This is a genomic window from Burkholderia sp. Bp9015, from assembly GCF_003853505.1.
Lineage (GTDB): Bacteria > Pseudomonadota > Gammaproteobacteria > Burkholderiales > Burkholderiaceae > Burkholderia.
The window spans coordinates 1-55,953 of sequence record NZ_QTPZ01000043.1 but is presented as its reverse complement, the minus strand read 5'-3'; the positions used below and the strand labels follow the sequence as shown (position 1 = coordinate 55,953).

The following is a 55,953-nucleotide window of genomic DNA, read 5'->3' as shown; positions in this document are numbered from 1 at the left end:
GCTTGAATTTCGTTTCGAACTGCTTGCCCTTCGCGAGACGCGACAGCGGTTGTCCGTATTCCCACACCGACGCGCCTTCGGCCGCATTGCCCGCGAGCCTGATGAAGTTCGCGTTCATCACGCCGCCGCCGGCCAGGAACTGCGCGCGGATGCCGAGCTGGCGCATGCGCTTGACCAGCATCGCGGACTGCGCGTCGAGGCCGCCGAAGAACACCAGGTCGGCATTCGTGCTCTTGATCTTCGTGAGCTGCGCGCTGAAGTCGACGGCCTTGTCGTTCGTGAATTCGCGCGCGACGATCGTGCCGCCGTTCGCCTTCGCGGCCTTCTCGAATTCGTCGGCTTCGCCCTGGCCGAACGCGGTGCGGTCGTCGATGATCGCGATGCGCTTCGCCTTGGTCACGCTCGCCGCATACGCACCGGCATTGCCGGCGTTCTGCGCGTCGGTCGCGATCACGCGGTACACGGTGCCGAGCCCGGCGCGCGTGATGTCGGGATTGGTCGCCGACGGCGTGATCATCGGAATGCCGGCCTTCGCGTAGATCTTCGACGCGGGCAGCGTCGTGCCCGAATTGAAGTGGCCGATGACGACGGCCACCTGCGCGTCGGTCAGCTGCTGCGCGGCCTGCACGCCGATGCGAGGATCGCTCTGGTCGTCCTGCGACGCGACGACGAATTTCACCGGCTTGCCGCCGATCGTCGGGTGCGCGGCGTTCGCCTCGTCGACGGCCATGCGCACGCCGTTCTCGATGTCCTTGCCATACGCGGCGCCGCCGCCGGTCAGCGGCACGGCAACGCCGACCTTGACGACGGTTTCCTGCGCATGCGCCGCGCCCGTCTGGAACGCGAGAATCGCAGCGGTCAATGCAATGCCGGAAAGCGAACGAATGCGGAACGTCATCGGCCAATCCTTCTTCTGTGGGTCGGGATGCGACGCGCGACCATCGCGCGCCGGCGACCTCCCGCGTGCCGGTGTTTTTTTCTGTCGCCGGGGCATCGCTCATGGCGCATCGCCTGCCGGTCGATCACCGCGGTTCCGTCTCCGGGGAACCTGTCAGCGCGAAAGAGGTGAACCGATTGTGGGTAGCCAATACGCGTGCAGCAAACGAAATATCGGAACTATGTTGTGAGGAATTGTCATCAAGTGCCCGTGCCACCGATCCGCGGCCCGCGCGACGGCGGCCTGGAAGCGAACGCATCGAGCGGGATGCGCGCACGTACCGTTGCCCCAAGGCCGCGCCGGGTCATGCCGATGGAGAATCATCGCCATGCCACACGGCGGCAACGCAGCGCACCTCGCGCGATTCGATCAATGGCGCCCGGTGCCGCTCAATGCCGGTCGGTGCCCGTCTGCTTGCGCTCCGCATCGGCCGCCTCGCCGGCCTGCTCCTGACGCTTGCCGGCCTGCTGCTCCGCCACGCCTTCCGCTTCCGTCTCGCGGTCGCCCGTCACCTTGCCGAGCGCTTCCTTGACCGAACCCTTCACCTGTTTGAGCTTGCCTTCGATGCGATTCCTGTCCATGGTCGTCTCCTGCGATGAGTTGGGGAGAGAGACGACGGCACGGCAGCCCGCGCCGCACCGCCGAGTGGACAGGATCGCAGCCGCGCGCGGCGCGCGGCAGATGCGGATGCACCAGCCTGCATGGTGCATTCGCACCGATGGCCCGACGGCAGGCGTCAGTTCTAGCCGTTCTTGTCGGCAGCTTTCTCGCCTCGCGCACCGTTCGCATCGGACGTGCCGACAATCCCGCGCTCGCGCGCCCACACGATCGCCTCGCCGCGGCTATGCACGTCGAGCTTCGCGTAGATCGTCGCGACGTGATTGCGGACCGTGTTCGGCGCAAGCCCGAGACGGCCGGCGATCTCCTTGTCGGCGAGGCCGTGACACAGCAGGTCGAACACGTCGCGCTCGCGCGCGGTGAGGTCCGACAGCTGAGCGCCCGCGTCCGGCGCATTCGCGCGCCGCACGTTCGCCAGTTTTTCGATCAGCGTGCGGCTGAACCACGACGCATCCTGCATCGCGGTCTCGATCGCATAGACGAGTTCCATCTCGGTGCGCTTGCGATCGCTGATGTCGAGCAGCGCGATCAGCAGGCAATCCTGCCCGTGAATCGCGACCGGCTCGGCCGACACGACGCAATCGCGCACGTCGCCGTCGCGCGTCCGGATCTGCACATCTGCGTTGCGCACGTTGCCGTCGCGCGCGAGCTGCGTGTCGATGCACTGCCGTGCGCCGCGTTCGGCCCACAGGCCGATCTCGTCCGCGGACTTGCCGAGCAGGTCGTCGCGCGCATGGCCGGCCATCCCGACGAACGCGTCGTTCACGTCGAGCAGCACGAAACCGTCGGCCGTGACGATCGCGGTCGCGACCGGCGCCATCCGGAACGCCTTCGCGAAGCGCTCCTCGCTCTGCCGCAGCGCGAGCTCGGCCTGCTTGCGCGGCTCGAGATCCATGAACGTGAACAGCATGCACGGCTCGCCGTTCATGTCGATCGGCTGCCCGGCGACCACCACCGCCTTCGTGCCGCCGTCCGCGCGCTTGAGCACGGCCTCCATCTGCGGGATCGTCGCGCCCTCGCCCAGCCGCTCGATCGCGAGTTCGCGCCGCTCGGCCTGTTCGAGCACGTCGAGTTCGTAGACGGAGCGGCCGAGCACGTCGTCGCGCGCATGGCCCGTCATCTCGAGGAAGCCTTGATTGACCTTCACGTAGCGCAGGTCGTCGAGCCGGCAGATCACGGCCGGCGCCGGGTTCGCGTTGAACGTGCGCTCGAAGCGGTCCTCGGCGCTCGCCCATTCGGTCGCATCGTGCAGCACGAGCGCGAGACAGTCGGGCTCGCCGGCCGCGTTCGTCAGCACGAGGCTGCGGATCCGGTGAACCCAGCTCACGTTCTCGTCGGCCGCCGATTCGACTTCGACCGTCACGTCGCTGAACTCCTCGCCCGCGATCACGCGGTCCATCGGATAGTGGCCGTCGCGCACCGGACGGTTGTTCCGGTAGCGCAACCGGAAGCGCTCGCGATACTCGGTGACGTCCGCGCCGAGCGCGTCGAGCTCGGTCACGCCGTGCATCGCGAGCGCGGCCTCGTTCGCCCATACGATGCGCTGGTCGGGTTCGATGAGGATCACGCCCTCGGTGAGCCCCGCGATGATCTGATGCAGCTGGCGCCGGTCGGTATGCGACTTGAGCACCTGTTCGTTGACTCGTTCGTCCATTGATCGGTGGTCCACGTGGTCGATATTGTTGCCGGGCGGGTCGCCGCCGCGCCGATAAGCGCCGACATGTGCGGCCGGCGCGCGCCGCGATGATCGCGTGCGGTCGACGCGGTCGAGAGGCACGGATGCACCCTGCGCAATAGTACATTCGCATGCCGCGCCGCCTGCGTGCGCCGTCCCGCCAAGCGGCGCGCGGCGCGCCTCCCGCGTCTGTCGTCCCGCATCGCGCGTGTCACGACGCATTTCCCGTTCCCGCTTCCCCGTTCCGTCCCCGTGCAAACGCACTAGCCGATCCGGTGAATTTGCGCGATGCCCGCATGCGTTCGCGCCGGTACGCTGGTACTGCATCGGCGCTCACGCGCTGCCCTTCCATACCGCAGAGGAGGACCAACTGATGAAGCTGCATCAGACACCCGATCCGACGCGGCCCGAGCCGGCTCCGGACAATCCGCCCGAACCGTCGCCCGGCACCGATCCGCCGGTGCCGCTGCCGCCCGACGTGCCGCGTCCGGACATGCCGCCGCGCGAGCCCGGCTACGACACGCCGATCGCGCGATGACGCGCGGCGCGCCTGCACCGACTCGCCCATCCATCACGTCAATCGAAGGAGCACATCCCATGAACAAGACCTCGAACCTGTCGGCGTTGCTCGCCGTCAGCGCGGCGTTCCTGCTTTGCGCCGCCCCGCTCACGAACGCACAGGCGTCGTCGTCCGACGAAGGCATGAAGACGGAATCGAACCAGCCCGTGACCGACACGTGGATCACGACCAAGGTGAAGAGCGAACTCGCGACCACCGAGGGCGTGAAGAGTACGCACATCAGCGTGAAGACGGTCGACGGCGTCGTCACGCTGACGGGCGTGCTGCCGTCGCGGGTCGCGGTGAAGAAGGCCATCGCCGCGACGCGCTCGATCAAGGGCGTGAAGCACGTCGACGCAGCCGGCCTGAAGGCGAAGGCCTGAGCTATCACGCGGCCGCGTGCCGCACTTTTTTCTCCCCTTATGACAGGAGCGCATCATGAACGAGGACAAGATCAAGGGTCAATGGAAGCAGCTGACCGGCAAGATGAAGGCGAAGTGGGGCAAGCTGACCGACGATGACCTGAAGGTCGCCGAAGGCAACCGCGACTACCTCTCCGGCAGGATCCAGGAGCGTTACGGGATTGCGCGCGACGAAGCCGAGAAGCAGTTGAAGGAATTCGATCGCGAGCTGTAACGCGCCGGTCGTCTCACCCCGCCGCGGCGCATCCCGCGTCGCGGCCATGAAGAGGACAACGACATGGGCAAGTATCTGATCGCCTGGCTGCTCGGCGTACCGATCGGCGTGCTGCTGCTGTTCTATCTGGTGACGCACCTGTTCTGACGATCGCGGCGCCCATTGAACGCAAACGGGCCGGTGGCTATGCTCAGCCACCGGCCCGTTTTTTTCGTACGGCGTCGCGCTTACTTCGCCGCGTTCGCCGTCATCTTGAAGATGCCCTGCGCGTTGCCCGCATCGAAACGCAGGTCGGTCACCCAGCGGCGCGCCGCCTGGTCGAACGTGCGACGGCGCGTGATGAACTCGTAGAACGAGCCCGGCACGTTGCGCTTCACCGTGCCGCCGTCGCGCGTGCGGAACTCGCGCTCGACGATGTCCGCGCGATACGCGGTCTGGAACACACGGCCCGAACGCGAGCGCTCGACTTCCGGCTTCATCGGCCGCCCCTTCGCCTTCTCGTCGTCGGACAGCTTGAACACGTCGGCCACGCGATCGGTCGCATGGTTGAACGCGTTGCCTTCGGTCGCGATCCACGCCATCTCGGCCGATTCGAGCAGCAGCGTTTCGTAGTCGAGTTCGTTCGGCAGGTCGTGCTGGCGCGCGAACGCACCGACGATCTCGGGCAGCAGCGCATGCGCGGCGTCGAGCGACAGCCAGCCTTCGCGCTCGATCTCCCACAGGAGCGCGACGGCCGCCGGCGACAGCGGATCGCGCGACGAACTCACGACGTTCGTCACGGCCTGCTGGAATTCCTTCGAGAAGCGCTCCGGATGCAGTTCGCTGACGAAGAACTGCGCGATCTCGTCCGGCGCGTCTTCGTGCGCATACGCGCGACCGGTCATGCCGAGCTTGTCGAGCGGATAGCGGCCGTTCAGGCGGAAGCCGAGCGGACGCAGGATGCGCGTGAACGCGGCTTCGCCCGGCGGCAGCGCGCCCGTGTGCGGCCAGCGCACCGTGCGCAGCGCGCCGTGGTCGAAGTAGACCGAGCCGCCGTTTTCGATGGCATCGGCCGTATATGCGCGGCCGTTCGCCGAACGTTCGAGCAGCCCTTCGAACAGCGCCATGTTCATCGCCTGCGCGATTTCCGCGCGCGTGACGACGTCGGTTTCCCATTCGTCGAGGATGGCCGGCATGTTCAGGGTCGCGAACAGGGCGTCGGTCTTCGCCTGTCCCAGCAGCTTCGTCAGCAAGCTCTCGATATTCGGATTGCGCATCAGGATTCTCGTGTTCGGGGGACCGCCGGCAAACGTGCCGGCAACTCGATTGGCCGGCCGCCCATCGGGCGCCTGGCCTTGCGTGGGATGCATTATTCAAAGGGTTGCAGCGGGGCGTAAAGCGAGATTAAATTGACACGTGATGAGTTTTTGGAATTATTCGTGGTCCCCACACGCGTCCGACGGCCCGCCGCGGGCCGGTCCGTTCGTCAGACAAAACGAGCATCATGCGCAAATTCAAGATCCCCAACATGGGCGCGCTCGTGGCTTTCGAAGCCGCGGCGCGCCACGAGAGCTTCACGCACGCGGCCAAGGAGCTGTTCCTGACCGAAAGCGCGGTATCGCGGCAGATCGCGACGCTCGAGGCGAGCCTCGGCGTGCGACTGTTCGCGCGCGTGAAGCAGCGCGTCGTGCTCACGCGCGCCGGCAAGCTGTACGGCACGCAGGTGCGGCGCGCGCTGGAGGCGCTCGACCGCGACACGCTGTCGATCATCGCGCACGGCAGCGGCGGCGGCTACCTGGAACTCGCGGTGCTGCCGACCTTCGCGTCGCACTGGCTGATTCCGCGCATCAAGAGCTTCTACGACCGCACGCCGGACGTGCGCGTGAACATGGGCAGCCGCACCGACCTGTTCTCGTTCGAGGACACGCACTTCGAAGCCGCGATCCACTACGGCAAGCCGACCTGGCCCGGCACGTCGTCCGACTACCTGTTCGGCGAGGAAGTCGTGCCGATCTGCTCGCCGGCGCTGCTCGACGGGCCGGTCGAACGCGTGGAGGATCTGCTCGCGTATCCGCTGCTGCACTCGACCACGCGTCCCGGCGCATGGGCGCAGTGGTTCGAGACGCACGGCGTCGAGGACATCCGCACGATGCAGGGCGTGCGCTACGAGCTGCACACGATGCTGATCAGCGCGGCCGCGGCCGGGCTCGGCGTCGCGCTGGTGCCGAAGTTCTTCGTCGAGGAACAGTTGCAGCAGCTCGGCCTCGTCGTGCCGTGCGACGCGGCGACGGTCGGCGATTCGGCGTACTACCTCGTGTATCCGACGGAGTTCAGCCACAGCAAGCCGCTGGAATCGTTTCGGGCGTGGCTGCTGGAACAGGCGAGCGCGTATGCGGCGCCGGGGCGGGACAGGGAGGACGATGACATGGATGCGGAGGACGACGAAGACGTCGAGTGATCGCGTCGCGTCACCGGAGGTCCGGTGCGCGCCGAGCCGGGCAACCCCGACCCGGCGCTCCGGGCAGCCGACCTCGCTTCGGCAGCGCGGCGGACCTTCTCTCTTTTCTTCACTGCGTCTGTTTTCTCTCAGGTTCCGGGCAATTTTTTCTTCGCCGCGCCGGGTCATTATCCGCTCAATGCGGCCGAAGTGAAACGTTTGCGTATGCACCGAGCGGCTTATACCCGCCATTCGGACACAATCCTTCAAATTGTTTACGCGTGGTGCGATGGCATTCGGCAAATCTTGCAATCGGCTCGGCGTTCCTTTTTAATGGAACTGGTTCCATTCCGCGTTTCGGCCATGCCGACGCGTGACGTCCCGTCGTCCGCGCGTCATCATGCCGATTCAGGATCGAGGATCGTTCAGCTCAGGATTCCGCATCGCCCGTCCTTACCGGACACCCCCGTCAAACGAGACCGTCATGCCCGATTCCGCTTCCCTGCAGCAGCTGTTTCCCGCCTATCAGGACATCCCCGCCGAGTTCCGGCTCGCAGCCCCCATCCACCAGCGCGTGTCGCTGGTCGACGGCGAGCTGCGTCCGTGGGACGGCTCGACCAAGACCGTGCTGTCGCCCGTGTGCGTGCGCCAGCCGGACGGCAGCGTCGCGCAGATGGAGATCGGCAGCTATCCGGTGATGGGCGAGACGGAAAGCGACGCGGCGCTCGACGCCGCGGTGCGCGCGTACGACTCGGGCCGCGGCGAGTGGCCGACGATGAAGGTCGAGCAGCGCATCGCCTGCATGCAGGACTTCATCAAGCGGATGGTCGCGCAGCGCGAGCTGGTCGTGAACCTGATCATGTGGGAGATCGGCAAGAGCCTCGCCGATTCGCAGAAGGAGTTCGACCGCACCGTCACGTACATGACGCAGACGATCGACGCGCTGAAGGAGCTCGACAACGCGAATTCGCGCTTCGTGATCGCGGAAGGCACGATCGGCCAGATCCGCCGCACGCCGCTCGGCGTCGTGCTGTGCATGGGGCCGTACAACTATCCGCTGAACGAGACCTTCGCGACGCTGATCCCCGCGCTGCTGATGGGCAACACCGTGGTGTTCAAGCCGCCCCAGTACGGCACGCTGCTGTTCGAGCCGCTGCTCGAGGCGTTCCGCGACGCGTTCCCGAAAGGCGTGATCAACACGATCTACGCGCCGGGCGCGGTGGTCGTGCCGCACATGCTCGCGTCGGGCAAGATCAACGTGCTCGCGCTGATCGGTTCGAGCAAGGTCGCCGATCACCTGAAGAAGCAGCACCCGAAGTCGCACCGGCTGCGCGCGATCCTCGGCCTCGACGCGAAGAACGCGGCGATCGTGCTGCCCGACGCCGATCTCGACCTCACCGTGAAGGAGTGCCTGCTCGGCGCGCTGTCGTTCAACGGCCAGCGCTGTACCGCGCTGAAGATGCTGCTCGTGCACCGCTCGATCGTCGACGAATTCCTGAAACGCTTCACCGCCGCGCTCGAACAGCTGAAGATCGGCATGCCGTGGGAGAAAGGCGTGAGCATCACGCCGCTGCCGGGCATGCATCGCACCGCGTACATGACCGACGCGATCGACGACGCGAAGGCCAAGGGCGCGCAGGTCGTCAACCACTCAGGCGGCGAGTTCAGCAAGACGCTGTTCTACCCGGCCGTCGTGTATCCGGTGTCCGAAGGGATGAAGCTGTATCGCGAGGAGCAGTTCGGGCCGATCATTCCGGTCGCGCCGTTCGACGACGTGGAAACCGCGCTCGATTACGTGACGACCTCGGAGCACGGGCAGCAGGTCAGCATCTTCGGTTCCGATCCGGCGCAGATCGGCGCGCTCGTCGATCCGCTCGTGAACCAGGTGTGCCGCGTGAACATCAACTGCCAGTGCCAGCGTGGGCCGGACGTGTTCCCGTTCGCCGGGCGCAAGGATTCGGCGGAAGGCACGCTGTCGGTGAGCGACGCGCTGCGCGCGTTCTCGATCCGCTCGATGGTCGCGGCGAAGCAGACCGACGGCAGCAAGCAGCTGCTCGATTCGATCGTGTCCGATCACTACTCGAAGTTCATCAACACCGGCTTCATCTTCTGAAGCGCTGAAGCCGGGACGGCGCGTCCGGCGGGCCGCGAAAAAAACGTCTCGGATATGAAACATCCGGCGCATGCGGCGCGCGCCTTCAACGCGCGGCGGGTGGCGTCGCGGCTCGCCGCACGAGACCGTCCCGAGGCCGCGGGGACGCCGCCGACGCCCATGCTCCGCGACCTTGCAGCGCTTCGTCGATCGACACACTCGACCGTTTTCAACCCGGCGTTACGTTACATCGCTGAAGCATTTCGTCCGTCCGGCCCCTGTCGCGCGGCCGACTGCGATCGCGCGCGGCGGATGGGCGCCCTGCTCGATTTTCCGCGCAAGCCAGTCCCGGCGGGACGCAACGACCGCTGCCGCGACCCGCGTCAACAGTGCTCAACAATCGGATCGAGGGCTGGTACGGAACCTGCATTCGCATTGCAGTGACAGCCGCGCCGACGATCGGCGCGAACACGAACCCGGATCGGGACGTCCCCCGGATACGCCCGAACGATCCACGCAAGCTGCGAGGCACATCATGGATGCGCTGCCCAATTCGTCCGATACGTCGTTCCAGATCTTCCTCGCGAAACTGCTCGAACAGCCGCAGCCCGAATGGACGGAAAAGCAGCAGATGGAACTCGAGATGGCGCGCACGCTGTCGACCCGGATGGTCAGCTACGCGGAAGCCATGCGCGGCGGCAGCGCGGATCTCGCGCACTGCCTCGTACTGCTGCGCTACGCGAAGGTCCTCGACTTCATGCTGACGTCGCTCGCCGCGCACCGCGACATTCATCCGCAGACGCTGCGCACGCTGTTCCGGCTCGCGAACCTGAAGGTCGACGACGCGTATCCGGTGTGAGCGGGCCTCGGGCAGCCCGACGCGCCGCGTGCGCGGCTAGCGCGCCGCCCGCCCCGCCATCCACTTGCGGTACCGCCGCGTCTGACACTGCGCGGCGAGTTGCTGTGACACCAGCGCGCGCAGCGGCGACACGCCCGGATGCGTACGCCGCCCGACGCTCAACCGGGCGAGCTGGAACTTCACGACGGCCATGTTCGCCAGCGCGCCCAGCGCCTTGTTCTTCCATCGGATCGGCTGCAGCGCCGGCGCGCTGTCCTTGCCGGCCTGCCAGTCGCGCGGCAGGTTCGGCTCGATCGACAGCGCGGTCGCGATGCCGACCATCGCCACGCCGCTCGCGACCACCTGCTCGGCCACCGCGCGACGCCGGATCCCGCCCGTGACCATCAGCGGCATCGCCGCGACGGCCGTGATGTCCCGTGCGAATTCGAGGAAATACGCTTCGCGGGCCAGCGTGCGTCCGTCGCGTGCCTCGCCCTGCATCGCCGGCACTTCGTAGCTGCCGCCCGACAGTTCGACGAGATCGACGCCCAGCGGATTCAGCAGTTCGACGACGCGCTTCGCGTCGTCCGCACTGAAGCCGCCGCGCTGGAAATCGGCCGAATTCAGCTTGATCGACACGACGAACGCCGGCGATACCGTCGCACGCACCGCGCGCACGATGTCGAGCAGCAACCGCGCGCGGTGCTCGATGCTGCCGCCCCACGCATCCTGCCGGCGGTTCGTCAGCGGCGACAGGAACTGGCTGAGCAGGTAACCGTGCGCCGCGTGGATCTGCACGCCGGTGAAGCCGCTTTGCTCGGCAAGCTGCGCGGCGCGCACGAAGCGCTGCTGCACGTCGGCGATGTCGGCTTCCGTCATCTCCTTCGGCACCGGAAACTGCTTCGACAGCGCGCCGAGCGCGAGCGGCACGGCCGACGGCGCGAGCGTCGTCTGGCCGAGCGCCGCCTGCATCTGGCGCCCCGGATGGTTGATCTGCATCCACACGTGCGCGCCGCCGGAGCGCGCGACCTGCGCCCATCGCCGGAAGCGGTCGAGATGCGCGTCGCTGTCGAGCACGACGCCGTTCGGCCCCGTCATCGCGCGGCCGTCCACCATCACGTTGCCGGTCAGGATCAGGCCCGCCCGGCCGTCGGCCCACGCCTGGTACAGGCGCAGCAACGCGTCGGACGGCGCGTGATCCGCATCGGCCATGTTCTCTTCCATCGCGGCCTTGGCGAGCCGGTTCGGGATCACCGCGCCATTGGGCAGCGTGAGGGGCGCAAACAGGTTCATGGTGGACTTCCTCGATTGACGATGCCCAACCATAACTTTAAAGTCAGCTTCAAGGTCAAGCCCCACTGGAGCACGAGCATGAAAATCGGCGAGCTGGCGCGCACCAGCGGCATCGCGGCGTCGCGCATCCGGTTCTACGAAGCGAGCGGCCTGCTCGAACCGGCGCGCCGGCAGGCGAACGGCTATCGCGAATACGGGCCGGAAGCGCTGACGCGGCTCGCGATCATCGACCGCGCGCAGCGCGCGGGCTTTGCGCTCGACGAGATTCGCGCGGTGCTGCCGCCCGATCTCGGCGCATGGCCGCGCGACGAACTGCTGGAGGCGTTGCGGCACAAGGTCGACGAAATCGCGCTGCTCGAGCAGCGGCTCGCGCAGAACCGGCGCAACCTGCAGACGCTGATCGACGAGATCGCGAACAAGCCCGCCGGCGAGGACTGCGCGGGCGCCGCACAACGCATGCTCGACAAGCTGTGCAAGGAGGAAGCCGAGTCGGTGCCGGCGCCTGCGCCGGTGGCGCACCCTCGGCCGATGCGCAAGCGCGCGTAGGCGCGGCGAGCGCACGCGTGCGCCGGGTCTTGCGGTGTGGTTCACGCGGGGCGGCCCGCGCGCACGGCTGCGCGGATTTGCTTACGTCGCAGGTAATCGACGCGCGCCGCGTGCGCATGGATCATGGCTTCACCGATCAACGACGAACGATCGACGCATCGCATCGACACCCCGGAGCCTGCCATGACCGCCTACGCCATCGCCCACCTGCACGACGTTCACATGTGCGACGACATCGTCGAATACCTCGAACGCATCGACGGCACGCTCGCGCCGTTCGACGGCCGTTTCGTCATTCACGGCGCGCGGCCCGACGTGCGCGAAGGCGAGTGGCGCGGCGACCTGATCGCGATCGCGTTTCCCGATCTCGATACGGCGCGCGCGTGGTACGAATCGGACGCGTACCGGCAGATCCAGCCGCTGCGCGCGCGGCACGCGAGCGGCCCGTTGATCCTGATCGACGGCGTGGACGAGCGGCACAAGGCGACCGACATCCTGCGCTGATCGACGTGCGCGAGCCCGCCTCGCTTACTTCGCGTTGCGCTCCATCGGCTCGCCGACGACGAACCCGCCGCCCTGGAAGCGTTGCGCGGGATCGTCGTACTCGGCGCTCGGCGCCGTCACCGGGAACAGCCCGGCGAACTGCTCGGAACTGTCCTGCGGCCGGAAGCCGAGGAAGCCGGCCTTCGTGTTGTCCCACCACTTCACCGGGTTGTCCGACACGCCGTAGACGATCGCGTGCCCGACGCGGTTCGTCAGCAGCGAGCAGCGCACGAGCTCGGTGAAGTCGCGATAGCTGAGGAACGTCACGAGCATGCGCGGGTTCTTCGGCACTTCGAACGACGAGCCGATCCGCAGGCACACCGTCTCGATCCCGAAGCGGTCGAAGTAGTAGCGCGACAGCGACTCGCCGAAGCACTTCGTCACGCCATACAGGCTGTCCGGACGCTGCGGCGAATCGGCATCGAGCACTTCCGTGACCGGATGGAACCCGATCGCATGGTTCGAGCTCGCGAACACGACGCGCTTCACGCCGTGCTTGCGCGCGGCTTCGTACAGGTTGTACGTGCCGGTGATGTTCGCATCGACGAGATCGTCGAACGGCGCGTCGACCGAAATGCCGCCGAGGTGGACGATCGCGTCGACGCCGTCGACGAGTTCCATCACCGCGGGCCGGTCGGCCAGGTCGACGACCCGGGTTTCTTCGTGCGGGGCGGCGTCGCCCAGCGCGGCGATGTCGCTCACGCGCACGACGTCGGCCCAGTTCGCCAGCGCGCCGCGCAGCTGACGGCCGAGATTGCCGGCCGCGCCGGTCAGCAGCAGGCGCCCGAACGGCTTGCGTGCGCCGGTGGATGTGGCGTTCATCGAATCTCCTTGAATCTGTTCTGAGGTGTCCTGGACGTTGCCCGAAACCGACAGAGCCGGCAAAAAATCGGAAAACGTTTTCCAACTATACGCGGGGCAAAAGCCGAACGTCAATGGTTGAACCTGTTCGCCCCCATCCGCATTTTCCCGATATCGTCCGGCGGCCGGACGCCGGCTTTTTCTGCCACAATCCGGTGCAATCGAACGAAAACGTTACCCTTCCGATGAAAAAAGTTTCCCCGACGATCCGCGACGTGGCCGCGGAAGCCGGTGTGTCGGTCGCGACGGTCTCCAAGTACGTGAACGGCACGCAGCGCTTTTCGCCGACCGTCGAAGCGCGGCTCAAGGAAGCGATCGAGCGACTCGGCTACCGTTCGAACCCGCTCGCGCGCTCGATGATCACCGGGCGCACGCGCACCATCGGCCTCGTGATCCTCGACATCAGCAACCCGCACTTCACGAACGTCGTGAAGGGCGCGAACCGCGTCGCGCTCCAGCACGACTACACGCTGCTGCTCGTCGATACCGAGGAGAACCAGGCGCGCGAACGCTCGCTGATCGAGGCGCTCGCGCAGCGCGTCGACGGGCTGATCGTCAGCACGCGGATGCCCGACGACCAGGCCGGCTGGATGCTCGACCTGCACAAGCCGCTCGTGCTGCTGCGGCGCAGCCCCGGCCTGCCGATTCCGAGCGTCGGCATCGACAACCGGCTCGCCACCTACATGCTTGCGCGTCACCTGCTCAATCTCGGCCATACGCGCATCGCGTACCTCGGCTTCGGGCCCGCGCGCGTGAACGACGAACGGATCCAGGGCGCGCGCGACTGTCTCGCGGAAGCGGGGCTCACGCTCGACGTGCACGACGCGCACGCGCCGACCGCCGAAGCCGGCGAGCGCGCATGCTCGCGCGTGATGCTCGGGCCGCAGCGTCCGCAGGCCGTGATCTGCTACAACGACCTGATCGCGCTCGGCTTCATGAAGGAAGCGGCGTCGCTCGGGTTCCGGCTGCCGCAGGACGTGTCGGTTGCCGGCGTCGACAACGTGCCGTACGGCGCATACGCGGCGCCCGCGCTGACCACCATCGACATCCAGAGCGAAAACATGGGCGAGCTCGCGATGCAGAAGCTGATCGACGCGCTCGCCGGGCGTACCGAGGCGAGCTATTCGACGTTCGAGCCGCGGCTGATCATGCGCGCGTCGACGGCCGCGGTGGATTGAAGCGCGCATCGCGTTCGATATCCGCTGTATCGCTGCTTCGGCGTATCGTTGATTCGTTGATTCGTTGATTCGTTGATTCGTTGATTCGTTGATTCGTTGATTCGTTGATTCGTCGCTTCGTCGCTTCGTCGCTTCGCAAACAAAAACGCGCCGCCTCCGGGCGGCGCGTTCGTTTGCCGTCACGCGATCACGCGTCGAGCTTCGCGGGCTTCATCTTCGGCGTGAGCATGTGCATGATCGCCAGCGCGAGCAGGTAGGCCAGCGCGCCGATCGCGAACAGCACCCAGTAGTGGCCCGTGCGTTGCAGCACCTGGCCGATCACTTCCGAGAACAGCACGCCGCCGATCGAGCCGGCCATCCCGCCGATGCCGACCACCGACGCGACCGCGCGGCGCGGGAACAGGTCGGACGCCGTCGTGAACAGGTTCGCCGACCAGCCCTGGTGCGCGGCGGCCGCGAGACCGACGATCAGCACCGCGATCCACAGGCTCTGCACCTGCGACACGAACGCGATCGGCAGCACGCAGCACGCGCAGAACAGCATCGCCGTCTTGCGCGCGCCGTTCACGCTCCAGCCCGCGCGCAGCAGCGCCGACGACAGCCAGCCGCCGCCGATGCTGCCGACCGTCGTCAGCGCATAGATGCACACGAGCGGCAGGCCGATATGCTGCATGTCCATCCCGCGCGACTCGTTGAGCCACTTCGGCAGCCAGAACAGATAGAACCACCACACCGGGTCGGTCAGGAACTTGCCGATCAGGAACGCCCACGTCTCGCGCTTGCGGATCAGTTCGCCCCAGCGCGGCGCGCCGGCATCCGCGTTCGCCGCGTCGAGCGCTTCGGCTTCATCGCGCGGCTCGTCGTATTCCGCGGCGAGCGCGCGCGTGTCGGCCGTGCGATACATCACCAGCCATACCGCGAGCCACACGATGCCGATCGCGCCGATGATCACGAACGCCGCGCGCCACCCGTAGGCCACCGCGATCGCGGGGATGATCGCCGGCGCGAACACCGCGCCGATGTTCGCGCCCGAGTTGAAGATGCCGGTGGCGAGCGCGCGCTCGCGGCGCGGAAACCACTCGGCCGTCGTCTTGATCGCGGCCGGGAAGTTGCCGCCCTCGCCGATCCCGAGCAACGCGCGCACCGCCGCGAAGCCCGTCACGGAGCCGACCGCCGCGTGCAGCATCGCCGCGATGCTCCACACCAGCATCGCGACCGCATACGAGATGCGCGTGCCGAGCCAGTCGACGATGCGCCCGAAGCCGAGCAGGCCGATCGCATAGAACGCGGAAAACGCCATCACGATGCGGCCGTACTGCACCTGGCTCCAGCCGATGTCGTGCTGCAGCATCGGCGCGAGCAGGCCGAGGATCTGTCGATCCATGTAGTTGATGACGGTCGCGAAGAACAGCAGCGCACAAACGGTCCAGCGGTAGCGGCTGGCCGCGGTGCGCACGGCACCGACGACGGCGGATTGCATGAATGTCTCCGATACGCGGTCGCGCCCGTCGCGCCGCTGGATTGTGCTGTCCGTGACCGGCGACGGGCGCCGGGGCGGGCGGCGGCCACGCCCCTTGCGTGGCGCGGCCGGTCGTCCGTCGAGTTCTGGAAAACGTTTTTCAAAGGATAGGGCGTGGCCCGGTGCCGTGTCAGTCGGGGATTTCGATGAGTCATCTCAAAATTGGCCGCGCAAAAAGAGATGACTGTTTCGCAGAGTGGCATTAACCGTTTTTCCGGGATTCTCCCGCATGCGAAACGGGGCCACGACGCGGGATGGCGCGTCGATACACATGTCCGATTCCAGCCAGAATCGGCGGCGCGGATGGTTTACAGTCGTCGCATGCGCCTCGATCCCGACACCTGCTACGACGCCCTGCTTGCGCGGAACCGCCGCTTCGACGGCTGGTTCTTCGTCGGCGTGTCGACGACCGGCGTGTATTGCCGCCCCGTTTGCCCGGTGAAACCGCCGAAGGCGCGGAACTGCAGTTATTACCCGACCGCCGCGGCCGCCGAGAAGGCCGGCTTTCGCCCGTGCATGCGCTGCCGGCCCGAGCTCGCGCCCGGCCACGGGCTGCTCGACCTGTCCGGCAATCTCGCCGACGCGGCCGCCACGCTGATCGAGGACGGTTTCCTGAACGAGCATTCCGTCGACGCGCTCGCGCGGCGGGTCGGCGTGACCGAGCGCCATCTGCGCCGGATCTTCGCCGCGCAGTTCGGCGTGTCGCCGGTCGAGTTCGGGCAGACGCACCGGCTCTTGATGGCCAAGCGTCTCCTGACCGATACCGCGCTGCCGGTGGCGGTCGTTGCCTCGACCGCCGGATTCGGCAGCGTGCGACGCTTCAACGATTTGTTCCGCCAACGCTACGGCCTCAATCCGCTGCGCTTGCGCAAGGGCGCCGGCCCATCCGCCGGTGGCGATATGACCTTTCCGCTGCCGTACCGGCCGCCGTTCGCGTGGCCCGCGTTGATGCAATTTCTCGCGCAGCGGCGGATCGGCGGCGTCGAGCGGATCGACGCGCACGGCTATGCGCGCGTCGTCGCGCTGCCGAACGGCAACGGCGACACGCATCTGACGGGCTGGCTGTCCGTCACGCACGTACCGCAGCGGTTTGCGCTCGCGGTGACCGTATCGCCCGCGCTGACGCCCGTCGTGCCGGCCGTGCTCGCGCGCGTGCGGCGGCTGTTCGATCTCGACAGCCGCCCCGACGTGATCGACGCGCATCTCGGCGCACTCGCGAGCGGCTCGCCCGGCCTGCGCGTGCCCGGCGCGTTCGACGGGCTCGAGATCGCGATCCGTGCGATCGCGGGCGAACGACTTGCGGCGACGCCGGCTGGTGGGGTGCTGGCGCGTGTGGCCGAACGCTTCGGCACGCAGGTGGACCACGCGCCGCCGGGGCTCACGCATGCATTGCCTTCGGCAGTAACGCTGGCGAGTGTGCCGCCGGCGGCGCTCGAAGCAACCGGCGTGACGCGTGATGCGGCGCAGGCGATCGTGGCGCTGGCACGTGCGGTCGCCGACGGCACGCTCGCGCTCGAACCGATGGCGCCGCTCGATGCGACGCTCCGCGCGTTGCGCGCGCTGCCCGGCTTCGACGAATGCGCGGTGCAGTACGTCGCGATGCGTGCGATGGCCTGGCCGAACGCGTTTCCCGCCGACGACGCGTGGCTTGCTCCGCGCGCCGCCGCCGAGCGTTTGCACATCGCATCATCCGCGCCGCACGCGGCGCACTGGGCGCCGTGGCGCGCGTATGCCGCACTGCATGTGTGGCGCCTTCATGGAGAAGCTTCGCGATGACGCACGCTCATCTGATTCCGAGCCCGCTGGGCGACATCGCCATCCGTATCGAGGACGATGCGCTCACAGGCCTTTTTTTCGTCGGCCAGAAATACTATCCGTCGCTGGCGATCGCGCCGGACGCGGACGTACGCAGCGCGTCGCCGCTCGCGCGCAAGGTCGCCGAGGAAGTCGCCGAATACTTCACCGGCACGCGCGAGACCTTCTCGGTGCCGATTGATCTGCGCGGCACCGCGTTTCAGCGCAGCGTGTGGAAGGAACTGCTCGCGATTCCGTTCGGCGAGCTGGTTTCGTACGGCGACATCACCGAACGCGTCGGGCTGCCGATGAGCGCGGCGCGTGCCGTCGGTGGCGCGGTTGGCCGCAATCCTGTGTCGATCATGGTGCCGTGCCATCGCGTGATCGGCGCGTCGGGCAGCCTGACCGGTTATGCAGGCGGCATCGAACGCAAACGCGCGTTGTTGTCGCTCGAAGGCGCAGGGTTCGCGCGCGGGGAACGTCATCCGATGCAGCAGTCGCTGGCGTTCTGAACGAAGATCCGCGGCGCGCGTTGCCGCGTCATGCGCTCAATGCCGGCCGGCGCGCTTCACGCTTCGCATACACGCCGGGCGTCACGTTGAACTTCGCCTGAAACAGCGCGATGAACGACGACGTCGAGTCGTAGCCCAGTTGTGCGGCCACCGCGCCGATCGGCTCGCCCGCATCGAGCAGCGGCAGCGCCGCGAGCAGCCGCACGGCCTGTCGCCACTCGGTGAACGACAGCCCCGTGTCCTGCCGGAACAGACGCGACAGCGTGCGCCGTGTCGCACCGACCTGACGGCCCCATTCGTCCAGACTGCGCGTGTCGCCCGGATGCGCATGCAAGGCACGCGCGATTTTGAGCAGACGCGAATCGTGCGGCAGCGGCACCGTCAGCGGCGCGGGCCGCATCCGCGCGATCCGGTCGGCGATCAGGCACACGAGCGCACCGTCCGGCCCCGACTCGTCGTAGTCCACCGGCAACTCGCCGGTCGCGATCACCAGCTCGCGCAACAGCGGCGTCATGCAGAGGATCATGCAATCGTCGGCGGCATCGTCGCGCGCGATCGCATCGTCGAGATACAGGCTGTGGAACGCGACGCAATCGCGCGTCGACACCGCGTGCGGCACGTGCGGCGGAATCCACATCGCATAGTGCGGCGGCAGCAGATGCCGGCCCGACGGTGTCGATACCTCCAGCACGCCGCTCGTCGCATACATCAGCTGGGCCCACGGGTGACTATGCGCGTCGACGCTCGCGTTGCCGGGAATCCCGAACGCGCGCACGAACAGCGGCCTCGGCAGGCGCGCCATCGACGGCACCGCATACGGATCACCTGATTGTCCCGCCAGCGACATAAGACGTCCTCCGAAGGTCATTGCATGCACGATCGCGATGCTACCGTAACGACTCTTCTTTCTCACGGCTTCCGTTCATGAGCGCGCATACCCGCACCACCCGCAAGACCGTCACCGCGATCCGCGCGACGAAAGGCATCGGCAGACTCGTCTCGCTCACCGCCTATTCCGCGCCGATGGCGAAGCTCGTCGACGAAGTGGCCGACGTGATCATCGTCGGCGACTCCGTCGGCATGGTGCTGTACGGCATGCCCGATACGCTGCGCGTCACGCTCGACATGATGAGCGCGCACGGCGCGGCAGTCGTGCGTGGCACCGCGCAGGCGTGCGTCGTCGTCGATCTGCCGTTTTCGACGTATCAGGAATCGCCCGCGCAAGCGTATCGCTCCGCCGCGCGGCTGCTCGCCGAAACCGGCGCGCAAGGCGTCAAGCTCGAAGGCGGCAGCGAGATGGCCGACACGATCCGCTTCCTGACGGAGCGCGGCATTCCGGTGATGGCGCACGTCGGCCTCATGCCGCAGCAGGCCAATGCGACCGGCGGCTTCCGCGCGCAGGGGATGGACCCGCGCTCGGCCGCGCAGGTGTTCGACGCCGCGTGCGCGGCCGAGCGGGCCGGCGCGTTCAGCGTCGTCGTCGAGGGCACCGCGGAAGCGCTCGCGCGCCATCTGACCGAAACACTGTCGATCCCGACCATCGGCATCGGCGCATCGCCCGCGTGCGACGGGCAGGTGCTCGTGACCGAGGACATGATCGGCGCATTCGACGCGTACACGCCGCGCTTCGTGAAGCGCTACGCCGATGCGAACGCGGTGATGCGCGACGCGATCCGCCAGTACGCGCACGACGTGCGGCAGCGCGTGTTTCCCGAGCCGGCGCACTGCTTCGGGTACGGCAAGCCGCTGCAACTCGCGGCGGCCGCCGCGGCGTGACGGCTGCGCTTACGCACGACTACGCACGCTTGCGCATCGCATGCGCGACCCGCGCGTTCGCCTCGAACTTCGCACGATGCGTCGAGAAGAACGTCCGCACGTTGCGGACGTTCGATGCGCCGGTGAACAGCCGCCGCGCGAACGCGTCGTATTCGGCGACGTCGGCCAGGTCGGCCACCACCACGAAATCCGGCCCCGGCGACACGCGGTAGCACTGCGTGACCGCCGGCTCCGCGCACACGTAGGCCTCGAACGCGTCGTAGTCTTCGGCCGTCTGTCGGTCGAGGCTGATCTCGATCAACGCCGTGACCGGCGTGCCGATCGCGACCGGATCGAGCACCGCGACCTGGCGGCGGATCACGCCCGCTTCCGTCAGCCGCCGCACGCGACGCATGCAGGTCGGCGGCGACGACAGCGCGCGCTCGGCGAGTTGCAGGTTCGACACCGATGCGTCGTCCTGCAGGATCGCGAGAATGCGCAGGTCGAGATCGTCGAGCGTGATGCCGGCCATGGACGGCTCCTTCCGGTCAGGGTGTGAAATTTAATTTCAACATGATAGACGATCGCCTGTCTGTTTCATCTTCTTATATATTTTGAAATTTAATTCCACTCATGCGCCTCTACCATCGCTGTCACGGGTCCAGACAGGACATTTACGGAGCGCGCTATGTGTGGAATTGTCGGGGCGGTTGCCCAGCGGGACATCCTGCCGAACCTCGTCGACGGGCTGAAGCGGCTCGAATACCGCGGCTACGACTCGTGCGGCGTCGTGGTCTATCGCGATCGCGCGCTGGCCCGCGCGCGCAGCGTCGACCGCGTCGCCAACCTGCAGCGCGAGATCGCCGGGCATGCGCTGTCGGGCTACACCGGCATTGCGCATACGCGCTGGGCGACGCATGGCGCGCCCGTCACGCTCAATGCGCATCCGCACTTCTCGCCGAGCGACGACAACGCGCGCATCGCGCTGTCGCACAACGGGATCATCGAGAACTGCGATCAACTGCGCGCGGAACTGCAGGCGCATGGTTATGTGTTCGCGAGCCAGACCGACAGCGAGGCAATCGCGCACCTGATCGATCACCTGTACGACGGCGACCTGTTCGACGCGGTGCGCCGCGCGGTCGCGCGACTACGCGGCAGCTACGCGATCGCGGTGATGTGCCGCGACGAGCCGCACCGGATCGTCGGTGCGCGCGACGGGATGCCGCTCGTCGTCGGTGTCGGGGATGGCGAGAATTTCCTGGCGTCGGATGCGATCGCGTTGTCGGGCATCACCGATCGGATCGCTTACCTCGAGAACGGTGACGTTGCCGATATCCAGCTGCATCGCTACTGGATCGTCGATGCGGCCGGCCAGCGCGTCGAGCGTGCGGTGCAGCGGGTGGCCGCGCATAGCGGCGCGGCCGACCTCGGATCGTATCGCTATTACATGCAGAAGGAGATCTTCGAGCAGCCGCAGGCGGTGGCCGATACGCTGCTCGATGTCGGGTCGATCATGCCGGAGCTGTTCGGCGACGGCGCGTGGCGCGTGTTCAACGACGTCGATTCGGTGTTGCTGCTCGCGTGCGGCGGCAGCTATCACGCAGCACTGACCGCGAAGTACTGGATCGAGAGCATCGCGAAGCTGCCGGCGAGTGTCGAGATCGCGAGCGAGTTCCGGTATCGCGACAGCGTGCCGAATCCGCGCACGCTGGTCGTCGCGGTGTCGCAGAGCGGCGAGACGGCTGACGTGCTCGGGGCCGTGCATGTCGCGAAGCAGCGCGGGATGCTGCACACGCTCGCGATCTGCAACGTCGCGACGAGCGCGCTGATGCGCGAATGCGCGCTGCAGTTCGTCACGCGTGCGGGGATCGAGATCGGGGTGGCGTCGACGAAGGCTTTTACGACGCAGCTCGTGGCGTTGTTCTTGCTGACGTTGTCACTGGCGCAGGTGCGCGGGCGGTTGAGCGACGACGAGGAGAAGGCGCATCTGCGTGCGCTGCGGCATCTGCCCGATGCGATGTCGAAGGTGCTCGCGCTGGAGCCGCAGATCATGGGCTGGTCGGAGCTGCTCGCGCGACGCGACAACATGCTGTTTCTCGGACGCGGAATGCATTATCCGATCGCGCTCGAAGGCGCGCTGAAGATGAAGGAGATTTCGTATATCCACGCGGAGGCTTATCCCGCCGGGGAGTTGAAGCATGGGCCGCTGGCGTTGGTCAGTAACGAAATGCCCGTGATTGCGGTGGCGCCGAATGACGTGCTGCTCGAAAAGCTCAGGTCGAACATGCATGAAGTCAGCGCGCGGAACGGCAGGCTTTTCGTGTTCGCGGATGTGGACTGCGGGTTGGTGCCGAGTGAGGGGATCGAGGTGATTCGACTCAATGAGTACTACGGGCCGTTGTCGCCGATTCTGCATACGGTGCCGATGCAGTTGCTGGCTTATCACGCGGCGTTGGCACGGGGGACGGATATTGATAAGCCGAGGAATCTGGCCAAGTCGGTGACGGTGGAGTGAGGGTATATCGTGGAGGGCCGGGCTGTGCCGAGTTCCATTAGTTTCGGTTACGGGCCTTGTTGTGGTTTGGGTTACGGGACGCTTACCTGCCGGCTGCGCCTTACCTGACGAGCGCAAACCAGCATCAAAGCCAAAAGGGGCGCTGGAGCTTTTTTCAGTGCCCCTTTTTTCGGGTGGCCATCTGCTCCTCGAAATCGGGGCGTTTGGGAGTCGGCATTTTGTCGGTGTGGACAGGTTCAAGAGGACCGATGTCGAGCTTCGGAACTCATATCACAACGGGCGCACTCGAAAGATCATCGAGCCACGGACCGTGAATCGGAAAGTGTTTTTTCAGCAGCTCCGTAACTTGCTCGATACCTCGCAGAACACCTGACCGATAGTCGCCCTGCTGGAAATGAGCCTCCATGGCTTCGCAAATCGCCTCCCATTCGCGTTGGTCCACTCTGGCGTGTATGCCTCGGTCCACGACAATTTCGACGTCCCGGTCCGCAAGGAGCAGATAGATGAGAATGCCGTTGTTGTGCTCCGTGTCCCAAACCCGGAGGTCCGAGAAAACCTCGATGGCACGGTCCCTCGCAGAGGTGCCCTTCAGCAACGCGCCGATATGCAGCGCCCCTTCCACAGCAAACCTGACCTGACCCACGTGCACGCGATGACTGGCACGTACAGCCTCTTCGATCGAGATCAGCGTCCGCCGTGAAAATGCCTTGTCGACCCGCCAGCGGGTCGCGAAAAGATGTCGGAAGAGACGTTTCAGGTCCATGCTCACCACCGTCCCGATGCGCCACCGCCGCCGAAGCCCCCACCGCCGCCGCGAAAGATGTCGCGATTCGAATCACGGCCGAAACGCCCGCCGCGACCATCGATGAAGCGCCCGTCAGCGGCTCTCATACCGCCCCCCAGCAACGTGAAGAGCAGCGCCATCATTCCCGCCGCGATGGCGACAAAAAGCGCCTGCGACAAGATCCACGCGATTGCCCCGACGACACCGCCGGTCACGACGGCGCCGGGCAATCGCCCGAACATGGCGCGCAGCAGGCCACCGGCCATGACCGTCAGGAGGAAGAGAACGGGAAGCAACCGTCCGGCGCCGTCGCTTGCCCGAGGTAATCGCCGCGGTGGCGGCAACGCCTCGCCGCTGGCGACGCGTATCATGCCGTCGACGCCGGCGGTGATGCCACCGTAGAAGTCCCCGTTTCGGAACCGCGGAACGATCGCCTCGTTGATGATGCGATTGCTCGCTGCATCGGTGAGCACGCCTTCGAGGCCGTACCCGACCTCGATTCGAAGCGCTCGGTCGTTTTTCGCGACAATCAGGAGCGCGCCGTCGTCCACATTCTTGCGGCCGAGCTTCCATTGCTCGACGACTCGCATCGAATACTGTTCGATGGTTTCGGGCTCCGTGGTCGGAACGATGAGAACTGAAAACTGCGTTCCTCGTTTCGCCTCAAACTCTCTCAACGTCTTCTCGAGGCTGGCCGACTGGTCGCTGGTCAGGGTTCCAGTTTCATCGGTGACTCTCGACGTCAACGGCGGGACGGGGACGTCCGCGAGCGCACCGGCTCCGCCCAGGAGAAACGAGGTTAGAACGACGGCCAGCGCCAGTCGGAGCACGTTCAATTGGATGTCCCGCCTGCAGAGGCCGGCGGCGAGCCGAAGTCGACCCGCGGCGGTCTGGAAATTTCAGCTTCGTTGCTTACGGAGAAGTTGGGGCGCTCCAGATAGCCGAAGGCCTTTGCAGTCAAATTGTTCGGGAACGATCGTATCGTCGTGTTGTACGTCTGAACGGAGCGAATGTATCGGTTTCGGGCTACCGCGATACGATTTTCCGTACCCTCGAGCTGCGCCTGCAGGTCCCGGAAATTCGCGTCCGACTTCAATTGCGGATAGTTTTCCGAAACCACGAGCAGCCGTGATAGAGACGACGTGAGCTGTCCTTGCGCGGCTTCGAATTTTGCGAGCGCCTGCGGATCAGCAATGAGTTCCGGTGTGGCGCGAATCTCACCCACTTTCGCCCGCGCCTCCGTCACACGGACCAGCACTTCCTTTTCCTGGTCCGCGTACCCCTTCACTGTGTTGACGAGGTTGGGAACCAGGTCGGCACGCCGTTGATACTGATTGAGAACTTCCGACCAGCTGGCCCTCACCTGCTCGTCCTGGCTCTGGATGGCGTTATAGCCGCACCCTGAGAGAGACAGCAAGCTCAGCGCCAATGCGCCTGTCAGAAGCGCGCGGGCCAGACGGCGCCGTGCGGACATTGCCATAGAACTTTTCGACATGGACGCGCCTCTGCCTTGTATTCCCGGCATTCCGCCGCTCACCGGTGCACTGCCTATCGTAAGTAGCTCGGCGGTCGCAGGGTTGATGCACGTCAATGCTGCATTGTCGAGCACGCCCGGAGCGATGCACCGTCTCGGGCGCGTGTCGGCTCCACGGCCGCGCTACATATGAAGAATTCGGCGCGTGATTCGTTGAGCCACGTCAAGCCATCGAAGGAGCGTCAGCATAGAGTGGTTTCAGGGTTCGACCGGCTCTGAAGAACCATGCTCCTGGAGAACAAGATGGCATTCCTGCACAAACTCGCAATCGCAATTGCGACGCTCGGCATGATCAGTGCCGTTGCAATCGCCGGCACGCCGGTGGCCGCCGACAATGCAGCTCACGATGCCCATCATCCGAATAAGGCAGCCGCAAAAGCGCCGAACAAGTCAAACCGCGAGGCGGACGACCAGATGCAGGCCATGCGCGCCATGCATGAAAAGATGATGAACGCGAAGACGCCTCAAGAACGCGCCGCCCTGATGGACGAGCAAATGAAAGTCATGCAAAACGGCATGAGCATGATGGAGATGATGGGTGCTCGCTCGTCCGGTATGCCGATGTCGTCGCGGCACGAGAGTATGGAAATGCGGATGGATATGATGCAAATGATGATGCAGGCAATGATGGACCGTCAGGCTGCGCAAGAGCATCCGGCCGAGAAGTGAGACGATGCGAAACGGGAGACAACCATGGATGACAGCTCGCATGGTGCCCGGCCGTTCTGGAAATCACGGTCAGCCATTGCACTCGTAGCATTCACTGCAATAGCGCTATTCCTCCTGCTTTCCGAACACCGCGCCCACTTCCTTGGCGTCTTGCCATATCTACTGTTGCTCTCGTGCCCGCTGATGCATCTGTTCATGCACCACGGACACAGGCACGACGGGACGAAATCGACCGGCAGGCGCCCTCATTCGAGAGACGGTCATGACCAGCATCGGTGACGGTTACGGCCTGTGGAGCCTCGTAGCCATCAATTCTCTCGTCTTCATCATCTTCGCGTTCAGCTTCTTCAAGCCAGCGACAAAGCGGGACTGGCGAACGTTCGGTGGATTCTCCGCCTTCATCGTCGCGCTATTCGCAGAAATGTACGGGTTTCCGCTCACCGTCTACTTGCTATCGGGCTGGTTGCAGACGCGATTTCCGCACACGAATTTGCTATCTCACGATGCAGGGCACCTGTGGTGGACCTTGACCGGCAGGCACGGCGACCCGCATGGCGGACTTCCGCATCTCCTCAGCTTCTTCTTCATACTGGGCGGCTTCTACTTGCTGTCCACGGCGTGGCACGTACTGTATGAAGCTCAGCGTGGCAAGGCGTTGGCCACCACCGGACCCTACGCGAAAATCAGGCATCCTCAGTACGTCGGGTTCGTCGTGATCATGCTGGGTTTCCTGCTCCAATGGCCCACGCTCGTGACTTTGGCCATGTTCCCCATTCTCGTTTTCATGTACGTTCGACTAGCCATACAAGAGGAGCATGATTCGGAGGCGCGGTTCGGCACTGCGTGGCGTGAATACGCGGCACACACGCCGCGCTTCGTACCCAGCTTGTTTGGGAAACGCCCGGCTCAAGTGCATTGATTTCAGGCGGCTCACCCGTAGCTGGCACTGCCGAACTCGATCGCAATCTTCCGGGATGAGGAGGCTGCCATGAAACCCTTCAAGACTGGCGCGACGCTTTCAGCCACGGTTGTGCTGTTCTATGTCCTGTGCACACTCGTATGGATGGCGCTTCCTGGACCGTTCATGAACTTCATGAACGCTCTTTTTCACGGACTCGATTTCCGACGCCTTCAGACCGGCGAGTCATTGTCCTGGTGGTTTGTTGTCTACCCGGCCCTTGTGTTCGCGGTCTGGTTCTTTGCGGCCGGTGCCTTCTTTGCGTGGTTATACAACCGCCTGAGTGGACCGAACTAATGCAATTCCGTACGCCCATACCTCTCTCCCGAACTGCATGTTGCCAGTGTCGGTCTCGGGAATCAGAAGATCGAGGCAACAGCTAGCCTCGATACAGGTAACTCACGTCGTAGCACGGTCGTCACGTCAATATCGAACGCGCAGAGCGACGAGCCTCAATGGAAACGGAACGGGTGAGCAAAGGAGCGTCAAATGAGCGGCCAACCCGGCGAAGACGAGCTTCATCACCAAAGGATGTCCGGGCACTTGTCATCGGACGAACGTCACGGTCGTGAGACGGACGAGCACGCCCCTTTCGCCGGGCATGGACACGACAAGCATGCTCATCACCATGATGGCCAGGACAAACACGTACGCTCCACGGATCCGCTTCGCGACCCCGTCTGCGGAATGACGGTGACCGATGAGTCACGCTTGCGCCGCGAACACAATGGCAAGTGGTACGCGTTCTGCAGCCAGGCTTGCTTGACGAAATTCGAGGCAGCGCCGTCCAGGTACGTTGAGCCTTCGACCATCGAGCAGCCGCAAGCACTACCCGAGGGCACCATTTACACGTGCCCGATGCACCCGGAAATTCGACAGGACCATCCCGGGCAATGCCCGAAGTGCGGCATGACGCTGGAACCGATTCTGCCCAGCGTCGACGAAGGCGAGAATCCGGAACTGGTCGATTTCCGACGCCGCTTCTGGTGGACGTTGCCACTGACCGCCATCGTTTTCGTGCTGGCGATGTTTGGCCATCGCCTACGATTGATGGGCGCCGGCACCGAAAGCTGGGTTGAGTTCATCCTCTCTACGCCGGTCGTCCTGTGGGCAGGCCTGCCGTTTTTCGAGCGGTGCGTGCGCTCATTCATGAACCGCAGCCCCAACATGTGGACGCTCATCGGGCTCGGGACAGGCGCGGCCTATATCTACAGTGTCATCGCGACCCTCTTCCCCGGCGTGTTTCCCGAAACGTACAGCGCGCACGGCCGGGTCAGCGTGTATTTCGAGGCGGCGGCAGTCATCATTTCGCTGACGCTTCTCGGGCAGTTGCTCGAACTGAAGGCCCGCTCGCAAACGTCCGCCGCCATCAAGGCACTCCTCGGGCTCGCACCCAAGACCGCGCGGCGCATCAACCCGGACGGTTCCGAAGCAGACATTCCGTTGTCCCATGTTCATGTGGGAGACCTGCTTCGCGTGCGGCCGGGCGAGAAAGTCCCCGCGGACGGCGTGGTGACGGACGGCACGAGTTCGCTCGACGAGTCCATGATTACCGGCGAGCCCATTCCGGTCACGAAGCGCGTTGGCGACCACGTCATCGGCGCAACGATGAACGCGACAGGCAGTCTCGTCATCCGCTCGGAAAAGGTCGGCGCCCAGACCGTCCTGTCGCAAATCGTGCAGATGGTCGCGCAGGCGCAGCGCTCCCGTGCGCCCATGCAGCGCATGGCCGACAAGGTGGCCGGGGTGTTTGTCGTCGGGGTCGTCAGCATCGCTCTCCTGACCTTCCTCGTGTGGGGCATCTTTGGGCCTGAGCCCAGTTGGGTATTCGGTCTCATCAATGCGGTGGCGGTGCTCATCATTGCGTGCCCCTGCGCGCTGGGCCTTGCGACGCCCATGTCCATCATGGTCGCGAGCGGCAAAGGAGCCACGACCGGGATTCTCTTTCGCGATGCCGCTGCGATTGAAAATTTGCGCAAGGTCGACGTGCTCATTGTCGACAAGACGGGGACGCTGACCGAGGGGCGTCCTGCGTTCGAGCAGGCCGTAGGCACAAGCGGATACACGACCGACGACGTGCTTCGTCTGGCGGCGAGTCTCGACCAAGGCAGCGAGCATCCGCTTGCTGCAGCCATCGTTGCGGCAGCCCGCGAGAAGAAGCTGACTTTGGACCGCACGGAAAATTTCGAATCCGCAACGGGTATCGGCGTGAGAGGAGTCGTCGCTGGCAGGCGACTTTCACTTGGCAACACCGCGCTGATGCGGACTGACGCCGTATCCGTCGAATCGCTGTCCAGGGAGGCGGATAGCCTGCGTGCGCAAGGCGCGAGCGTCATGTACTTGGCAGTCGATGGCAGTTTGGCCGGACTGCTGGCGGTCGCTGACCCGATAAAGGCGACCACGCCAGAGGCGCTTTCGACGTTGAAGGAGAACGGTATCCGAGTCGTGATGGCGACCGGTGACGGGGTGGTCACTGCCAAGGCCGTGGCCGGGAAGCTCGGCGTCGACGAATTCCATGGCGAGGTGAAGCCTGCCGACAAGCTCGATCTGGTGACACGGCTTCAGCAAGCCCGGCATGTCGTCGCGATGGCTGGCGACGGCATAAACGACGCCCCCGCGCTGGCCAAGGCCGATGTTGGCGTGGCCATGGGAACAGGCACGGATGTGGCAATGAGCAGCGCTCAGGTGACGCTCGTCAAGGGCGACTTGCGCGGTATCGCGCGTGCTCGAGCGCTGTCCGAGGCAACCGTCGCGAACATGAAGCAGAATCTTGGCTTCGCGTTCGTTTACAACGCGCTCGGGGTCCCGTTGGCGGCCGGGGCACTTTACCCGTTCACGGGGCTGCTGCTGTCGCCGATGATCGCGGCGTTGGCGATGAGCCTGAGCTCAGCCTCGGTCATCTCGAACGCGCTGAGATTGCGCAACGCCAAAATTTGAGCATGCGTGCGCCCCGCAAGCCGGTCAGTATCCCCGCCCCGCGCACGAAAACCCCTACTTCGACAACTTCAGCTTTTTCGCCAACACAACCCCGCTCGACGGACTCACCAGCGAGATCGCATTGATATCCATATGCAACCTGGAGATCCGGGTCGTAATGTCCGTCGGCTCGTCGATACTCGGATCGGCATGCTCGACTTGCTCGGTCAGATAAGGCCGAACCAGCCGCCCGGAAAAGACGAGCGCGAAGTCGCCATGCGCTTGAGCGTACACGGCAGGCGAAATCCGCATCCGGCTGCGAACCGTGGTCTTTTTCCCATGCCCGGAATCGAGTTCGATGATGTCGATCTGCTGGATGTACCCTTTCGCTTTCGCTTCGGGGGCGATCACGAGCCCTCGCCCTCGTGGCCCCTTCGTGACCTTCCGGAGCAGGACGCCCGTCCGGTCGCCGTGCTCCGCGTCGAACAGGTCGATGTCCAGCGTCAACAGGTGCCGCTGCGACCGGTACCTCAGCCCGTACTGCACCGGCACCACGAACGTCACGTCGCGATCCAGGCCGACGGCCGCCAGGTCGGGATTCGGGGCATACCGGTCGGTTGCGTCGGAGACCAGGCCGCGAACCCGGTCGCTCAAGGAAGGCGGCGCGGGGCTGATGTGCAGCTTCTTCAGGGCATCCCGAATGGCAACCGGGTCGTCGCCGACGATCGGTCGTGCGGGCGACGCGTCGTGATCGGCAGCAGGCGCGACGTGGGTCGTGCCGTCGACGGCCTCCGCCTCTGCATGCGCCGCGACGGGCGCCAGGATCATCGTCAAAGCGACGACGCACGCGAAGCTCGAACGCCCCAACTTGGATTTCCGATGAAACACGAAGGCTCCTGATTTTCTTGCGGATCGGTCAACGACGAGCACTATAGGGTGGAATGATAGGCAACGCATCCATTGTTTGAAATTCACCGATGCCCTGAGCGCCCCTTCGCCGGTTCATTGTCAGCCGAAAGCAGGCCGACGCCCCCTCATCCGCAACCTCAACCCTGCCGATCCTCCCGCCGATACTCCGCCGGCGCCTTCCCGACCAGCTTGCGAAAATCGCGCGTGAAATGCGCCTGGTCGAAATACCCCAACGCCTGCGCCAGTTCCGCGAGATCGACCGGCTCGCCGCCGGCGAGTTTGTCGGCCGCCTCATGCAGGCGATAACGACAGATCACCCACTTCGGCGTCACGCCCACATAGTCGGAAAAGAGTTGCTGCAGCGTGCGCTCGCTCAACCCCGCGCGCTCAGCCAGATCGCGCACCTGCGTGAGCCCGATATCCTGCTGCAGCATCTGCAAGATGCCATGAATACGTTCGACCTGCGGATCGGCCGGCGGCAGCACCCGCAACAGCAGCGCCTCGGCAACCGCCACCATCCCGGCGTCATCCTCGGCACCGAGCACGGCGTCTTCGGCTTGCGCGTCGCCGCAATCGAGCAGCGTCGACACCGGCAGCACCTTGTCGGTCGACAAATGCACCGGCTTGCCGAAGAACGCCCGAAACGCGCCCGGCCGGAACCGCAAGCCGATCACCCGCCCGGCCCCGGCCAACGTCGTCTCGAACGCCCCCGACACCACGCCGAAGATCCCCGTCCGCCGCCGGTCGAACACCAGATTCACGCACGGATACGGCAGCGTGCGCTGCACATACGCCGGCTGGTCGCGCAGATCCCATTCGACGATCCAGTGGTGATCCAGCACCCCGGCCAGGTCGGCACAGGGGTAATAGCGATTCAGGCGGAAGCGCTGATTGAAGGCTTTCGGGCCGACGACACCTTTGGGCGTGTCGGTCACGTGACGCAAGTCGGCCATGGTGACGAACCGTTGAGGTGACTGCGTGATGATGCACCGCCGCAGCGGATTTTTCCAAGACGAAGCCGCGCGGCCGTCCTATATTGGTCGACCTGTCCCGAATGCACACCGGAGCCCGCGATGCAGCAAGACCGTCACCTGACCCTGTTCCACTCCCCGCGCAGCCGCTCGGCCGGCGCGCGGATGCTGCTCGAGGAACTGAGCGCCGACTACGAACTGCATGCGTTCGATCTCTCCACCGGCAAACATCACGAAGCCGACTACCTCGGCATCAACCCGCTGGGCAAGGTTCCCGCACTGCGTCATGGCGACGTGATCGTCACCGAGCAGGCCGCCGTCTACATGTACGCGGCCGAGTTGTATCCGGAAGCCGGCCTGTCGCCGGCGCCGGGCGATGCGCTGCGCGGGCCGTATCTGACCTGGATGACGTTCTATGGCTCGTGCCTCGAGCCGGCCATCGTCGACCGCTCGATGAATCGCCCGCCCGCCGCCTACTCGACGTCGCCGTACGGCGACTTCGATACCGTGATGATGCGGATCGATGCGCAACTGGCGAAAGGGCCCTACCTGCTGGGCGAGCGCTTTACGGCGGTCGACGTGCTTTGGGGCTCGGCACTGAACTGGACGACGATGTTCAAGCTGGTACCCGAAACGCCGCGCATTCGCGCGTACATCGATCGCGTACTGGCGCGCCCGGCGATCCAGCGCGCGCAGGCGGCGGATGCGGCGCTGGCGGCGGAACAGGACAAGGCCAAGGAGGCGGCCGCAGCGGCGCGGTAGCCGGTTGGCGGGCGGACCGCGACGCCGGTCCCGCCCGCCGCGCCATCAGAACATCGTATGCAGGCCGACCCGCGCCACCGCCTGACTCGCTGAACTCGACGCCCCGTTCGGATCGAGCACGCCGTTGATCTGCGCGTTCGCGCCGCTGTTCGCGCGTTGATAATCGGCGGACACGTAGACCATCGTCCGCTTCGTGAACAGGTATTGAAGCGCGACGCTGACCTGATGCGCATGGTTGTCGTTCACGGCTTCGTTGCCCTTCATGTACATGTACTTCGCGCCGAGAAACACGTCCGGCCTGATGCGCCACACGCCGCCGGCCTCGGCCATCCACACGCCGGCGTCGTTGAACGAATTGTGCACGGTGGTCAGGAGTGCCTTCGCGCTCACCGCACCGAAGTCGTAGTGCATCCCGACACCCCAGTTGCGCACGCTGGTCGACGGCGTGCCGGGCGCCGGGCCGTACTTCTCGTTCGTATATGCGGCACCGATGCCGAGCGCGCCGACTTCGTAGTTCAAGCCCGCGCTCACGGCATTGTCCGCGCCGATGGAACCGGCCACGCCGCCGAACGCATACATCACGCCGCCCGACAACCCTGCAATCGTCGGCGAACTGTATTTGACCGAGTTCGCGACTGGCTTGCTGCCTGCCGTGCGATCCCAGTCGAACGCGCCGGTCGGGTTACCAGGCAGCGCGAGACGCTGGAACGGGCCATTCCTGAATCCGTACAGCCCCGAGATGTCCATCGAGATCGCATTCCCCTTCGCAAACAGCGAATCGACCATGAAGTCGTACTGATTCCCGAGCCTGACGCTGCCGAACCGGTCGCTCTCGATGCCCACGTATGCATTACGTCCGAAAATCCCGGTCCCGATGATGCTGCCGTTCGCCATCGAGAACTGGTTCACGAGCGCGAACGTCGCGTGATATCCGCCGCCGAGATCTTCCGTGCCGCGAAAGCCGAACAGGTTCGGCGTGAAGATGCCGTCGTCGAACTTGACGTTCTTCCCGCCGCCCTCGTTGCTGACGTACGAGATGCCGCTGTCGATCAGACCGAACATGGTCACGCTGCTCTGTGCGTACGCACCCTGCGCGATGGCCAGCATCGCGAATACTCCAAACCTGAGCTTCATTGCGTCTCCGTCTTTTTTTGAAATTCGAGCCGGTCGCCCGCCACGTCGCGAACGATCCGCTCATGCTTCGTGAAACAACACCTTCCCCCACCCGGATCAGGCTTGCATCCGGGCCGGTACAATAAAATTCATTTAGTTTTACTTATTGACTCGGACGAATGAAATCCCACGCACTTCCGATTTCATCCAGCCTGGTGCAATCGACCCTTCCGCCGATTCAGGCGCTCCGGCAAATCACCCACGCCGCCGCATCCACCTCGACGGCCACGGCTTCCAGCCCGGCACCCGAGCACGGCCCGTCGATACACACACCGTCGTCGAACCGGAACAGCGCACTGTGATGCGCGCACATCAGCACCTGGGATCGATAACAGGAAACGCTGCCCGGCACGAAATCGAGCGGAACCGAGAAATGCGGGCAACGATTCACGTAAGCCCACACCTGCTCCCCGCGCCGCACGACGATGACGGGGCGTCCGATGCACGCCTCATCGACGACCCGCGCGCCACCATCCGGCACATCGGCGAAGCGACAGAGTTGCGTGGCACCCATGACTCACGCTCTCCGCTCGGGATTGCCGAGGCTCCAGTCCCACGGACGCACCTCGACCCGCGAGAACAGCCCTTCCTTCACATACGGATCGTTGCCGACGAACTGCATCACCGCATCGATGTCGTCCGCCTCGACGACGAGCAGCGTGCCGTTCATCGCATCGCCCTGCGGATCGAGCGTCGGCCCGCCGAGCCGCACATACACGCCGTGCTGCGCGGCGGAACGCAGGTAGGTCCGATGCGTCGCCCGCACGCGGTCGCGCACCTCGCGCATCCCGGGCTGGTCCGTCGCAAACACCGCAAAGAATCGCGCCATGTCGGTCAGCTCCGGTCGAGCACGAAGTCGTACGTCGCCTCGCGATACGGGCCGCTCAAGCCGACCCGGCGCGCGAGCGCGTCACCCGCCGCACGCGGCCGATAGGCGACCATCAGCGACGGCTTCACGCCGAAGACGGCATCCGACTGCAGATACGCGTCGTTCTCGTCGAACAGATGCGTGACGAGCTTTCGGTAGCCCGGTGCATCGATCATGAAATGCAGGTGCGCCGGCCGCCACGGATGGCGCCCGGTGGCGTCGAGCATCTTCCCGACCGGGCCGTCGGTCGGAATCGGATAGCTGACCGGCAGGATCGTCGTGATCGCGTAACGACCTTCGGCATCGGTCCGGTAGCGGCCGCGCAGGTTGCCGTGCGGCTGCGCCGTATCCTGCCCGGAATACATGCCGTTCTCGGCGGTCTGCCACACGTCGAGCACGGCGTCCCGCACCGGCGCGCCGTCGGTAGTGAGCACGCGGCCATGCACGACGACCGGCGTGCCGGGCGTGAACGCCATGTTCTCGCCATACGCGCGCTCGGGCATGCCCTCGATGTAGAACGGGCCGAACACGGTCGTTTCCGTCGCACCGGTGGCGAAGCGATGGTTGATCGCATCGACCAGCATCGACACGCCGAGCGTGTCCGACAGCAGGATGAATTCCTGGCGCACGACGTCGTCGCACATCTGCCCGGTTTCGGTCAGGAAGCGAATCGCGGCCATCCACTCGGCCTCGGTCAGCTCCGTTTCGCGGACGAACGCATGCAGGTGCCGCACGAGGCTCTGCATCAGCACGCGCAAGCGCTGGTTCGGCGTACCGTCGAAGCTGGCGACGACCTGCTCGGTCAGCCGAGTGTCGCCGTCATCATGATGATCATTCGTCACGTTCGTCTCCTTTGTATGCAGCCGGCCGCTCACTGCGGCTCGCGCCCTTCCCACGCATGCTGAAGCAACTCGCGGATCGGCGCGCGCTCGATCGGCCGCGGATTCGCGTACGGGTTCCGGCACGCGAGGTCGGCGGCTTCCTCGAGGCCCGCTTCCGGCATTCCGATGTCGGCCAGCGCCGCCGACAAGCCCAGTTGCCGGTTCAACCGGAACAGCAGCGGGCCGGCGTCGGCCGCGTCGGTGCCGCCCAGCGCCCGCGCGACGCGGCGCAGCGCGTCGGGCGCCGCCGCATGGTTGTAGTGCGCGGTATGCGGCAGCATCGCGGCGTGCGTCTGTGCGTGCGGCAGGTTGAAGGTGCCGCCGAGCGTATGACAAAGCTTGTGATGCAGCGCCATACCGACCGCACCCAGGCACGTGCCGGCGAGCCAAGCGCCATACAGCGCGCGGCTGCGCATCTCGCGGTCGTCGGGCGCGCGCACGATCGCGGGCAGCGCTTCGCCGAGCGCACGAATCGACTCCTCGGCCATCAGGCTGATCACCGGGTTCGCATCTTCCGCGTAGAGCGCCTCGACCGCATGCGCCATCGCATTGACGCCCGACGCGGCGGAAATCCCCGGCGGCAGCGACAGCGTCAGGGACGGGTCATACAGCACCGTACGCGGCAACACGCGCGCATCGCGTCCGGTGCGCTTGAGCCGGCCTTCCGTGAGCCCGAAGATCGGCGTCATCTCCGAGCCCGCGTAAGTCGTCGGCAAGGCGAGGATCGGCAGCGACGACTCGAGCGCAATCGCCTTGCCGAGCCCGATCGTCGAGCCGCCGCCGATCGCGATGCAGCAGTCCGCGCCCAGCTCGGCGGCCATCTCGCGCGCGGCCCGCGCCACCTCGACCGGCACGTGCATCACGGCCTGCGCGCACACGCCGGCCGCACGCTCGCCGAGCACGTCCCGGACGCGTTCGGCGAGCGGCTGCTGCTCGGGCGTCGACAGAATCAGCGCCCGCTGCGCGCCGAGCGCGGACAACTCGTCCGGCAGCCGTTCGAGCGCGCCCCATTCGAACACGACGCGGGACGGCGTTCCCTGATAGACGAAGCGCTCCATCTCGGCCTCAGCGCTTGAAGTGCGGCGGCACCTTGCCGTCGACGTTGACCCACACCGAGCGCGCTTCCGTGTAGTCGTGCATCGCCTCGAAACCCATCTCGCGGCCGTAGCCCGACTTGCCGATGCCGCCGAACGGGCTGCCCGGATTGACGCGCTTGTAGCAGTTGATCCAGCACATGCCCGCGTCGATCCGCGACGCCATCCTGTGCGCGCGGGAGAGATCGTTGGTCCAGAGGCCGCTGCCGAGCCCATATTCGGTCGCGTTGGCGATCGCCAGCGCTTCCTCGTCGCTGCCGAAGCGCAGCACGGTGACGAACGGGCCGAACACTTCCTCCTGCGCGACGCGGTCGGCGGCGCTCTTCGCTTCGATGACGGTCGGGCGCACGTAGTAACCGTTCGCGAGTGCCGCGTCCTGCGGCACGCTGCCGCCCGCGAGCACGCGGCCGCCCTGCTCGCGCGCGACGTCGACGAACGACAGCACGCGGTCGAGATGCTGCTTCGACGTCAGCGGACCCATCTCGGTGTCCGGGTCCAGCGGGTTGCCGACGCGAATCGACGACGCCAGCGACACGAAGCGCTCGAGGAATTCGTCGGCGATGCGCTCATGCAGCACGAGCCGCGAACCGGCGATGCACGCCTGCCCCTGGTTGTGGAAGATCGCCCACGCGGCGCCGTTGATGGCGGCGTCGAGGTTCGCGTCGTCGAACACGATGTTCGCGCCCTTGCCGCCGAGTTCCAGCTGCACGCGCTTCAGGTTGCCCTGCGACGCCTCGACGATCCGGCGGCCCGTCGCCGTCGAACCGGTGAACGCGATCTTCCCGACACCGGGGTGTTCGGCGAGACGCTGGCCGGCCGTATGACCGTAGCCGGGAACGATATTGACGACGCCTTCGGGAAACCCGACTTCGGCCATCAGTTCGACGATGCGCAGCGTCGACAGCGGTGTGATCTCCGACGGCTTGAGCACGACGGTGTTGCCTGCCGCCAGCGCCGGGCCCATCTTCCAGCTCGTGAACATCAGCGGGAAATTCCACGGCACGATCTGGCCGACGACGCCGATCGGCGCGCGCTGCACATAGTTCAGGAAGCCGGTTTCGACCGGAATCACCGAGCCCTGCAGCTTGTCGGCCATGCCGCCGAAGTAGCGGAAGCAGCCGGCCGTGCGCGGCACGTCGAGCGCGCGCGAATCGCGGATCGGGTGGCCGGTGTCCAGCGATTCGAGCTGCGCGAGTTCCTCCGCGTTGGCTTCGATCGCGTCGGCGAGGCGCAACAGCAGCCGGCCGCGCTCGGCCGCCGGCATCGCCGACCACTTCGGGAACGCGCGGGTCGCGGCTTCGACCGCGAGGTCCACGTCCGCCGCGGTGGCGGCGGCGATCTTCGTGATCAGCGAGCCGTCATGCGGATTGAGCACGTCGATCGTGCCGCGCTCGACGGCGTCGACGAAACGGCCGTCGATGAAAAGTTGGGTTTGCATGAATCGTCCTCGATGGTGTGCTTGTGCGAGCCGGCGCGGCTCAGAACTCGATCGGATACGGCGCCAGCTCGCCGCTCTCGTATCGCTGCGGAAGGTTCGGCGTCGCGTTTTCCCAGACCAGCAGCATCGAACGCTTCGTCGAGTAGCCCTGGTGCCGGATGTCGGCGGGCATCGCGCAGATGTCGCCGGCGCGCATCGTGACGCGCGCGCGCGGCGCGCCGGTGTTCTTGTCGCCGATGTCCCACACGATTTCGTCGGACAGTTGCAGGAACCATTCGACGCGGTCGTTGCCGTGGAATACCGGCAGGATGAATTCCTCGGTGGTCGGGCAGAACAGGCTGCGCCCGCACACGGAGGTCACCGACGGATTCCACGTCACGTCCGAACGCGACAGGTACTTGAACAGGTTGAACGCATGCAGCTCGCCTTCGAAGCCCGGCTTCACGTGCACTTCCGGCTCGTCCTGAGCGACGTCGAGAAACGCGCGGTTGACCGGCAGATCGTCGCGCAGCGGCGAGTCGCCTTCGAGGCCCGGCATGCGGCGCGTCGCGATGCGCGTGCGTTCGATCGCGGAGCCGTTCTCGCCGTGCTTGCGCCCGAACGCCGTGCCGGTTTCCTCCGGCGCCGCGAACGGATCGAAGCCTTCGTTGGTCCAGTCGTGCAGCATCGCCTTGAAGGTCGCCATGATCGTCGGCGTTTCGAACGTCTCGGTGTAGTCGACGCCGGCTTCCTTCAGGATTCCGTTGAACGTGCCCGCATAGACGTCGACCTTGCCGTAGTGATTGCGCGTGCCGAACACGTGATCGAAATTCACCCAGCCGTAGAAGAAGCCCCACGCGACGTCGCGCATCATCGCGCGCAGGAATGCGTCCGCGGGGATCGCGTGCGTGCGGGTCTGGCCTTTCGCCGGCCAGCTGATTTTCACGAAATACTCGTCGCGCTGGAACGCGAATTCACCGAGGTGGAAGCGGCGGTAACCGGTGACGGCATCGGCTTGCGTGGCCTGCACCAGATCGGCGCCGAAGCCTGCGGAAAGATCGAGGGTCTCGAGGGTGGCCATAACGTGTCTCCTGGAATAGTTGAATCTTCGCGATCGAATCGATCAGTGCAGGCAGATGTCGGCCCACTTCTCGACGGACAGCTCGCCGAGCACGGTCTGCACGAGCGCGACGCCCGGCTTGCTGGCGGTGAAGCGATACGCGCAGCCGGCCGGCAGCAGTGCCTGGTGTCCCTTGCGCAGCACGACATAACCCATCTCGCGGCCCGCCGGCTGCGTGCCGGCGTTCACGGTGCCGCGGCCGGTGGCGGGCGGGTTGTCGAGCTTGATGAAGTCGATGCGGACTTCGCCGTCCATCTGGATCGCGAACTCGTCGTGCGCGCACGCGAACCACGGCGACTGGCCTTCGGTGCGCAGCACTTCGATCACGTATTCGAGGTTCTTGCCGGCGACGACCTTTTCGTAGGGGGCCGACTTCGATGCGATCTCGAAGACGTTCGAGAACGCGTAGTGTTTTGCGCTGCCGCTGGTGATTTCGATCTCGCCCTTCGTGTAGCCGTCGAGCGAGCCAAAGACGGTGTGGAATGCCGTGTCGGTCATTGCTGTCTCCTGAGTTGAACCGCTTGTTGGATTCAACTTTAGGGGCGACGACGCCCGTCAACAAGGCAACGGAGCGCGACTACGGCATTTGCGTTTCGCGAATAATCGCTTCGCTCAACGAACCCAGCCGCGCTCCAGCAGCGGACGATCCCACGGCGACTCGTCGCCGATGTATTCGACGAGGAATTCGACCAGCGCCTTCACCTTCAGCGCCTGTCGCTGCGTTGCGGGATAAACGGCGGCGAAGCTCAGCGGCGCGATCTGGAAGTCGGTGAGGATGGGCACCAGCCGGCCCGCGACAAGCGCGTCGCTCGCGACCAGCGTGGGCAGGCACACGACGCCGCCGCCCGTCAGCGCGTACTCGCGCAGCAGGTGCACGGAGTTCGAGCGGATCATGCCCGGCAGCTCCATTTCGACGACCTCGTCGCCGCGTGTCAGCGTCCAGCGGTTGCGTGATGGATAACCCGAATACAGCGCCGTGGTGTGCTGCAGCAATTCGCGCGGATGTTGTGGCGCACCATGCGCGTCGAGGTAGGCCGGCGACGCGCAGAACAGGCGTCGGACCACGAACAGGCGCCGCTCGATCAGCGACTCGGATATCGGCGGAAAGATCTGGAACGCGATGTCGAACCCTTCTTCGACAGGGTCCACGACACGGTCATTGACGATGATGTCGAGCTGGATGCCCGGATAGCGGCGATTGAATTCGGCGAGCGGCACGCCGAAGTGATCGAGCGCGAAGCCGGGCAGCATCTGGATGCGCAGCCGCCCGGTCGGCGTCGCGCGCAGCTCGCGCATCTGGTCGGTCAGCTCGTTGACGCGCCCCACGACTTCCGCGCATTCGCGGTAGAAGGTCTCGCCCACTTCGGACAGCCGCACGTGGCGCGTGCTGCGATGGAACAGCGGCGCGTTGACGAACTTCTCCAGTTGCTGGATGCGGTTCGTCACGACCGAACTGGTGACCCCAAGCTGCCGCGCCGCTTCCGCGAAGCTGCTCGCCTCCGCGACCCTGACGAACGCCTCGATGCTCAGAAACCGGTCCATGCCGCACCTTTCCCGAAAGCCAAACCGGCAGTCTAACCGCACCTGCCGGCCGGGTGGGTCACGCCGAACGCGTCACACTGTCACCTGACGGGTGTCAATCCCGCCGGCTGCGCGCATGACCGCGGGGCACGTTACGGCTGCTTGCCCGCCGACAGCTCCGGCTGCACGCCTACGCGGCGCTGCAACACGGCCGGGGCCGTCTCCCGCAGCAGCATGCTGACCACGATGCCGAGCAGCACCGCCCCCATCGGCAGCCACAGAATGTTCTGGATCCCGAAGTGCGCGGCGACGTAGCCGCCCATCGCCGGCGCGATGCCGCCGCCGAAGATCTCGCCGCAACCGACCACCACGCCGATCGACGTCGACACGAGGCCGACGGGCGCGGCTTCGGTCGCGACGGGGCCCGACAGCAGCGACACCAGCCCGAGCGTGAAGAACGACGCGACGAACAGGACAACGAACAGCACGACCGGTTGCGGGCCGAGGCCGCGGAAGATGTAGAGCATCACCGCCGTGCCGGCGAAGCCCGCGATGCTCGCGAGGCGGCGGCCCACCACGTCGGACAGCCCCGGCAGCCCGAACTGCCCGAGAAAGCCGCCGAAGCCGATCGCCGACACCACGAGGCCCATCTTCTGCGTGCCGAGCGCAAGGTAATCCGTCAGGTACAGCGGCAGCAGCGCGCCGAGCACGAACACGCCGGTCATCGCGCAACACAGGGCGGCCATCGCGACGAGGATGTTGCGGCTCTTGAGCACATGGCCGAGCGACGCCGGCGCGTGCTCCGACACGACCTCCTTCGCGCGCTTCGGTTCGCGGATCACGAAGAACATGATCGCGCCGAGGATCAGCCCGGGAATGGCCACGAGCGCGAACACCCAGCGCCACGACACGACGTTGAGCAGTTGGGTCGCGATGATCGGCGACAGCGCCAGCCCGAATAGCGCGAAGCCGCTTTGCTGCAGCCCGAGGTTCAGGCCGCGCCGCCGCGGGTGCGACGCGTCGGCGGTGGCCGCGAAGCTGGTCGGGCAGAACGAGCCTTCGGCGACGCCCATCAGCCCGCGGATCGCGATCAGGCCGAGCAAGCCGCCCGCGAGGCCCGAGAAGCCGGACAGCAGCGAGAACGCGATGATGGCGGGGATCAGGACCTTGCGGCGGCCGACCTTGTCGGAGATGCCGCCCATCAGCGCCGCGAAGATGCCCCACGACAGGCCGAGCACGCCGATGCAGTTGCCGACGTCCTGCGCGCTCAGGTGCAGGTCCTTCATGATCGAAGGGAACAGCGGCGCGATGAGCCAGCGGTCGAGGCCGACCAGGCCGAAGCCGAGCGCCAGCAGCGTCACCGCCTTCCACTCATAGGAGGTATCCCACTCGTTTGCTTTCATGTCTGTCTCCGTGGATTGGTCCGCTTGCGCGCGCCGGGGCGTCCGCGCATCGGCCAGGTCCGTTGTCTTGGGTGTGCGACGCGACGTGAGTCGCGAGGAAGTGGCGGCCGCCTGTCCGGCTTCGTTCCGGTTGCAGGCGTCGAATTCAATCAGCCGACGCCCGAACGATAGGTGCGCGCAGGCGGATCGGGTATGGAACAACCGGCGAACGCGCCATTCGCGAAACGCAAATAATCGGGTGCGGCAGGCGGGAAAGGTCGATGGAGAAGCGCTGTGCGAACGGCGGCAGCGTTGAAGCAGCGCTCCTTCCTCGGTTACGGGGGAATCCCTCATAGACATCAGCGAGGCCCGCACGCGACGCCGCTTGCGCGGCCGATGAACGCGGTTCGGCGCGCCGCCCGGCCGCGCGCCGATCAGGATGCGGCGAATGACGAGACCGGCAACCGGCAGATGCGCTCCGAGCAGGCACGAAGCAATCCGTCCACACGTTTTTCGTCAGCGCAATACGCCGCCATTTTCTTCGATATCAGACGGATCCTATCTTCGAAATCCATAAATCGATTTTATTTAAATAAAAAGACCTGCACGACAACCACACAATCTGACAGAACCACCTTGCGCCCGCCCTTTTTACCGATCAATAAGAGACCTTTCAAAATCATCCGAATCGCCGAAAAAGAAAAATACCGTTTCAAACCAATCATCCAGCCAGACAAAAACAAAAATACATTTATCGAGACCGACAAGCTTGATATTCTCGACGCGAATTTTCGATCCGATTTTTTCAATTCAAACAGGACCACATTTCAAACAAATCCTAATCAATAAAAAAGCAATGAGATTATGGCGATGTCGATAGCAAGAACATTTCGGGAATTTGCGTCCAGTCTGACCGACGGGAACTCGCGACCCGTCGATCTCCATTTCGGCCGGGCGCAGCGCGCGGTCGGCCACTTGCTTGCGCTCCATCACGCCGATATCCGCGAAGGCCTGATGTCCGGCATCGACGGCGAGCTGACCTGCGTGTCGAGCCACGATCATCTGTCGCCGACGCTGTTTCTCGGCCTGCCCGTATCGGTCCGGCTGACGACGGACCGCGGCAGTACGCGCGCGATCAATGCGATCGTGCGTGAAGTGCGAACCGGTCAATCCGACGGCGAACTGACCGTCTATCAATTGCACGTGTGTGACGCGCTGTCGTTGATGGACCGTCGCACCAACGCCCGCGTATTCCGATCGCGCCACGTGACGGAGATTCTCGCGACGCTGATGAACGAGTGGAAACTGCGCAGCCACGCACTCGCGCGCGCATTCGATTTCGACCTGTCCGGCTTGCAGGCCGATCGCTATCCGGTGCGCGAACTCACGCGGCAGGTCAACGAGTCGGACGCTCGTTTCATCCGGCGTCTGCTGCGCCGGGAAGGCATCACGGTCTTCGCGAAGGCCGAGCCGGCCGGAGGCGCGCGCGGCATGAACGACGCGTGGCCGATTCATACGCTCGTGTTCTGCGACGACCCGCATCGCCTGAAGGAAGCGCCGGCCGGTACGCTGCGGCTTCACCCGCGCGACGCCGGAACCGAACAACGCGACACGGTGACGCTTTTTGCGCACTGCCAGAGCGTGTCTCCCGGCCAGGTCCGCCGCGCGTCCTGGGACTACAAGCCAGCCCGTGCAGATGACTCCACCGCTGTCACGGACCTTGACCAGGGCGAAGCCGGGAACGACCTTGCGCGCCTGCTGACGGACGTCGCGATCGACATCCCGCACGTCGGCGACTCATGGCGCGATCACGATCGCATCACGCGCGACCGGATACTGGCGCATCAGTTCGAAGCCGAGCGTTACGACGGAATCAGCAGCGTACGCGACCTGCCCGTCGGCCACTGGTTCACGCTGACGGGCGACCCGGAGCTGGACATGCGGCCGGCCGATCGTCGCCAGTTCGTCGTCACGTCGGTTCGGCACGATATCTGGAACAACCTGCCGAAGCCGCTCGCGGGCCGCGCGCACACATTGTTCGCGGCGAGCCGGAACCTCGCGCAAACGGCTGCGCCGGCACCTGTCGATCTGCCGGAGCAAACCGACACGCGCTATGAAAACCGTTTCACGTGCGTGCGCCGCGGCGTGCCGCTCAAGCCCGCCTATGATCCGAAGGTCGACGTACCGCCGGTGCACCTGCTGACCGGCACGATCGTCGGCGCGCAGGGCGAGGAAGTGTTTTGCGACGGGGCCGGCCGCGTGCGCGTGCTGATCCACGGGCACGATCCGGCCGATCACGCGCACGCGCAAGGCGCCGGAACGAACGGCCGGGCCGGCGACAGTGCGCCGATTCGCGTCGGTACAAGCCTCGCCGGCGGCAACTTCGGCGCGCTCTTCCTGCCGCGCGTCGGCATGGAAGTGCTGCTGGGATGTCTGTCCGGCGATCCGGACCGGCTCGTCATCATCGGCGTGCTGAGCAACGGCGCGAACCCGCCCGTGACGTTCACCCATACGGGCGCGCTCCCCGGCAACCGCTTCCTGTCGGGCATCAAGACCAAGGAAATCAACGGCCGGCGATACAACCAGCTTCGTCTCGACGATACGCCGTCGCAAATCTCGGCGCAGCTGGCGAGCGAACATGCGCATACCCAACTGAATCTCGGCTATCTGACGCAGCCGCGCGAAAGCGGACACGGGAAAGATCGCGGCGAAGGTGCCGAGCTGCGCACCGACGCCGCCGCGGCTCTGCGCGCGGCGCAGGGCATCCTGTTGTCGACCTATGCGCGCACACGGGCCACCGGCGGTCAGCTCGATCGAGACGAACTGATTCGGCTGCTCGACGAATGCACGGCGCTGTTCAAATCGCTCGGCGACTATGCCGGCGAGCATGGCGGACAGTCGGCCGATACCGCCGGTCAGGGCAACGTCGCCGATGCGTTCCGCAACTGGACGCCTGACGGTGCGCGGCCCGGTGCGACCGGCGATGCGCCCGCGTTGATCGCGTTCGGCGCGCAGTCGGGGTCGCTCAACGTCACGCCCAGAACGCACGTCATGTATGCGGGCGAGAACATCGATCAGATCGCGCAGCAACACGTTCAGGTCAGCAGCGGCGAGCGCATCAAGCTGCATGCCGGTCGTGGCGTCGCGATGTTCGCGCACAGCGACGGCGTGTCGGCGATCGCGAATCGAGGGAAGGTCACGATTCAATCGCAGCACGACGATACGCAAGTCGATTCGGCGAAGAACCTTCAGTTGACGGCCAGTGGCGGAAACCTCGTCGGCACGGCGAGCGATGAAGTCGTGTTCGTCACGTCCGGTGGCGCGTATCTCAAGCTGCGCGGCGGGGATATCGAACTGGGATGTCCGGGGACATTCACGGTGAAGTCGGCGGGGCATGTGTGGGACGGGCCTGCGAGCATGAGTGCGGATATGCCGAAGTTTGGTCAGGACACGCTTGGCCGAGTACCGAAGCTGGTCCGATCCACCGACGGCAACGCGGCTGCGGGATTCGAGGGCGAGATCAAAAGGCCGTCCGGACCGCTATCGAACTTGTCGAGCGATGCGGCCGGCCAACTTCCGGCTGTCGATGCTGACCAGTTCGAGAGACTGGCGGTGCAGTTCATCAAAAACAATACATAGGATCGCGAAGGAAACTGCATGACTGATTCATTTCTTGACCCGCCGCTGATGGCGACTGCTCATCGCGACCAACCTGCGGCGAAAGTTAATGCTGACGACGTAGCTGTGTCGCGGCCGGCACCGCCGCCGATCGTCGTCGGCCGGGGCGAAGGCGTGACGATGTTTGCGAAGAACACGCCGCTCATCTGCATCAAGCAATTGCCCTTGCCCGGTATCGTGATCTTCGTGCATGGGGTGAATTCCGAAGGCGAATGGTTCGAGGCGTCGGAGGAAGGGCTGTGCAAAGGCCTGAATCGCAGGCTCGGACGTCTGGACGATCAGATGATGTATCACGGTATCGATGCCGGACAACTGACGCCCGCGAAGTACACGGAGAGTGTGACGCCGGATGGGTTTCTCAATCCGAAGCTCTGGTCCGGAAACTACATCAAGCCCGAGCCGTCGTTCTCGCCCGTCATTCATTTCCGCTGGGGCTATCGCGCGACAGCTGCGGAATTGAAGGAGTACGGCGACAAGATCTTTCTCAACGAAAAAGACTATTGGGGCGGCGGCCCGTTCACGAACGGCTGTGCCAGTCTGCCCGATCTTTGGCACGGCGGGCTGGATGATCGAACGATGGGCTGGATGACCGTGCAAGGCATCAATCCGACCAATCGGCCGCTGTACCGCGCGCCGCCTCGAGCGTATGGCGTACTCGCGGCGCTGCGCTTGGCCAGACTGATCGAGTCGATCCGAAGCATGCAGGCCGATGTCCCGATTACCGTCGTATGCCACAGCCAAGGAAATATCGTGGGCCTCACGGCGGCGTTCTTCGGCGACGCATTCCCCGATGTCGAAGATCCGTGGGGGCGCACGGGCCACTGCGTGGCGGACGCCTACGTGCTGGCGAACGCACCGTACAGTCTCGCCAATGCTGACGGCCCGAACAAGTCCGACACATTCATGGATACCTGGTCGCAACGCGCGACGAAAGACGGCAGCGGCCGGCGTGGACGACAAACCTACGCTGCGCGCACGAAGACATTCGGCACATTCCTGTCGATCATCGGTGCTCGAAAAGCTTACGAACAGCCTGCCGACAAAATCGATGAGGACATGGAAAACGAGCGGGTATCGCCTACGAGCAAGCGGTCTTATGCGGCGCAAGAGGATCGCGCGAGGCACGGGCTGAATGAATCGACGTATGGCCGCGTCACCGCATATTGCTGTCCGCACGATCAGGTGATTTCGGCGGTGACGGTGCAAGGGATCGGCTGGCGCGGCATCAGTAAGCACGAACTCGACGATATCGGCGCGGCCGGTATCCTGACGCAGCGCGTGTTTGCATCGGGTTTCGCGGTCGGCGTGCAGAAACCGTACCGGTATTGGGAAGACGATTGGCGACACGGCAAACAAGGAACGAAGCCGGGGTTCTGGTATCCGCCGTCGCCGCCAGCCAAATTCAATCTGGTGGGTGCGATCAGAGGGAACGAGTCTGTGTTCGGTGTGGCGGCGACGCTCGTGACCGCGCCACTCATGTTCGTCGTGACCGGCATCAGTTCGGCATTGAACATGCTCCGTGTGAACGCCGATCCGCCGAAGGGCTGGACGGTAGTTGCGGATGCCCCGGCGCTTGACGAGCCATTCCCGCCGAAGGCATTGCGATTCGGCAAGTCAGTCGCGACCAAGGACGGCGACGCGATCAGCGACTTCAACGAAGGCAACGATCCGCCGGCTGCATGGCGCGACGCGAACAAGGCTGACGCGGACAAGCGCGCTGACGATCCGTACGACCAGTACAAGGCGAAGAACCAGGACAGCGTCGCTCAAGGTACGGCCGCAACGGAAGCCGGACAACGTTACGAGGACCGCGCGCTGATGCGAATGGAAGCGCGTCGGACGCTAAACACCGAATGGCTCGACGGCGACGGCCACGTGATCGGCGAGGACGGCAAAAGCGCGATGCCCGAAGGCTACAAGGATTGGCGCGACAAACAGATCGTCGGTTGGCTCGATCGCGGCACGACCAACAGCCCGACGAATCACTCGACGACGATGACCAACCCAGAGCATGCCGAAAAGGCGCTTGCGTATGACGTCGCTGTGGGCCTGTGCTATCTGACGGAAAAGCAGATCAACGCGCTGCGCGTTCAAGCCGACTGGCGCATGGCAAGTGGAATCTCGGATGACGATCGGAACAAGAAATTTGCGAAGTACTTCAAATCCGGCACCGTCGATGGACTCCCCATGCATAAATGGGTTCATGCAGAAAACAGTGAGGGCAACCTACCAGGCACGATCTTGGATGAACGCGAAGGTGAGTTCTATCTGAAGGCCGGAGACTTGATATGACGGCACTGATTGCTACATGGCCGCGCCGAATCGCATTTGCCGTTTCGGCATGGCTGATCACTATCCTGTTCATGGCTTCGCTGGTCGCGTACGTAGAACAACCCGACCCGGCACATCTGGAAATAGGTGATTGGATGAAACGATTGGTTCTCTTACCTGGTTTGGTCGCTCTTATGGTGCTTCTGTTCACCACGGCTGCGATGCGCGCTGCGCACGCCGGCTCCACTCTGAAGCCAGCAGCGAATGCAGCACCTGCTATAGAAAAAACGGCGAAGCCGATCATTGCCCAGGTCATCGGCCTGATCTGGCTGAATCCGTTGCAACGCAAGGACTATCCCACAGAGTGGCAATTGCTTTGGGCGCAGGGGCTTGTAGCACCAAACAAGAATGACGATATGGTCCGCACGGATCCGAAGTCCTTTACTACAGTGCAATCAGTAGCCGGCATTGCGTACGGCAACGAGGGGCAGGAAACGTTCAAGGGCTTCTACCATAAGTACATGGAAGAATTCCTGGATCTGCTACGCAACCGCTACGCGATGAATGCATCGTACTTCTACACGGTTAAATCCGAGAACTCTCAGGATTGGCGCGAGCTGGCAGGCATCCACGTTGAGCAGGCAATCCCTGAACGACTCGAAATCGCCGAGTCGAGGGAGTTTTTGACCAAGGAAATTGCAGATACCTTCTTGATCGGAAATCCGCATTTCCCGACGATGTGGAGCCGCGACACGCCTCCCGACGTACAAATCACTCAAGGCGGCGCAAACGCCGGCTTCACATCGCTGAACAACGCGTTGGATTACTTGCAGGCGAACCCCGACAAGACCGTATGGGCGATGAATTGGGACGCCCCGAACTTCCCGCCCACGGATGCGCAGATCAACGAGAACCTCGTCGTGCTGTTCCTCGCCGGCCCGAACTTCAACACCGAGCGCGAGCCGCTCGCCTGGATCGGCAAGGCCGCAACCGGCAACACGCACGATTTTTCGCCGAAGGTCGGCACGACACGTGCCGTGCAGGCATGGAAAGCCACGATCGACGAAGCAGCACGCAATGCCGGTGTCGCGGTCACGGACCTGAATTACATCGTCCACGACGCAGGTGTACCCAGCGACGCAGCGTCGTTACGCGTTGTCTCCCTCGCGCAAACCTTGACCGAAACCCTCCCTGAATACGACCACACGAATCAGACCTTCAACACGGCCGCCCTGCTCGGCGACATGGGAACCGGCAGCGCATTGACCGATGTCGCACTCGCAATCGGCCGGATCAACCACTTCGGCGGCAACGCCTTGGTAGCCGGCACGACCGACCCCGAGCACCCCGTCGCCGTCGTCGTCAGACCACCGTCGAAGCTCACCCCGATCGATCCGGACCAAGACTGGTTCCGTGCACGCGGCGGCAACAACGCGTACCTCCCCTGGTGGGGACGTCGACACGACACCGACTACGGCATGCAAGGCTATTCGTGGTGATGCAAACCAGCACCGCGGCATGTGGCGAGTAAAACGCCAATGCCGCCCGAATCATCGAGAGGACGAGTCATATGCGAGGAATCATCCGGGTAGGCGACAGCCATACCCACGGCGGCCGGGTCGAGTCCGGCGCCGACATCAGCAAGGTCATGGGGCGCGCGGTCGCGCGCTTCGGCGACACGTGTTCGTGTCCGATCCACGGCACCTGCACGATTGCCGCCGGCGACACTGCCTTCGACGTCGAAGGTCGGGCCGCCGCATTCGACGGTCACAAGACTTCGTGCGGCGCGACGCTCGTTTCTTCCATTCCGAACTCCGGGCGCCCCTGAATGCTGAAGACACGACGCATGACCGCCGAACAGTTCCGACTGCTGCGGCTTCAAGATACCCGCATCAAACCGTTGAACCAATGGGCCCTGCACGAGATTTTCGTGAAGGGCCGCCCACAGCGCGAGCTGGCCGCGAAACTGGGTATGAACCGCTCGGCAATGTCGCAGCTCGTTCGCAAGGCGTGGCAGCGATATCTGGAACTACCGGGCAACGTCACGCACCTCACCACGCTCACGATTACGATCCCCACGAAATATGAGCAAGCGCTGCATGCCTGGGTGCAGGACGCGCATCGTTTATCGAATCAGCCCGATCAAGACGAGTTGACGTGATCGACGCGCCCCTCAAGGCGTTCACGGACATCCGATACGTCGCAGGCAGGCCGGGCAACGCCCATCGGCAGCGCCCGGCCGCGCCGGCATCCGCATGAACAATTCCCGATCTTCCGTCAGGTCCAGACGAAAACAAATTCCCCCGTATCAAACAAAAAGAAAACGTTATTCCACATCGCTCTGAATTCACAGCCAACTTTGGATCCTTTTTCCCCGTCCTCCCTCGTATCATTTCTCCCATTCCGAAGAGAAAGAACCAGAGAAGGACATGAGCGATACCACCCCGCTGCACTACCTCGACTACGCAGCCACCACCCCCGCGGATCCCCGCGTGATCGAAGCGATGACGGCCTGCCTCGGTGCCGACGGCATCTTCGGCAATCCCGCGTCGAGTTCGCACGCCGCCGGCCGGCTCGCGAAGGAAAAGGTCGAGCACGCACGCGCGCAGGTCGCCGCGCTGATCGGCGCGCAGGCCGACGAGATCGTCTGGACGTCGGGCGCCACCGAATCGAACAACCTCGCGCTGAAGGGCTACGCGGAGACCGCGACCGGCAAGCGCCACCTCGTCACGAGCCGCATCGAACACAAGGCGATCCTCGACACGATGGCGAACCTGTCGAAGCGCGGCATGACCGCGACCTACCTGACACCCACCGCCGACGGCGAAATCACCGTCGACGCCGTGGCCGCGGCGATCGGCCCCGATACGGGCCTCGTGTCGCTGATGCTCGTCAACAACGAACTCGGCACGCTGACCGACATCGGCGCGATCTCGCGCATCGTGCATGCGGCCGGCGCGCTGCTGCACGTCGACGCCGCGCAGGCGCTCGGCAAGACGCCGATCGACGTGCGCGCGCTCGGCATCGACCTGCTGTCGATGTCCGCGCACAAGGTGTACGGCCCCAAGGGCATCGGCGCGCTGTTCGTCCGCCGCGAGATCGCCGAGCGCATCGCGCCGCAGATCCACGGCGGCGGGCACGAGCGCGGCCTGCGCTCGGGCACGCTCGCGACGCACCAGATCGTCGGGATGGGCGTGGCGTGCGAACTGGCCGCCGAGAAACTCGAGCGCGAAGCCACGCGGATCGCGGCACTCAGCGCACGCCTGAAGGACGCGCTGCTCGCGCTCGGCGACATCACGCACAACGCGGCAGCGGCACGCCGCATCCCGCACACGCTGAGCCTCACGGTGAACGTGCCGGGCTTCTTCCCGTTCATGCTCGGCGATGCGCTCGCCGTGTCGTCGACCTCCGCATGCAACTCGACCAGCGGCGTGCCGTCCCACGTGCTGACCGCGATCGGCCTCGACGAGCAAGCCGCGGGCCGCACGGTGCGGATCAGCTTCGGCCGCTTCACGACGGAACAGGACGTCGATTTCGCGATCGCATGTTTCGCGCGCGCGCTCGAGCAATGCCGGGCCGCGGCAGCGACCGGGTTCACCGCGTCGCGACAGATCACGCCGGCGGACCTGAAAGCGATCCGCAGCGCCGGCTTTCGCGCGGTGATCTGCAACCGGCCGGACGGCGAAAGCGCCGATCAACCGGCGTTCGAAGCAATCGCCGCCGCCGCCCGCGAACTGGGCCTCGACGCGCGCTATCTGCCGGTCGAACGCGACCGGATCGGCGATGCGGAAGTCGACGCGTTCGGCGCGCTGATCGATGCGCTGCCGAAGCCGGTGCTCGCCTACTGTCGAAGCGGAAGCCGCGCCGGGATGCTGTGGAACCGGCTGACGGCGCGGCGCACGGCGACGGTCTGAGCGCAGCCCGCATGTAACGAAGCATCGCGCGCGTCCACGTTCATGCTCGAAACCGACGTTTCGACGCGTGGCCGCCCGGGCGTCGCGATCAAACGCCGAATGCAAGTCGGTGGAAAGCGCGAAGTGCGCGCGAAGTGCTGCACGCATGTCCGCTGGCACAGGCCGGGCTCGTCGATCGGCACATCATCCCGTTCGGGCCGTTTCCGGCGTCGGAGCACGGTTTGCGCCCGGTAACGCGCAAGCCCGGCACCCGCTACCTCGCATACTCCAGTTGCAGCGCCACCCAGTCCGACGTCGCGTCGCCGTAGCTCGCCGCGACGTCGCCGAGCACACCGGGCAGCACCGCTTCGCCGCGCCGCCCGTCCGGAATCGTCACGCGCGCGTGGCCGGCATCGGCCGGTTGCGTCAGCAAGCGCAGCCCGTGCTTCGATTCGATCACGTGCGCGTCCGCCGTTGCGACGATGTCGCTGCGCCACGTCCGCGCCCACGCATCCGCGGTGAGCGCAACCGGAAGTTCGTCGAATCCGCTCGCGACAGGCAGATCGAAGGTCCGATGCCGCCAGAACGCGACGCGATTCGTCAGTGCGGTCGCCACGGCACGCGCGGTCAACCCGAACCGGCTGCCGTCGTGAACGTCGCTCCATCCGTGCGCGCCGATGTCGCGTGCCGTTTCGCGCGCGGCCACCGGCCCCGCCAGCGCATTCACCAGCGCAAGCGACGCGGGAATCGACGCCGACACGCCGCTCGTCGTCATCACGTTGCCGTCCATCACGTAGCGGCGATCGTCGACCCACGCCGTTTCGGCAAAACGGCGACGCAGCCCGTCGCGCGAATACCAGTGCGCGGTCGCGATGCGATCGCGCAGCAGCCCGGCGTTCGCGAGCACGGCCGCGCCATCGCAGATCGCCACCATCGTGGCGCCGGCAGCGGCCTGTTTGCGCAGCCACGCGAGCACGGCCGGCCGGTCGGCACGATGCAAGGCCGGCACGATCACGACGTCCGCGCCGAGGGGCACGTCCGCGTCGAACCGGTCGAACGTCGTATCGGCCAGGATCCGCAGCGCGGGCATCAGTTCGACGGCGCCGGCGTCGGCCGACACGGCCACGACATCGGCCGCGCCCGACGTCTTCAGAATCGCGTACGGAACGATGAAATCGGTCGTCTCCGTTCCGGCGTTGTCCGCGACGATCGCAACGAGCGGCCGCGTACGGCCCGCCTTCGGTGCGTTCACGCTCAGCGTTTGCGTGACCGTTCGTGCGCCGTGCGCGGCCGACTGCCCCGACTGCCCCGACATGCACGCGCCCAGCACCGCACACACGAGCAGCGCAACCGCCACGCGCATCGCCCCGTTTCTGTTCCATTCCCGCATCGCCCACCCGCGTCAATCGATTGCATGTGCGGAAAATTACAAGGATCATGCACGCGGTCACAAGGACAACTCCACCGCACTTTCCGCCATGCCCCAGTCAACCGGTCCGGCACGCGACATCGTCGTCGTCGGCTTCGAAGGCGTCCAGTCACTCGACATCACCGGCCCGATGGAAGTGTTCGCGGTCGCGAACCGCCATCTTCCCGGGCATGTCCCGCGCTATCGGCTCACGCTCGCATCGCAACACGGCAACGACATCGTCACGCACGCGGGCCTGCGTCTTGCCGGCCCGACCGCGCTTGCGGCGTTGCCCGAGCCCATCGACACGATCATCGTCGCAGGCGGCAGCGAAGCGGCGCTGCGGCACGCGGCGTCGAACGCCGGCGTGCTGCCCTGGCTGCGCACGCGGATCGCGAGCACGCGGCGGATCGCAAGCATCTGCACGGGCGCGTTCGTGCTCGCCGCGGGCGGATGGCTGGACGGCAAGCGCGCCACCACGCACTGGAATCAGTGTGCGACGCTGCAGGCGCTTTGCCCCGACGTGCGGGTCGAGCCGGATGCGATCTACGTGAGCGATCCGCCGTTTCATACGTCGGCCGGCGTGACGGCCGGCATCGACCTGTGTCTCGCACTCGTCGAGGCCGACTGCGGCGCGCCGACCGCGCTCGCGGTCGCGCGCGAGCTCGTGCTCTTCATGCACCGTCCCGGCGGACAGGCGCAGTTCAGCGTCGGTCTCGACATCCAGGCAAACGCGACGCCACCGATGCGCGCGCTGCTCACGTCGATCGCCGACGACCCGACCGGCGACCTCGGCGTCGCCGCGCTGGCCGCGCGCCTGCACATGAGCGAGCGCACGTTTGCGCGCAATTTCCTCAAGGAGACGGGGCTCCCGCCCGCGCAATTCGTGCTGGCCGCACGCGTCGAGCGCGCGAAGGCGCTGCTGGAGCGGGCAGACTGGCCGCTCGAACGGGTCGCGCAACGTTCGGGGTTCGGCAGCGTGGATGCGCTGCAACGTGCATTCGCGAAGCGGGTCGGGATATCGCCGCGCGACTACCGTGCGCGGTTCGGACAGAAACCCGGCAAGCAGCAAGCCGAGTAGGCCGCTCCAGGTTCCCTGCCGGGCCGACTCACGGGATTGCGACACGGGGCGCGGTCGACTTCAGAAGGCGATTGCGGGCCATGTCGCCCTTCACGGGAGCGCACTTTTTCCCCGGCTGTCGCATTTCGACAAGTACGGATCATCGCGATCCGCATGGATTCCTTACAAATATTCAGCCCGCCACGCAATGCCCCCGAACGGTGCACCCGTCCGGAGTTTCGCCGGATTGCCGAAATCCGATATCGCCGCGAGATTTGGCTTCATACCGTTCCGTATCGGACCGGATACGCGATCGCCATCGATGCATGACAACGCGTGCCCGCCGACGAATTCCAGGAGCGGGCCGCAGCACCGGGCCCGGGCAGCGATGACGGTCCTGCCTCGCAGGACATACGTGACGGAGCGAATATGGATGCGAAAATCCAGCCTGATGCAGGTATCGACAGCGACGTAAGCCTCCTCCACAAGATGGGATATGCGCAGGAGCTGTCGAGACGCATGAACGGCTTCTCGAACTTCGCCGTGTCGTTTTCGGTGATCTGCATTCTGTCGGGCGGCATCACCGCGTTTCAACTGGCGTTCTCCGCAGCCGGCGGCGCCTCGGTCGGCCTCGGCTGGCCGCTCGGCTCGCTGTTCGCGCTGATCGTCGCGGTGTCGATGTCGCAGATCGCGTCCGCGTTTCCGACCGCCGGCGGCCTTTATCACTGGGGCGCGATCCTCGGCGGGAAGAAATGGGGGTGGATGACGGCGTGGCTCAACCTGATCGGCCTGATCTTCGTGATCGCGGCGATCAACTTCGGCACCTACGATCCGTTCTTCAAGACGCTGATCGCACCGATGTTCGGCGTCGGTCCGGACAGCCTGACGTGGTGGCATCAGACCGCGTTCATCACGGTCATCACGATTTCGCAGGCGATCCTGAACGCACGCGGCATCCGGATCGCGAGCAAGATCACCGACCTGTCCGGCTACCTGATCTTCGTCGTGACGATCGCGCTGGTCGTGTCGCTGCTGGTCTACTCGCCGGTCACGTTCGACCTGCATCGGCTCGTCACCTTCACCAACTACACGGGCGTCGACGGCGGCGCCTGGCCGAAGCAGACCACGCCGCTCGCGTTCCTGTCCGGCCTGCTGCTGGTGACCTACACGATCACCGGTTTCGACGCGTCCGCGCATACGTCGGAAGAAACGCACGACGCGGCGAAGAACGTGCCGCGCGGCATCATCGGCTCGGTGTTCTGGTCCGCGGTGTTCGGCTACGTGATGGTGTGCACGTTTGTGCTGGTCATGCCCGACCTGACCGCCGCGATGAAACAGGGCACCGGATTCTTCGAAGCGATCCTCGCGCCGATCCCGAAGACCTTGCGCGTCTGCCTCGAGCTGGCGATGTTCTTCATCAACTACGTGTGCGGGCTCGCCGCGATCATGTCGACGTCGCGGATGATGTACGCGTTCGCGCGCGACGGCGGGCTGCCGGCGTCGAAGCTGCTGCGCAGCGTGAATCACAATCACCGGACGCCCGGCCCGGCAATCTGGACCTGCGCGGTGCTCGCGATCGTCGTCACGCTGTACGGCGACGCGTTCTCGGTACTGAGCGCGGGCAGCGCCGTGTTCCTGTTCATCTCGTATGCGATGCCGATCGGTTCCGGGATGCTCGCCGAAGGGCGCACGTGGACCGAAAAGGGCCCGTTCCAGCTGGGCATCTGGTCGAAGCCGTGCGCGCTGCTCGCGCTGGTGGGCGCGTGCGTGCTCGCGTACGTCGGCATCCAGCCGCCGAACGAGAAGGTGCTCTACGTGCTCGTCGCGTTCGTGGGCGTGCTGATGGTGATCTGGTACGGGTTCGGCGTGCGCAAGTCCTTCGCCGGGCCGCCGGTGCTCAAGGACACGCGTAACGACGAGCGTATTCGCGAACTCGAGGCGAACGTCGATCCGACCGTGTGACGCGACACCGGTTCGCACGCAGCGCAAAAAATCCGGCTCGCGGTGTGCGAGCCGGATTTTTTTACATCGTTTCGGAACGAGCGAGGTTCAACCGCGTCGGCAGTCGAACCCGATTGCCGCGTCTCAGCCGTAGACCGGGAAACGCTGCGTCAACTCCGCGACCAGACCGCGTACGCGTTCGATCGTCGCGGCATCTTCCGGTGCTTCCAGCACGTCGGCGATCAGGTTGCCGACCTTCTCCGCTTCCGCCGGACCGAAGCCGCGCGTCGTCATCGCAGGCGAACCGAGGCGGATGCCGCTCGTCACGAACGGCTTCTCCGGATCGTTCGGGATCGCGTTCTTGTTCACCGTGATATGCGCCGCGCCGAGCGCCGCTTCCGCTGCCTTGCCCGTGATGTTCTTCGCGCGCAGGTCCACCAGCATCACGTGGCT

General features: G+C 65.2%; 53 protein-coding genes and 1 pseudogene (1 of these 54 only partly in view). 28 read left to right on the top strand and 26 right to left on the bottom strand.

The features are described 5' to 3' along the window. The 3 genes from DIE12_RS32570 to DIE12_RS32555 form a co-directional block, all read right to left on the bottom strand. Positions 1-898: the 5' portion of a branched-chain amino acid ABC transporter substrate-binding protein gene (locus DIE12_RS32570; protein WP_124489278.1), read on the bottom strand. 254 nt of this gene lie to the left of the window's left edge; 898 of the gene's 1,152 nt are visible here — the first part of the coding sequence; the start codon lies at positions 896-898; its stop codon lies off the left edge, out of view. Between the two features lie 428 nt (positions 899-1,326). Next, the gene (locus tag DIE12_RS32560; protein WP_044849023.1) at positions 1,327-1,518 is read right to left on the bottom strand and encodes a CsbD family protein; all 192 of its coding nucleotides are present in this window, start codon (positions 1,516-1,518) and stop codon (positions 1,327-1,329) included. Positions 1,519-1,679: 161 nt separating this feature from the next. Beyond that, entirely contained in the window at positions 1,680-3,209 is a 1,530-nt protein-coding gene (locus DIE12_RS32555) for a helix-turn-helix transcriptional regulator (protein WP_124489276.1), read from the bottom strand. Positions 3,210-3,603: 394 nt separating this feature from the next. On the opposite strand from DIE12_RS32555, the gene DIE12_RS38295 reads away from it, so the two are divergent. From DIE12_RS38295 to DIE12_RS32545, 3 genes are read left to right on the top strand one after another with little or no spacing between them, the layout of a single operon-like run. Then, the gene (locus DIE12_RS38295; RefSeq protein ID WP_167357956.1) at positions 3,604-3,768 is read left to right on the top strand and encodes a hypothetical protein; all 165 of its coding nucleotides are present in this window, start codon (positions 3,604-3,606) and stop codon (positions 3,766-3,768) included. Positions 3,769-3,827: 59 nt separating this feature from the next. Continuing rightward, positions 3,828-4,172, top strand: a complete 345-nt coding sequence (locus tag DIE12_RS32550) for a BON domain-containing protein (RefSeq protein WP_124523355.1) — start codon at positions 3,828-3,830, stop codon at positions 4,170-4,172. Between the two features lie 55 nt (positions 4,173-4,227). Next, a complete protein-coding gene (locus tag DIE12_RS32545) occupies positions 4,228-4,425 on the top strand; it encodes a CsbD family protein (RefSeq protein WP_044849025.1) in 198 nt (65 codons plus the stop codon). A gap of 227 nt (positions 4,426-4,652) precedes the next feature. Here the strand turns inward: DIE12_RS32545 and DIE12_RS32540 are convergent, their stop codons facing one another. Beyond that, a complete protein-coding gene (locus DIE12_RS32540; protein WP_124489273.1) occupies positions 4,653-5,681 on the bottom strand; it encodes a DUF1338 domain-containing protein in 1,029 nt (342 codons plus the stop codon). Positions 5,682-5,908: 227 nt separating this feature from the next. Here DIE12_RS32540 and DIE12_RS32535 point away from each other — a divergent pair, with 227 nt between their 5' ends. The 3 genes from DIE12_RS32535 to DIE12_RS32525 all read left to right on the top strand — a co-directional run bounded on the left by DIE12_RS32535 (position 5,909) and on the right by DIE12_RS32525 (position 9,792). After that, a complete protein-coding gene (locus DIE12_RS32535; RefSeq protein ID WP_044848360.1) occupies positions 5,909-6,862 on the top strand; it encodes a LysR family transcriptional regulator in 954 nt (317 codons plus the stop codon). A 463-nt stretch (positions 6,863-7,325) separates the two neighbouring features. Continuing rightward, positions 7,326-8,954 carry an NADP-dependent glyceraldehyde-3-phosphate dehydrogenase gene (locus DIE12_RS32530; protein WP_124523353.1) on the top strand — a complete coding sequence of 543 codons (1,629 nt, stop codon included), beginning with the start codon at positions 7,326-7,328 and terminating at the stop codon, positions 8,952-8,954. Positions 8,955-9,468: 514 nt separating this feature from the next. Beyond that, a complete protein-coding gene (locus DIE12_RS32525; RefSeq protein WP_124489271.1) occupies positions 9,469-9,792 on the top strand; it encodes a DNA-binding protein in 324 nt (107 codons plus the stop codon). 36 nt (positions 9,793-9,828) lie between these two features. On the opposite strand, the gene DIE12_RS32520 is transcribed toward DIE12_RS32525, so the two are convergent. Next, on the bottom strand, positions 9,829-11,064 hold the full coding sequence (locus DIE12_RS32520) for an NADH:flavin oxidoreductase/NADH oxidase family protein (RefSeq protein WP_124489270.1): 1,236 nt from the start codon (positions 11,062-11,064) through the stop codon (positions 9,829-9,831). A 78-nt stretch (positions 11,065-11,142) separates the two neighbouring features. Between DIE12_RS32520 and DIE12_RS32515 the strand changes: the two genes are divergently transcribed. Beyond that, on the top strand, positions 11,143-11,610 hold the full coding sequence (locus tag DIE12_RS32515) for a MerR family transcriptional regulator (protein ID WP_124489269.1): 468 nt from the start codon (positions 11,143-11,145) through the stop codon (positions 11,608-11,610). Positions 11,611-11,793: 183 nt separating this feature from the next. After that, the gene (locus DIE12_RS32510; protein WP_124489268.1) at positions 11,794-12,114 is read left to right on the top strand and encodes a DUF1330 domain-containing protein; all 321 of its coding nucleotides are present in this window, start codon (positions 11,794-11,796) and stop codon (positions 12,112-12,114) included. Positions 12,115-12,138: 24 nt separating this feature from the next. Here DIE12_RS32510 and DIE12_RS32505 read toward each other — a convergent pair whose 3' ends face one another. Continuing rightward, positions 12,139-12,975, bottom strand: a complete 837-nt coding sequence (locus DIE12_RS32505; RefSeq protein WP_124523351.1) for an NAD(P)-dependent oxidoreductase — start codon at positions 12,973-12,975, stop codon at positions 12,139-12,141. A gap of 113 nt (positions 12,976-13,088) precedes the next feature. On the opposite strand from DIE12_RS32505, the gene DIE12_RS32500 reads away from it, so the two are divergent. Continuing rightward, entirely contained in the window at positions 13,089-14,192 is a 1,104-nt protein-coding gene (locus tag DIE12_RS32500; RefSeq protein WP_124523349.1) for a LacI family DNA-binding transcriptional regulator, read from the top strand. Between the two features lie 187 nt (positions 14,193-14,379). On the opposite strand, the gene DIE12_RS32495 is transcribed toward DIE12_RS32500, so the two are convergent. Continuing rightward, positions 14,380-15,672, bottom strand: a complete 1,293-nt coding sequence (locus DIE12_RS32495; RefSeq protein ID WP_044848352.1) for an MFS transporter — start codon at positions 15,670-15,672, stop codon at positions 14,380-14,382. Positions 15,673-16,014: 342 nt separating this feature from the next. Between DIE12_RS32495 and DIE12_RS32490 the strand changes: the two genes are divergently transcribed. Then, entirely contained in the window at positions 16,015-17,487 is a 1,473-nt protein-coding gene (locus DIE12_RS32490; protein WP_124523348.1) for a DNA-3-methyladenine glycosylase 2 family protein, read from the top strand. Continuing rightward, positions 17,484-18,017, top strand: a complete 534-nt coding sequence (locus DIE12_RS32485; RefSeq protein ID WP_124523346.1) for a methylated-DNA--[protein]-cysteine S-methyltransferase — start codon at positions 17,484-17,486, stop codon at positions 18,015-18,017. The genes DIE12_RS32490 and DIE12_RS32485 overlap by 4 nt, the downstream gene beginning before the upstream one ends. A gap of 28 nt (positions 18,018-18,045) precedes the next feature. On the opposite strand, the gene DIE12_RS32480 is transcribed toward DIE12_RS32485, so the two are convergent. Then, positions 18,046-18,864 (bottom strand): helix-turn-helix transcriptional regulator, encoded by an 819-nt coding sequence (locus tag DIE12_RS32480; protein ID WP_124523344.1) that lies wholly within the window; start codon positions 18,862-18,864, stop codon positions 18,046-18,048. Between the two features lie 77 nt (positions 18,865-18,941). Between DIE12_RS32480 and panB the strand changes: the two genes are divergently transcribed. Then, positions 18,942-19,793, top strand: coding sequence for a 3-methyl-2-oxobutanoate hydroxymethyltransferase (gene panB / locus DIE12_RS32475; protein WP_124523342.1), 852 nt, complete (start codon positions 18,942-18,944; stop codon positions 19,791-19,793). Between the two features lie 19 nt (positions 19,794-19,812). On the opposite strand, the gene DIE12_RS32470 is transcribed toward panB, so the two are convergent. Continuing rightward, the gene (locus tag DIE12_RS32470; RefSeq protein ID WP_124523340.1) at positions 19,813-20,304 is read right to left on the bottom strand and encodes an Lrp/AsnC family transcriptional regulator; all 492 of its coding nucleotides are present in this window, start codon (positions 20,302-20,304) and stop codon (positions 19,813-19,815) included. Between the two features lie 156 nt (positions 20,305-20,460). Here DIE12_RS32470 and glmS point away from each other — a divergent pair, with 156 nt between their 5' ends. Next, positions 20,461-22,290, top strand: a complete 1,830-nt coding sequence (gene glmS / locus DIE12_RS32465; RefSeq protein ID WP_044848347.1) for a glutamine--fructose-6-phosphate transaminase (isomerizing) — start codon at positions 20,461-20,463, stop codon at positions 22,288-22,290. 265 nt (positions 22,291-22,555) lie between these two features. Here the strand turns inward: glmS and DIE12_RS32460 are convergent, their stop codons facing one another. The 3 genes from DIE12_RS32460 to DIE12_RS32450 are packed head-to-tail and all read right to left on the bottom strand — an operon-like array spanning position 22,556 to position 24,554. Then, positions 22,556-23,053 (bottom strand): TPM domain-containing protein, encoded by a 498-nt coding sequence (locus DIE12_RS32460; protein WP_124523338.1) that lies wholly within the window; start codon positions 23,051-23,053, stop codon positions 22,556-22,558. 2 nt (positions 23,054-23,055) lie between these two features. Further along, the gene (locus DIE12_RS32455; protein WP_124523336.1) at positions 23,056-23,910 is read right to left on the bottom strand and encodes a YgcG family protein; all 855 of its coding nucleotides are present in this window, start codon (positions 23,908-23,910) and stop codon (positions 23,056-23,058) included. Next, on the bottom strand, positions 23,907-24,554 hold the full coding sequence (locus DIE12_RS32450) for a LemA family protein (protein WP_409364389.1): 648 nt from the start codon (positions 24,552-24,554) through the stop codon (positions 23,907-23,909). The genes DIE12_RS32455 and DIE12_RS32450 overlap by 4 nt, the downstream gene beginning before the upstream one ends. A gap of 297 nt (positions 24,555-24,851) precedes the next feature. Between DIE12_RS32450 and DIE12_RS32445 the strand changes: the two genes are divergently transcribed. From DIE12_RS32445 to DIE12_RS32425, 5 genes are all read left to right on the top strand, one after another. After that, entirely contained in the window at positions 24,852-25,277 is a 426-nt protein-coding gene (locus tag DIE12_RS32445; protein WP_124523333.1) for a hypothetical protein, read from the top strand. Positions 25,278-25,301: 24 nt separating this feature from the next. Next, positions 25,302-25,556 carry a DUF2933 domain-containing protein gene (locus tag DIE12_RS32440; protein WP_124523332.1) on the top strand — a complete coding sequence of 85 codons (255 nt, stop codon included), beginning with the start codon at positions 25,302-25,304 and terminating at the stop codon, positions 25,554-25,556. Continuing rightward, a complete protein-coding gene (locus tag DIE12_RS32435; protein WP_124523331.1) occupies positions 25,540-26,196 on the top strand; it encodes an isoprenylcysteine carboxylmethyltransferase family protein in 657 nt (218 codons plus the stop codon). Before DIE12_RS32440 ends, DIE12_RS32435 begins: the two co-directional genes overlap by 17 nt. Positions 26,197-26,265: 69 nt before the next feature. Continuing rightward, a complete protein-coding gene (locus tag DIE12_RS32430; protein WP_124523330.1) occupies positions 26,266-26,532 on the top strand; it encodes a DUF5676 family membrane protein in 267 nt (88 codons plus the stop codon). 192 nt (positions 26,533-26,724) lie between these two features. Continuing rightward, positions 26,725-29,172 (top strand): heavy metal translocating P-type ATPase, encoded by a 2,448-nt coding sequence (locus tag DIE12_RS32425; protein ID WP_260429066.1) that lies wholly within the window; start codon positions 26,725-26,727, stop codon positions 29,170-29,172. A 54-nt stretch (positions 29,173-29,226) separates the two neighbouring features. Here DIE12_RS32425 and DIE12_RS32420 read toward each other — a convergent pair whose 3' ends face one another. Together DIE12_RS32420 and DIE12_RS32415 are read right to left on the bottom strand one after the other, a co-directional pair. After that, positions 29,227-30,039, bottom strand: a complete 813-nt coding sequence (locus DIE12_RS32420; protein WP_124523329.1) for a hypothetical protein — start codon at positions 30,037-30,039, stop codon at positions 29,227-29,229. Between the two features lie 158 nt (positions 30,040-30,197). Beyond that, complete coding sequence (locus tag DIE12_RS32415) at positions 30,198-31,013, bottom strand: helix-turn-helix domain-containing protein (protein ID WP_124523328.1); 816 nt, start codon at positions 31,011-31,013, stop codon at positions 30,198-30,200. 120 nt (positions 31,014-31,133) lie between these two features. Between DIE12_RS32415 and DIE12_RS32410 the strand changes: the two genes are divergently transcribed. Then, positions 31,134-31,793, top strand: a complete 660-nt coding sequence (locus DIE12_RS32410; RefSeq protein WP_124523327.1) for a glutathione S-transferase family protein — start codon at positions 31,134-31,136, stop codon at positions 31,791-31,793. Positions 31,794-31,838: 45 nt separating this feature from the next. Here the strand turns inward: DIE12_RS32410 and DIE12_RS32405 are convergent, their stop codons facing one another. The 10 genes from DIE12_RS32405 to DIE12_RS32360 form a co-directional block, all read right to left on the bottom strand. Then, the gene (locus tag DIE12_RS32405; RefSeq protein ID WP_124523326.1) at positions 31,839-32,927 is read right to left on the bottom strand and encodes a porin; all 1,089 of its coding nucleotides are present in this window, start codon (positions 32,925-32,927) and stop codon (positions 31,839-31,841) included. A 217-nt stretch (positions 32,928-33,144) separates the two neighbouring features. After that, the gene (locus DIE12_RS32400) at positions 33,145-33,480 is read right to left on the bottom strand and encodes a Rieske 2Fe-2S domain-containing protein (RefSeq protein ID WP_044848342.1); all 336 of its coding nucleotides are present in this window, start codon (positions 33,478-33,480) and stop codon (positions 33,145-33,147) included. Between the two features lie 3 nt (positions 33,481-33,483). Continuing rightward, a complete protein-coding gene (locus DIE12_RS32395) occupies positions 33,484-33,795 on the bottom strand; it encodes a YciI family protein (RefSeq protein WP_044848341.1) in 312 nt (103 codons plus the stop codon). A gap of 5 nt (positions 33,796-33,800) precedes the next feature. Next, positions 33,801-34,676, bottom strand: a complete 876-nt coding sequence (locus DIE12_RS32390; protein ID WP_124523325.1) for an intradiol ring-cleavage dioxygenase — start codon at positions 34,674-34,676, stop codon at positions 33,801-33,803. Between the two features lie 29 nt (positions 34,677-34,705). Next, positions 34,706-35,773: a maleylacetate reductase gene (locus DIE12_RS32385; protein WP_124523324.1), complete on the bottom strand. Its 1,068-nt coding sequence runs from the start codon at positions 35,771-35,773 to the stop codon at positions 34,706-34,708. A 7-nt stretch (positions 35,774-35,780) separates the two neighbouring features. Further along, entirely contained in the window at positions 35,781-37,247 is a 1,467-nt protein-coding gene (locus DIE12_RS32380; RefSeq protein ID WP_124523323.1) for an aldehyde dehydrogenase family protein, read from the bottom strand. Positions 37,248-37,287: 40 nt separating this feature from the next. Then, complete coding sequence (locus DIE12_RS32375; RefSeq protein WP_124489251.1) at positions 37,288-38,307, bottom strand: hydroxyquinol 1,2-dioxygenase; 1,020 nt, start codon at positions 38,305-38,307, stop codon at positions 37,288-37,290. A gap of 42 nt (positions 38,308-38,349) precedes the next feature. After that, positions 38,350-38,844 (bottom strand): hydroxyquinol 1,2-dioxygenase, encoded by a 495-nt coding sequence (locus DIE12_RS32370; RefSeq protein ID WP_124523322.1) that lies wholly within the window; start codon positions 38,842-38,844, stop codon positions 38,350-38,352. Between the two features lie 114 nt (positions 38,845-38,958). Further along, a complete protein-coding gene (locus DIE12_RS32365) occupies positions 38,959-39,888 on the bottom strand; it encodes a LysR family transcriptional regulator (protein ID WP_044848336.1) in 930 nt (309 codons plus the stop codon). Positions 39,889-40,019: 131 nt separating this feature from the next. Then, positions 40,020-41,270 (bottom strand): MFS transporter, encoded by a 1,251-nt coding sequence (locus DIE12_RS32360; RefSeq protein ID WP_124489249.1) that lies wholly within the window; start codon positions 41,268-41,270, stop codon positions 40,020-40,022. A 273-nt stretch (positions 41,271-41,543) separates the two neighbouring features. Here DIE12_RS32360 and DIE12_RS32355 point away from each other — a divergent pair, with 273 nt between their 5' ends. The 7 genes from DIE12_RS32355 (at position 41,544) to DIE12_RS32325 (ending at position 51,112) form a co-directional block, all read left to right on the top strand. Beyond that, positions 41,544-42,098: a hypothetical protein gene (locus tag DIE12_RS32355; protein WP_124489248.1), complete on the top strand. Its 555-nt coding sequence runs from the start codon at positions 41,544-41,546 to the stop codon at positions 42,096-42,098. Positions 42,099-42,119: 21 nt separating this feature from the next. Then, a complete protein-coding gene (locus DIE12_RS32350) occupies positions 42,120-44,888 on the top strand; it encodes a type VI secretion system Vgr family protein (RefSeq protein ID WP_124489247.1) in 2,769 nt (922 codons plus the stop codon). A gap of 18 nt (positions 44,889-44,906) precedes the next feature. After that, on the top strand, positions 44,907-47,219 hold the full coding sequence (locus tag DIE12_RS32345; protein WP_124551507.1) for a DUF3274 domain-containing protein: 2,313 nt from the start codon (positions 44,907-44,909) through the stop codon (positions 47,217-47,219). Continuing rightward, on the top strand, positions 47,216-48,697 hold the full coding sequence (locus DIE12_RS32340; RefSeq protein WP_260429065.1) for a virulence factor: 1,482 nt from the start codon (positions 47,216-47,218) through the stop codon (positions 48,695-48,697). Before DIE12_RS32345 ends, DIE12_RS32340 begins: the two co-directional genes overlap by 4 nt. Positions 48,698-48,768: 71 nt before the next feature. Next, complete coding sequence (locus tag DIE12_RS32335; RefSeq protein WP_124523318.1) at positions 48,769-49,026, top strand: PAAR domain-containing protein; 258 nt, start codon at positions 48,769-48,771, stop codon at positions 49,024-49,026. A gap of 18 nt (positions 49,027-49,044) precedes the next feature. Next, a complete protein-coding gene (locus DIE12_RS32330; protein WP_124523316.1) occupies positions 49,045-49,359 on the top strand; it encodes a TrfB-related DNA-binding protein in 315 nt (104 codons plus the stop codon). 268 nt (positions 49,360-49,627) lie between these two features. Continuing rightward, a complete protein-coding gene (locus DIE12_RS32325) occupies positions 49,628-51,112 on the top strand; it encodes an aminotransferase class V-fold PLP-dependent enzyme (protein ID WP_124489857.1) in 1,485 nt (494 codons plus the stop codon). Between the two features lie 253 nt (positions 51,113-51,365). Here DIE12_RS32325 and DIE12_RS32320 read toward each other — a convergent pair whose 3' ends face one another. Then, positions 51,366-52,481: a DJ-1/PfpI family protein gene (locus DIE12_RS32320; protein WP_124489856.1), complete on the bottom strand. Its 1,116-nt coding sequence runs from the start codon at positions 52,479-52,481 to the stop codon at positions 51,366-51,368. 88 nt (positions 52,482-52,569) lie between these two features. Here DIE12_RS32320 and DIE12_RS32315 point away from each other — a divergent pair, with 88 nt between their 5' ends. Both DIE12_RS32315 and DIE12_RS32310 read left to right on the top strand, forming a co-directional pair. Then, a complete protein-coding gene (locus tag DIE12_RS32315) occupies positions 52,570-53,580 on the top strand; it encodes a GlxA family transcriptional regulator (protein ID WP_124489855.1) in 1,011 nt (336 codons plus the stop codon). Between the two features lie 408 nt (positions 53,581-53,988). Further along, positions 53,989-55,521, top strand: coding sequence for an amino acid permease (locus DIE12_RS32310; RefSeq protein WP_124489854.1), 1,533 nt, complete (start codon positions 53,989-53,991; stop codon positions 55,519-55,521). Between the two features lie 123 nt (positions 55,522-55,644). On the opposite strand, the pseudogene glyA reads toward DIE12_RS32310, so the two are convergent. Continuing rightward, positions 55,645-55,953, bottom strand: a pseudogene (glyA, locus tag DIE12_RS32305) (serine hydroxymethyltransferase); the annotation flags it as partial.

Excerpts from the sequence above, each read along its gene's own strand:
- DIE12_RS32335 (WP_124523318.1), top strand. The coding sequence starts at position 48,769 with ATGCGAGGAATCATCCGGGTAGGCGACAGCCATACCCACGGCGGCCGG.
- DIE12_RS32445 (WP_124523333.1), top strand. The coding sequence starts at position 24,852 with ATGGCATTCCTGCACAAACTCGCAATCGCAATTGCGACGCTCGGCATG.
- DIE12_RS38295 (WP_167357956.1), top strand. The coding sequence starts at position 3,604 with ATGAAGCTGCATCAGACACCCGATCCGACGCGGCCCGAGCCGGCTCCG.
- DIE12_RS32520 (WP_124489270.1), bottom strand. The coding sequence starts at position 11,064 with ATGAACCTGTTTGCGCCCCTCACGCTGCCCAATGGCGCGGTGATCCCG.
- DIE12_RS32560 (WP_044849023.1), bottom strand. The coding sequence starts at position 1,518 with ATGGACAGGAATCGCATCGAAGGCAAGCTCAAACAGGTGAAGGGTTCG.
- DIE12_RS32415 (WP_124523328.1), bottom strand. The coding sequence starts at position 31,013 with ATGGCCGACTTGCGTCACGTGACCGACACGCCCAAAGGTGTCGTCGGC.
- DIE12_RS32380 (WP_124523323.1), bottom strand. The coding sequence starts at position 37,247 with ATGCAAACCCAACTTTTCATCGACGGCCGTTTCGTCGACGCCGTCGAG.
- DIE12_RS32500 (WP_124523349.1), top strand. The coding sequence starts at position 13,089 with ATGGTTGAACCTGTTCGCCCCCATCCGCATTTTCCCGATATCGTCCGG.
- DIE12_RS32435 (WP_124523331.1), top strand. The coding sequence starts at position 25,540 with ATGACCAGCATCGGTGACGGTTACGGCCTGTGGAGCCTCGTAGCCATC.
- DIE12_RS32360 (WP_124489249.1), bottom strand. The coding sequence starts at position 41,270 with ATGAAAGCAAACGAGTGGGATACCTCCTATGAGTGGAAGGCGGTGACG.
- DIE12_RS32510 (WP_124489268.1), top strand. The coding sequence starts at position 11,794 with ATGACCGCCTACGCCATCGCCCACCTGCACGACGTTCACATGTGCGAC.
- DIE12_RS32515 (WP_124489269.1), top strand. The coding sequence starts at position 11,143 with ATGAAAATCGGCGAGCTGGCGCGCACCAGCGGCATCGCGGCGTCGCGC.
- DIE12_RS32530 (WP_124523353.1), top strand. The coding sequence starts at position 7,326 with ATGCCCGATTCCGCTTCCCTGCAGCAGCTGTTTCCCGCCTATCAGGAC.
- panB (WP_124523342.1), top strand. The coding sequence starts at position 18,942 with ATGAGCGCGCATACCCGCACCACCCGCAAGACCGTCACCGCGATCCGC.
- DIE12_RS32440 (WP_124523332.1), top strand. The coding sequence starts at position 25,302 with ATGGATGACAGCTCGCATGGTGCCCGGCCGTTCTGGAAATCACGGTCA.
- DIE12_RS32375 (WP_124489251.1), bottom strand. The coding sequence starts at position 38,307 with ATGGCCACCCTCGAGACCCTCGATCTTTCCGCAGGCTTCGGCGCCGAT.
- DIE12_RS32470 (WP_124523340.1), bottom strand. The coding sequence starts at position 20,304 with ATGGCCGGCATCACGCTCGACGATCTCGACCTGCGCATTCTCGCGATC.
- DIE12_RS32505 (WP_124523351.1), bottom strand. The coding sequence starts at position 12,975 with ATGAACGCCACATCCACCGGCGCACGCAAGCCGTTCGGGCGCCTGCTG.
- DIE12_RS32430 (WP_124523330.1), top strand. The coding sequence starts at position 26,266 with ATGAAACCCTTCAAGACTGGCGCGACGCTTTCAGCCACGGTTGTGCTG.
- DIE12_RS32485 (WP_124523346.1), top strand. The coding sequence starts at position 17,484 with ATGACGCACGCTCATCTGATTCCGAGCCCGCTGGGCGACATCGCCATC.
- DIE12_RS32525 (WP_124489271.1), top strand. The coding sequence starts at position 9,469 with ATGGATGCGCTGCCCAATTCGTCCGATACGTCGTTCCAGATCTTCCTC.
- DIE12_RS32535 (WP_044848360.1), top strand. The coding sequence starts at position 5,909 with ATGCGCAAATTCAAGATCCCCAACATGGGCGCGCTCGTGGCTTTCGAA.
- DIE12_RS32315 (WP_124489855.1), top strand. The coding sequence starts at position 52,570 with ATGCCCCAGTCAACCGGTCCGGCACGCGACATCGTCGTCGTCGGCTTC.
- DIE12_RS32490 (WP_124523348.1), top strand. The coding sequence starts at position 16,015 with ATGGTTTACAGTCGTCGCATGCGCCTCGATCCCGACACCTGCTACGAC.
- DIE12_RS32410 (WP_124523327.1), top strand. The coding sequence starts at position 31,134 with ATGCAGCAAGACCGTCACCTGACCCTGTTCCACTCCCCGCGCAGCCGC.
- DIE12_RS32320 (WP_124489856.1), bottom strand. The coding sequence starts at position 52,481 with ATGCGGGAATGGAACAGAAACGGGGCGATGCGCGTGGCGGTTGCGCTG.
- DIE12_RS32345 (WP_124551507.1), top strand. The coding sequence starts at position 44,907 with ATGACTGATTCATTTCTTGACCCGCCGCTGATGGCGACTGCTCATCGC.
- DIE12_RS32325 (WP_124489857.1), top strand. The coding sequence starts at position 49,628 with ATGAGCGATACCACCCCGCTGCACTACCTCGACTACGCAGCCACCACC.
- DIE12_RS32310 (WP_124489854.1), top strand. The coding sequence starts at position 53,989 with ATGGATGCGAAAATCCAGCCTGATGCAGGTATCGACAGCGACGTAAGC.
- DIE12_RS32395 (WP_044848341.1), bottom strand. The coding sequence starts at position 33,795 with ATGGCGCGATTCTTTGCGGTGTTTGCGACGGACCAGCCCGGGATGCGC.
- glmS (WP_044848347.1), top strand. The coding sequence starts at position 20,461 with ATGTGTGGAATTGTCGGGGCGGTTGCCCAGCGGGACATCCTGCCGAAC.
- DIE12_RS32550 (WP_124523355.1), top strand. The coding sequence starts at position 3,828 with ATGAACAAGACCTCGAACCTGTCGGCGTTGCTCGCCGTCAGCGCGGCG.
- DIE12_RS32385 (WP_124523324.1), bottom strand. The coding sequence starts at position 35,773 with ATGGAGCGCTTCGTCTATCAGGGAACGCCGTCCCGCGTCGTGTTCGAA.
- DIE12_RS32540 (WP_124489273.1), bottom strand. The coding sequence starts at position 5,681 with ATGCGCAATCCGAATATCGAGAGCTTGCTGACGAAGCTGCTGGGACAG.
- DIE12_RS32365 (WP_044848336.1), bottom strand. The coding sequence starts at position 39,888 with ATGGACCGGTTTCTGAGCATCGAGGCGTTCGTCAGGGTCGCGGAGGCG.
- DIE12_RS32460 (WP_124523338.1), bottom strand. The coding sequence starts at position 23,053 with ATGGACCTGAAACGTCTCTTCCGACATCTTTTCGCGACCCGCTGGCGG.
- DIE12_RS32425 (WP_260429066.1), top strand. The coding sequence starts at position 26,725 with ATGAGCGGCCAACCCGGCGAAGACGAGCTTCATCACCAAAGGATGTCC.
- DIE12_RS32480 (WP_124523344.1), bottom strand. The coding sequence starts at position 18,864 with ATGTCGCTGGCGGGACAATCAGGTGATCCGTATGCGGTGCCGTCGATG.
- DIE12_RS32330 (WP_124523316.1), top strand. The coding sequence starts at position 49,045 with ATGACCGCCGAACAGTTCCGACTGCTGCGGCTTCAAGATACCCGCATC.
- DIE12_RS32405 (WP_124523326.1), bottom strand. The coding sequence starts at position 32,927 with ATGAAGCTCAGGTTTGGAGTATTCGCGATGCTGGCCATCGCGCAGGGT.
- DIE12_RS32555 (WP_124489276.1), bottom strand. The coding sequence starts at position 3,209 with ATGGACGAACGAGTCAACGAACAGGTGCTCAAGTCGCATACCGACCGG.
- DIE12_RS32495 (WP_044848352.1), bottom strand. The coding sequence starts at position 15,672 with ATGCAATCCGCCGTCGTCGGTGCCGTGCGCACCGCGGCCAGCCGCTAC.
- DIE12_RS32400 (WP_044848342.1), bottom strand. The coding sequence starts at position 33,480 with ATGGGTGCCACGCAACTCTGTCGCTTCGCCGATGTGCCGGATGGTGGC.
- DIE12_RS32545 (WP_044849025.1), top strand. The coding sequence starts at position 4,228 with ATGAACGAGGACAAGATCAAGGGTCAATGGAAGCAGCTGACCGGCAAG.
- DIE12_RS32370 (WP_124523322.1), bottom strand. The coding sequence starts at position 38,844 with ATGACCGACACGGCATTCCACACCGTCTTTGGCTCGCTCGACGGCTAC.
- DIE12_RS32450 (WP_409364389.1), bottom strand. The coding sequence starts at position 24,554 with ATGGCAATGTCCGCACGGCGCCGTCTGGCCCGCGCGCTTCTGACAGGC.
- DIE12_RS32340 (WP_260429065.1), top strand. The coding sequence starts at position 47,216 with ATGACGGCACTGATTGCTACATGGCCGCGCCGAATCGCATTTGCCGTT.
- DIE12_RS32350 (WP_124489247.1), top strand. The coding sequence starts at position 42,120 with ATGTCGATAGCAAGAACATTTCGGGAATTTGCGTCCAGTCTGACCGAC.